Below are 57,671 nucleotides of genomic sequence, written 5' to 3' on the forward strand. Positions count from 1 at the left end.
GGTAGCCGCTGCCACGCACGGTGCGGATCAGCCGTGGCGGTTTTTCGGTGTCGCGCAGACGCTGACGCAAGCGGCTGACGGCCATGTCGACGATGCGATCAAGCGGCATCAGGTCGCGGCCACGGGTGGCGTTGCCGATGGTGTCGCGGTCGAGGATTTCCTGGGGGTGATCGAGGAACAGTTTCAACAGGGCGAAGTCGGCGCCGGACAGAATCACTTCCTCGCCGTCGGTGTGAAACAGCCGATGGCTGACCATGTCCAACCGCCACTCGTCGAACGCCAGCACTTCACTGCCGCTGCGTTCCTGACCGAACTGGGCACGGCGCAGCAGAGCTTTGATCCGGGCTTGCAGTTCGCGGGGGCTGAAGGGTTTGCCGAGGTAGTCGTCGGCGCCCAGTTCCAGACCGATCACCCGATCGGCCTCGTCGGAACTGGCAGTAAGCATGATGATCGGCACCTGAGCCTGACGCGGATGCTGGCGCACCCAGCGGCACAGGCTGAAGCCGTCTTCATCGGGCAGCATCACATCAAGAATCACCAGATCGCTCGGCGCCTCGTTCAGCGCCTGGCGGAAGCTGGCGCCGTCGGCCGTGGCCCGTACCTGAAAACCCGCGCGGGTCAGGTAGGTTTCCAGCAACTCGCGTATCTCCTGGTCGTCATCGACCAACAAAATCGACTTGTTGACTGAACTCACTTCGAAGGCATCCTTGTTGTTGGAATTGGGCGGATTATGCCTGATGTGCCGATGGTTCCCACGCTCGGCGTGGGAATGATCATTGACCGGATTGTTCGAGCGCGACTCCTGCACCGACGAGACCCGAGTACGGCGCCGTTACCAGCCACACCGGAATCCCCTTGAAGTAATCGCTCATGCAGCCCTTGTCGGCGAAGCTGCGGGCGAAACCGCTTTCGAGAAAGAAATCGGCAAAGCGCGGAATCACGCCGCCAACGATGTACACCCCGCCGCGGCCGCCAGTGGTCAGCACGTTGTTGCCGGCCACGCGACCGAGCCAGCAGCAGAACTGCTCCAGCACTTCCAGGGCAATCGGGTCGCCCGCAAGACCGGCGGCGGTGATTGCTTCCGGCGTATCGAGTTTGGGTTCATGGCCATCCACCGCGCAGATCGCCCGGTACACCCGAGGCAAACCGCCGCCGCTCAACGCGGTTTCCGCACTGACGTGGCCGATTTCGTTGTGGATGTGCTGCCACAGTTGCGTTTCACGCGGGCTGCTCAGCGGCAGATCGACGTGGCCGCCCTCCCCCGGCAACGCGGCAAACCGGCCTTCGCCCAGATCGAGCAAGGTGCCGACACCCAGGCCGGTGCCCGGGCCGATCACCGCCGCCGGACGCAACGGTTCCGGCGTGCCTTCGCAGACCACGCGGAATTCGCCGGGCTGCAAACGGGTCATGCCCAGCGCCATCGCCGAGAAATCATTGATCAGCAACAACTGCTCGACCTGCAACGCCTGGCAGAACGCCTTGCGGCTCAGGCGCCAGTGGTTGTTGGTGAACTTGAATTCATCGCCGCTCACAGGACCTGCCACCGACAGGCACACCGAACCGATGGCGCCCGGCGCCAGGCCGAGCCCGCTCAGGTAGAGGCTGATCGCCTCTTCCGGGCTGGCATGGTCAGCAGTGGCCAGCACCTGCACCGATTCGAGCTGCTGATCTTTCCACAACGCAAACCGCGCGTTGGTGCCTCCGATGTCACCGACCAAAGCCAGTTTCAATTAAGCGTCTCCAGGGCAGAAGTGAAGGCGCTGGCGCCCTGCTCTGCCGAGCTGAAGGCCAAACGCATGAAGCCAAACAGTTCGCGGCCGCTGCCGATGTTGTTGCCCAACAGGCCTTTGGCGGGTTCGCGCGCTGCAAATTCGGCGGCGTCCACCTTGAGTTCCAAGGTGCCTTTGACGCCATCGACGCGGATGATATCGCCCTCTTGCACGCGAGCCAAAGCGCCGCCGACATAAGCTTCGGGGCTGACGTGGATCGCCGCCGGGATTTTCCCCGACGCGCCGGACATGCGCCCGTCAGTCACCAGTGCAACCTTGAAGCCGCGATCCTGCAGCACGCCGAGGAACGGCGTCATCTTGTGCAGTTCCGGCATGCCGTTGGAACGCGGCCCCTGGAAGCGCATCACTGCGACGAAATCCTTCTCCAGCAAACCGGCCTTGAAGGCGTCCGCCAGATCCTGTTGATCCTGGAACACCATGGCCGGCGCTTCGACGATCTGGTTTTCCAGCGCCACGGCGGACACCTTCATCACGCCACGACCGAGGTTGCCTTCCATCACCCGCAAACCACCCTCTGCCGAGAACGCACGAGCCACCGGACGCAGGATGTTTTCGTCGAGGCTTTCGGTCGGGCCTTCGCGCCACACCAGTTTGCCGTTATCGAGGAACGGCTCCTTGGTGTACTGGCTCAAGCCGTGGCCGAGCACGGTGTTGACGTCTTCGTGCAGCAGGCCGGCTTCGAGCAGTTCGCGGATCAGGAACGACATGCCGCCCGCGGCCTGGAAGTGGTTGATGTCGGCCTTGCCGTTCGGATAGACGTGGCTCAGGGTCGGCACGACTTCGGAGAGGTCGGCCATGTCCTGCCAAGTCAGTTGAATGCCTGCCGCCATGGCAATGGCCGGCATGTGCAGGGTGTGGTTGGTCGAACCGCCGGTGGCGTGCAGCGCGACGATCGAGTTGACCAACGCTTTCTCGTCGACGATTTCGCCGATCGGCATGAAGTTGCCGTTCTGTTTGGTCAAGCGCGTGACCTGATGCGCGGCTTCGCGGGTCAGGGCATCACGCAGCGGCGTGTTCGGGTTGACGAAGGACGCGCCCGGCAAGTGCAGGCCCATGACTTCCATCAGCAACTGGTTGGTGTTGGCGGTGCCGTAGAACGTGCAGGTGCCCGGGCTGTGGTAGGACTTCATTTCCGATTCCAGCAGCTCTTCGCGGGTCGCCTTGCCTTCGGCGTACTTCTGCCGCACGTCGGCTTTTTCCTTGTTGGAAATCCCCGAGACCATCGGCCCGCCCGGTACGAAAATCGTCGGCAGATGGCCGAAACGCAGGGAGCCCATCATCAGGCCCGGCACGATCTTGTCGCAGATGCCGAGCATCAGAGCGCCGTCGAACATGTTGTGGGACAGCGCCACCGCCGTCGACATCGCGATCACTTCGCGGCTCGGCAGGCTCAGCTCCATGCCCGGCTCGCCCTGGGTCACGCCGTCGCACATGGCAGGCGTGCCGCCGGCGAACTGGCCGACCGAGCCGATTTCGCGCAGGGCGTTCTTGATCTGTTCCGGGAAGACTTCGTACGGCTGGTGCGCCGAGAGCATGTCGTTATACGACGAAACAATGGCGATGTTCGCCGAGTTCATCATCCGCAGGCTGTGCTTGTCTTCGCTGCCGCATCCGGCCACGCCGTGGGCGAAGTTGGCGCATTGCAGCTTGCCGCGCATCGGCCCGTCAGTGGCAGCGCCGCGAATCAGCGCAAGGTAAGCCTGACGCGTGGCGCGGCTGCGGGCGATAAGCCGTTCGGTGACCTCAAGAACGCGGGGATGCATGTGTAGAACTCCAGGCTAACGGATGTGGCGACCTGATTGTCTATGCTGATCAAAAGCCCGTTCGCGTGGGATGACGAGCGGTTTTCTTGATCATTCGGACCAGTTGATTCAGGTCACTCGTTGTAGATAAAACAAAATATTGCCACTAAAAAGGCTTGTTTTCTATTTTTATGCGAATAATCTTGTAATTCCAACAACAAAACGACGGCGGCGCTGTTCAATGACTCTTCGAATCGCAATCAATGGTTTTGGCCGCATCGGCCGTAATGTCCTGCGCGCACTGTATACCCAAGGCTATCGTCAGGATTTGCAGATCGTCGCCATCAACGATCTGGGCGACAGCGCGATGAATGCGCACTTGCTCAAATACGATACCGTTCACGGCACGTTCGATGCTGAAGTTGCGCATGACAACGAGAGTCTGACCGTCAACGGTGACCGCATTTCGGTCAGCGCCATCCGCAACCCTGCCGAACTGCCGTGGGCTGCGGAAAAGATTGATGTGGTATTCGAATGCACCGGTCTGTTCACCGACCGTGCCAAAGCCGCCGCGCATATTACTGCCGGTGCGCGCAAAGTCATCATCTCGGCCCCGGCCAAAGGCGCCGATGCCACCGTTGTTTATGGTGTGAACCACGACATCCTGCGCCAGTCGCACCAGATCATTTCCAACGCATCGTGCACCACCAACTGCCTGGCCCCGGTGGCCCAGGTGCTGCACCGCGAACTGGGCATCGAAAGCGGTCTGATGACCACGATTCACGCCTACACCAATGACCAGAACCTGACCGACGTCTATCACACCGATCCGTACCGCGCCCGCTCCGCCACCCAGAACATGATCCCGAGCAAGACCGGTGCTGCCGAAGCTGTGGGCCTGGTGTTGCCGGAACTGGCAGGCAAGCTGACCGGCATGGCCGTGCGCGTGCCGGTGATCAATGTGTCGCTGGTTGACCTGACCGTACAATTGAAGCGCGAAGCCTCGGCCGATGAAGTGAACGCACTGATGAAAGCCGCGAGCCAGCATTCGAAAATCCTCGGCTACAACACCCTGCCGCTGGTATCGAGCGACTTCAACCACAACCCGCTGTCGTCGATCTTCGACGCCAACCACACCAAATCCAGCGGCAAACTGCTGAAAGTGCTGGCCTGGTACGACAACGAGTGGGGCTTCTCCAACCGCATGCTCGATAACTGCCTGGCGCTGTGCAACGCGGAATAAAACCGCTGCCGCCGATTTGAGAGCGGGTAATAGCTTTACCAACCTTTGACAAATCAACACTTGACCACTCGAGCGGATGATAAGCATTATCATTCGCTCGAAATGGATCAGGTCCTCCCGTGAGTCAGTCGCAGTTCAATCACGTTTTCCTCGCCCAGCGCACTTCACTGCTGCGAACGCTGGAACGAATGGTCAACAACCACAGCACCGCCGAAGACCTGTTGCAGGAAACCTACCTGCGCGTCACCCGGGCGCTGAGCGAACGGGCCATCGATCACCTTGAACCCTTTGTCTTCCAGACCGCGCGCAACCTGGCGCTGGACCATTTGCGTGCGCGCAAGATTCATTCACGCACCATGGTCGACGACGTACCGCAGGACGTGGTGCACAGCGTCGCCGCCCCCGCCAGCAGCGCCGAAGACGCCGCCCACGCCGAACAATTGCTGGAGCGCCTGAACGTGAGCCTCGGTGAACTCAGCCCCCGTCAGCAGCAAATCTTCATCCTCAGCCGCCTGCACGGGCACAGCTATCAGGAAATCGCCGAAGAACTCAGCGTGTCCCTCAGCACGGTGCAGAAAGAACTCAAACTGATCATGACCATTTGCATCGGTGTCGCCGAGCGCCTGAACGGCGACTGACCAGGCCTTGTCCGTATTCGACAGGATCGACTGCACTGATCATCGGGCTTTGTTACCCTTGCCCGACTTTTACGCTTCACTAAAAAAACAGCCGTGCACAGACACTGCCGAGGAAACACCGTGACGGACACCCACCGCCCTCCTTCGCCCGATAAGGCGCAGGACGCCGCCAACGCAATGGACCAGGCTCTGGACTGGCTCATCGTGCTCGGCAGTCCGGACGAGGAGCAGACCCGGCAGTTTCATGCCTGGCTGGCGGCCGATCCGTTGAACGGCCAGGCGTTCGCCAAGGCCCAGGCGATCTGGGACGGCCCGCAGATCGCCCAGTGCGCGCAGAACCTCGCGGCCAAACCGAAGAAAGTCACCGTCCTCACACGTCTGCGTCCGCACTGGAAACCGCTGGCCACCGCCGCCGTGCTGGTGCTCGGTCTGTTCAGTTTCAGCAACCTGCCGATGCGTTTGCAGGCCGATCACCTGACCGTGGTCGGCGAGCGTCAACGCCTGCAGCTTGAGGACGGTTCGAAAGTCCTGCTCAACACCAATTCCGCCTTCTCCAGCACGATCAACGATCGACAGCGGGTGGCGCGCCTGTATCAAGGCGAAGCGTTTTTCGAGGTCCCGGCCAACCGTGGTCAGCCGCTGGAAATCGACGCGGGGCCGGTGAAGGCCAGCGTGCGCGACACCGCGTTCGCCGTGCGTTACCTGGACGGCGTGGCACAGGTGCGGGTGCAGCGCGGCGATGTCGATCTGCGTGCGACCCGTGACGATGCCCGGGTGCGGCTGTCCGCCGGAGAAAGCATCCGCATCGGCCCGAATGGTTTCGATCGCCCGGCCAAGGTCGATGCCGCCACCGATCTGGCGTGGGTGCAGGGTCGGCTGATCTTCGAGAACTGCCCGCTGAACCAGGTGCTGGCCGAACTGCGCCGCTACTACCCGGGCTTCATCATCAACACCAACGAGCAGTTGGCCGACGTCGCCGTCACCGGCAATTACCGTCTCGACCAACCGCTGGACGTAGTGCGTTCGCTCGCTCACATCACCTCGGCCAAACTTCAGGAATTCCCGGCGCTGGTGATTTTGAACTAAATGAGAATTATTTTTACTCGATAGTCAAAGCTCGTTCGTCTCGTTATAGCCAATGCAATTGATTCGCATCTCGCGATACCAATCAGCACCTATAAAGATTCGTGCGACACGGAGCGCTATCGATGTCCTCACGCCTTACCCGCCAGACTTCTTCCCCTTCCCGCGTACTGTCGCTGCTGACCGCTGCCATCCTGATGGCCGGCACCGCGCCGCTGATGGCTGCCACCGAGCAACCGGCACGCAACATGGGCGATTACTCGTTCGCCATCGGCCAGCAACCGCTGGTGTCGGCGCTCAACGCGTTCACCGCCGTCACGGGCTGGCAGGTCGGCTTGCCGGCGGAACTGGGTCAAGGCGTGTCGTCGCCGGGCGTGCGCGGTTCGCTGCCACCGGAAAAAGCCCTGGAGCGCCTGTTGGTGGGGACCAACCTGAGCTTCCGCAAACTGAGCAACAACAACGTCGTGCTGGAAAAGCGCAACAACAGCGGCGCACTCAACCTCGATCAGGTGACCATCAGCGCCACCCGTCAGGAACAGTCGGTGAGCAGCGTGCCGGCCACCGTCACCGTGCAGACCCGTCAGGACCTGGACCGCAACAACGTCAACACCATCAAGGATCTGGTGCGCTACGAGCCGGGCGTCTCCGTCGGCGGCGCCGGCCAGCGCGGCGGGATCAGCGGTTACAACATTCGCGGCATCGACGGTGACCGCATCCTGACTCAGGTCGACGGTGTCGAAGTACCCGACGGTTTCTTCAACGGCCCGTACGCCAAGACCCAGCGCAACTACGTCGACCCGGAAATCGTCAAACGCGTCGAAATCCTCCGCGGCCCGGCTTCGGTGCTCTACGGCAGCAACGCCATCGGCGGCGCCGTCAGCTACTACACCCTCGACCCGGACGACATCATCAAGCCCGGCAAAGACGTCGGCGCCCGCCTGAAAACCGGCTACAGCTCCGCCGACGACAGCTGGCTGAAATCCGCCACCGTCGCCGGTCGCGCCGACCAGTTCGACGGCTTGCTGCACTACAGTCAGCGCGACGGTCATGAAACCGATTCCTACGGCAGCAACAACGGCACCGGTCTTGAGCGCACTGCCGCCAACCCGGAGGACGTGAAAGCCACCAACGTACTGGCCAAGATCGGCTGGAACTACAGCGAAGGTTCACGCCTGGGCCTGACCTACGAAAAGTACAAGGATGATCGCGACACCGATCAGAAAAGTGCCTACGGCGGCCCGTTCTTCAATGGTGCTCCGACGATCCCCAACAGCATGCTGCCCGGCGGCATGTATCAGTGGCGTACCGGCAACGACACCGTCACCCGCGAGCGTTTCGGCCTGGAGCACAGCTTCGCCCTCGACAGCCTGCTGGCCGATAACGTGAAGTGGAGCCTCAACCACCAGGTCGCCAAGACCGACCAGAGCACCGAAGAGTTCTACTACCCGATGACCCGTAAAGTGCTGCGTACCCGCGACACGATCTACGAGGAAAAACAATGGGTGTTCGATGCGCAACTGGACAAGGCATTCGCCATCGGTGACACCGATCACGTGCTGACCTACGGCACCACGATCAAACAGCAGAAAGTCACCGGTTCGCGCAGCGGCGACGGCAAGTGCCTGGCAGTCGGTCGCGGCTGCACCGCCATCGGCGCCACCAGTGCGGCCGACGTGCTGAAGAAGTCCAGCGACTTCCCGGACCCGACCATCAACACCTACAGCCTGTTCGCCCAGGATCAGATCAGCTGGAACAACTGGACCTTCCTGCCAGGCCTGCGCTACGACTACACCCAGCTCAAGCCGCACATCACCCAGGAATTCCTCAACACCGTGGCTGCCGACGGCAAAGGCACGGTCAGCGACGAGAACAAGACCTGGCATAAAGTCTCGCCGAAATTCGGCCTGACCTACGCCCTGACCGAAAACTACACCTGGTACGGTCAGTACGCCGAAGGCTTCCGCACCCCGACCGCGAAAGCGCTGTACGGCCGCTTCGAGAACAGCACCACCGGCTACAACGTGGCACCGAACCCGAACCTGGAACCGGAAAAAAGCAAAAGCTATGAAACCGGTCTGCGCGGCAACTTCGAGCAAGGCTCGTTCGACGTGGCGGTGTTCTATAACAAGTACCGCGACTTCATCAACGAAGACGCCGTCACCCCGGGCTACAGCGAGCTGACCTTCCAGTCCAGCAACATCAAGCACGCCACCATCAAGGGTGCCGAAGTCAAAGGTCGCCTGAACCTGGATTCCTTCGGCGCGCCGCAAGGCCTGTACACCCAGGGCTCGATCTCCTACGCCTACGGACGCAACAACGACAACGGCGAGCCGTTGAACAGCGTCAATCCGCTGACCGGCGTATTCGGTCTGGGTTATGACCAGGACAACTACGGCGGCCTGCTGAGCTGGACCGTGGTGAAGAAAAAGGATCGCGTCGACGACAGCAACTTCAAGTCGCCGGACGGTGTCAGCAGCCAGTTCAAGTCGCCGGGCTTCGGCATTCTAGATCTGGCCGGTTATTACAAGGTCACCGACGACGTCACCGTCAGCGGCGGCATCTACAACCTGACCGACAAGAAGTACTGGTTGTGGGATGACGTGCGCGGTTACGACAGCGTCGGCGAAGCTTCGGTGACACAACCGGCCAACCTTGATCGCCTGACCCAGCCGGGTCGCAACTTCGCGATCAACCTGGTCTGGGATATCTGATCCGGCCGACCTCACGGTGCGCGTGCATTGCCGCGCCGTGAGGTTTTTTTACTGTCCGGCGCTTGCCCGTACGTCTCGTTATCAAGCGCCTCTTCTTTTCAAGGACATCTCATGAGCACCCCGGAAAAAGCCCTGCGTTCGCAACGCCTGAACCAGATCACCCACGAGCCGCACAGCAAGCTCGATGCGCTGGTCAAGGCGCACGCGCCGTTCGAGACCCGTGCCAATTTCGCCCGTTTCGTGGTTGCGCAGTACCTGTTCCAGTCGGAACTGGTCTCGCTGTACAACGATGCCGAACTGACCGCCATCGTCCCTGACCTGCCGGCCCGCTGCCGCGCCGAAGCGGCCAAGGCCGACCTCGCCGATCTCGACACCGAAGTGCCTGCCCCGGTCACCGGCGCGGTGAAGAACCCGAGCAAGGCCCGCGCCCTGGGCTGGATCTTCGTGTCCGAAGGTTCCAAGCTCGGCGCTGCGTTCCTGATCAAACGCGCCGTTGCGCTGGAACTGAGCGAAACCTTCGGCGCCCGTCACCTGGGCGAGCCTGAAGGCGGTCGCGCCGAAGGCTGGAAGAGCTTCGTGCGCACCCTCGACGCGCTGCAATTCAGTGCCGAAGAAGAAGCCGAAGTGGAGCAAGGCGCGATCGACGCGTTCAACCGCTTCACCGTGCTGCTGGAACAGGCTTACGCCACAGAAGCCGAGCTGGCCTGATCCCACGCCCGACACAAAACCCTGGGGGAGCTGGCCAACCAGCTTCCACATGGGAATGGCGCCAGCCTGTAGAATTCCCGTTTCGCCTCACACACCTCGAGCCCATGCCCCAACCCGCCTCCTCCCGACTCGCCCGCCTGCTGTTCGGCCTGCTCGCCTATGTCAGCCTCGGCATCGGCCTGATCGCCATCGTCGTGCCCGGCCTGCCGACCACCGAGTTCATTCTGCTTGCCGCTTGGGCTGCCACCCGCAGTTCGCCGCGCCTGAGTGCCTGGCTGGAAAACCATCGGCTGTTCGGCCCGATCCTGAGCAACTGGCGCAACGGCAAGATCATCGCCCGCAAGGCCAAGGTCAGCGCCACCGTCAGCATGCTGTTGTGCGCGACCCTGATGCTGGTGATGCTCGATCACGGCTGGCCGGTGTATCTGGCGATTGCCGGCATGACCATGGGCAATCTGTGGATCTGGTCTCGACCGGAAGCGTTGCCGAAGATTTCCTGATTTTTCCCTTCTTTTCAGGGCATTTGCCCGCGCAAACGTTTAGCCGTGACCGTTCGTCGGCTTGCACCTCATGCACCCTCGCCCCGCGCCGATGAGCATTGAATGGCGCTGAATGGATTTGGCGAACCGGGCAACTCCGTGCCCCGTAGCCAACCGTTCATTCATTCGCGAGAACATCCCATGTTCGACTCTCTGTCCATTCGCCTGAAAATCGTCCTGCTGTCCGGCCTGTGCCTGCTCGGCGTGGTTGCGCTGATCGTCGGCATCAACCTCTACCAGACCAACCAGAACGACGAACTGGTCAGCGAGTCGAGCAGCAAGATGCTCACCGCCAGCGTGCAGAACCTGCTGCAAGCCAAGGCTGCCGAACAGGCGGTACAGGTGCAGAAGACCTTCGGCGAAAGCCTGCTGGTGATCACCGCACTGGCCGACCAGATCAAGGACATGCGCGTCATGGCCGCCAAGCGTTCGCTGGACGCCGGGGCGTTGCGCGAAGAGTTGAACCTGAGCCTGAAAACCGCGTTCGAGCGCAACAGCAAGGTGCTCGGCATCTGGCTGGCCTTCGAACCCAACGGCCTGGACGGCAAGGACAGCGAGTTCGTCAACGACGCGGCGCGCCAGTCCAACGAAGCCGGGCGCTTCGCCACCTACTGGAGCCGCGCCGCCGGTTCTGCGCTGAACACGATCATGGTCGAAGAAGACATGACCAAGACCACCCTCAGCGTCAGCGGCACGCCCTACAACAGTTGGTACACCTGCCCTCGCGACAATAAGCGCACCTGCCTGCTCGACCCGTACGCCGACACCGTGGGCGGCAAGGAAATGCTCATGACCACCATTTCCGTGCCGTTGCTGGTGGACGGCAAGGCCATTGGCGTGGTCGGCATCGACATCGCCCTCGACGCCCTGCAAGCAGCGGCCGTGGGTTCCCAGCGCGAACTGTTCAACGGTGCCGGGCACATGCTGATCGTCTCCGGCAGCGGCGTGCTCGGCGCCTACAGCACCGACGCGACCAAGGTCGGCAAAGGCATCGCCGAAACCCTTGGCGCCGAAGGCAAGGACATCCTGCAACTGCTGAGCGTCGGCACACCGAAGATTCTCGAACAGGGCGACCTGATCCGCGCCGTGTACCCGGTCGATCCGATCGGCAATTCCCGGGCCTGGGGCGTGGTCATCGACCTGCCGAAACAAGTGCTCCTGGCCGACTCGGTCAAGCTGCAAGCGGTGCTCGACGACGCTCAGCAAACCGGCATGATTACCGCGCTGTCGGTGGCCGTGATCGCAGGTCTGATCGGCCTGCTGCTGATCTGGCTCACCGCCTCCGGTGTGACCCGTCCGATCAACAGCGTCGCCGAAATGCTGAAGAACATCGCCAGCGGCGAAGGCGACCTGACCCAGCGTCTGAACTACACCAAGAAAGATGAACTGGGCGAACTGGTGAACTGGTTCAACCGCTTCCTCGACAAGCTGCAACCGACCATCGCCCAGATCAAACAGAGCATCACCGAAGCCCGTGGCACCGCCGATCAATCGTCGGAAATCGCCCGCCAGACCAGCGAAGGCATGCAGGTGCAGTTCCGCGAAATCGATCAGGTGGCCACCGCCTCCAACGAAATGAGCGCCACCGCCCACGACGTGGCCAACAGTGCTTCGAACGCTGCCAACGCGGCCAAGGGCGCCGATCAGTCGGCCAAGGACGGGATGTCGATCATCGAACGCAGCACCCGCGACATCAATCAACTGGCCGACGAAGTCAGCAAAGCAGTGACCGAAGTCGAGGAGCTGGCGGTCAACAGTGAGCAGATCGGCTCGGTGCTGGAAGTGATCCGCAGCATCGCCGAACAGACCAACCTGCTGGCGCTGAACGCTGCGATCGAAGCGGCCCGTGCCGGTGAAAGCGGCCGTGGATTCGCGGTGGTTGCCGACGAAGTGCGCAACCTGGCCAAGCGCACTCAGGACTCGGTGGAAGAAATCCGCGTGGTGATCGAACGCATCCAGACCGGCACCCGTGGCGTGGTCGCGACCATGCATTCGAGCCAGACCCAGGCCCACAACAACGCCGGGCAGATCCGCCAGGCCGTGGACGCCCTCGGCAAGATCAGCGATGCGGTGACCGTGATCAGCGACATGAACCTGCAAATCGCCAGCGCCGCCGAACAGCAAAGCGCCGTGGCCGAAGAGGTCAACCGCAACGTGTCGGCGATCCGCACCGTCACCGAGACCCTGACCGAACAGGCCACCGAATCGGCGGCGATCAGCAGCCAGTTGAATGCCCTGGCCAGTCAGCAGATGAAATTGATGGATCAGTTCCGCGTCTGACCTCCCTTCCCTGATCGTTCCCACGCTCTGCGTGGGAATGCAGCCCAGGACGCTCCGCGTCCCGCTCCTGAATTGGAACGCAGAGCATGGGAACGATCTCGTCATCTGTTCTATGATCAGGCCCTCTTCCGGAGGGCCTTCGATGACTGATCTGCTCACGTCCATTCAAGCCGCGCTCGGCTTGTCCCGCACGCCGATTCCGTTCACCGCCGAGGGCGCCCTGCCCTCCGCGTTTGCCGTCACTGACCTTGCCTGCGCGAGCATTGCCGCTGCCGGGCAGGCAGTCGCCGAACTGCTCCAGCAGCAAACCGGCGACTTGCCCGGTATTGAAGTCGACCGCCGCCTCGCCTCGTTCTGGTTTGCCACTTCGCTACGGCCGATCGGCTGGGAAGTGCCGCCGCTGTGGGATCCGGTCGCCGGCGACTACGCCACGAAGGACGGCTGGATCCGCCTGCACACCAACGCCCCGCATCACCGCGCCGCCGCCGAAAGCGTGCTGGGTGCCTGCGCCGACCGCACGGCGATGGCGGCGAAAGTCGCGCAATGGGCCAGTGCCGATCTGGAGCAAGCGGTGGTCGATGCCAAGGGCTGCGCCGCCGAAATGCGCAGTTGGGCGCAGTGGCAGAAGCATCCGCAAGGGCTGGCGGTGAATGCCGAGCCGCTGGTGCATTTCAGTGATGGGAAAGACGAAAGCCATCAACCCTGGCAAGGCTCGGTGGCGCAGCCATTGGCCGGGCTCAAGGTGCTCGATCTGACTCGCGTACTGGCCGGCCCCACCGCCAGCCGCTTTCTCGCAGGGCTCGGCGCCAATGTCCTGCGCATCGACCCGCCGACCTGGAACGAGCCCGGCGTAGTGCCGGAAGTGACCCTCGGTAAACGCTGTGCGCGGCTGGATCTGCATGAGCCGGCAGATCGCGCGGTGTTTGAAAGCCTGCTCAAGGATGCTGACATTCTGCTGCACGGCTATCGCGCCGATGCGCTTGAGCATCTCGGTTTTGGCGCCGAACGTCGCCGGCAACTGGCGCCGGGGCTGATCGACGTCTGCCTCAATGCCTACGGCTGGAGCGGTCCGTGGCAGAACCGCCGGGGCTTCGACAGTCTGGTGCAGATGAGCAGCGGGATTGCCGAGACCGGACAGCGCTGGAAGCAGGCTGACAAACCGACACCGCTGCCGGTGCAGGCACTGGATCATGCGACGGGGTATCTGATGGCGGCGAGTGTGATCAGGTTGCTGACTGAAAGGCTGCGCAGTGGTCGAGGTGGATTGGCGCGATTGTCGCTGGCGCGGACGGCGAAGTTGTTGATTGAACATGGGCCGGGGACGGACGAAGCGCTGCGTCCGGAAGATGAGCAGGATCAGAGCTTGCGGGTGGAACAGACGCCGTGGGGCCCCGCGCATCGGCTTGAAGCCCCGCTGAAGATCAGCGGGACGCCTCTGCAGTGGGCTTTGCCGGCCACTGAGTTGGGATCGCATCAACCGCAGTGGCTCTGAGATTCGTGCATGGTTTGAGATCGCTGCCCTCACCCCAGCCCTCTCCCGGGGGGAGAGGGAGCCGACCGAGTTGTCTGGCGCCATGCATCGACCTGAGAGATCGAGTCGATTTTGGATTCGATGCAGAACGTTCAAGTCGGTGTACTTCTCAAATATCCCCCAATCGGCTCCCTCTCCCTCCGGGAGAGGGCTGGGGTGAGGGCAGCGATCTCAAGCCGTACACCAAAACCTCAGTCGAATCGGCTCAAAGACGCCCACAAAACCTGCGCCGCATACCCCCGAAACGGCCGCCAGGCCTCTGCCCGAACAGACAACTCCCGCGCCGTCATCCGTTCCCCTTCCAGCACCTCCAACGCCCGCAGCAACCCCACATCGCCGGTCGGAAACCCGTCCATATCCCGCAACTGTCGCAAGGCAATGTACTGCGCCGTCCAGTCGCCAATCCCGTGCAGCGCCAGCAACCGCGCGGTCCCGGAGGCAAACAGCAACGGATCATCCAGCAACGCCTGCGCGACCCCGGACAAAGTGCGTCCGCGACTTTTCGGCATGCCCAGCGCCGCCAGATCAGCGACCGCCAAAACCGCCGTCTGAGGAAAGACGTGAGTCAGCCCCGACACCGAAGAACGCAACGGCTCGCCATACTGCGCCACCATTTTCCCCGCCAGCCGGATCGCCCCGACCACCGTAATCTGCTGCCCCAGCACTGCCCGAAACGCCAGCTCCAGTCCGTCCCACGCGCCCGGCACCCGCAACCCCGGGCGTTCGGCAATCAATGGCGCCAGCAGCGGATCCGCCGCCAGATGGCGCTGCATCGTCGGCAGATCCGCGTCCAGATCGAATAGCCGACGCAAGCGCGTGATGATCTCGGGCACCGCCGTCGCATCCGGAAAATCCAGCTCGACCTCCAGTGCATCGCCGTCACCGGGCCAGACCGAAACCGTGCCATGCACACCGTTCAAACCGATGCTGCGCGAATACATGCCATCGACCACGGTCTCCATCCCGACCACCGCCCGCGCCGCGAGAAACCCGAGCATCGCCGGCCAGTCGTAGGGCGCCTGGTATTCGAGCCGCAGCCTCACAACGACAGTACACCGCTGTACAACCCGTAGGCCGCAAGCCCGGCACCGGCGATGACACAGGTGAAAATCCCCTTCTCGATCGTGGTGAACAGCGGCTCGCCCTGCTCATGCTTGGCCTTGGCGAACAGAATCACCCCCGGCGCATACAACAGCGCTGACAGCAGTAAATATTTCACCCCGCCGGCGTACAGCAACCACACCGCGTAGCACAGGGCGATGCCGCCGATCAGCAGATCCTTGGTGCGTTCGGCCGAAGCATGTTCATAGGTTTCTCCCCGCCCGCTCAACAGCACCGCATAGGCCGCCGACCACAGGTACGGCACCAGAATCATCGACGACGCGAGGTAGATCAGGCTGGTGTAGGTGCCGGCGGAAAACAGCGTGATCAGCAGGAAAATCTGGATCATCACGTTGGTCAGCCACAGCGCGTTGACCGGCACATGGTTGGCGTTTTCCTTTTTCAGGAACGCCGGCATGGTCTTGTCCTTGGCGGTGGCGAAGAGGATTTCGGCGCACAACAGCGCCCAGGACAACAGCGCACCGAGCAATGAAATCGCCAGGCCGATGCTGATCGCCAGCGCGCCCCACGGCCCGACGATGTGTTCCAGCACCGCCGCCAGCGAAGGGTTCTGCAGGGTCGCCAGTTCCGGCTGGCTCATGATCCCCAGCGACAGCACGTTGACCAGCACCAGCAGCGCCAGCACACCGATGAAACCGATCACCGTGGCCCGACCGACGTCCGCGCGTTTCTCGGCCCGCGCCGAATACACGCTGGCGCCTTCGATGCCGATGAACACGAACACCGTCACCAGCATCATGTTGCGCACCTGATCCATCACCCCGCCGAAGTTCGGGTTGCTGTGGCCCCAGATGTCACGGGTAAAGATATCGGCCTTGAACGCCACGGCAGCGATGACGATGAACATGATCAGCGGCACGATCTTGGCCACGGTCGTCAGCTGGTTGATGAACGCCGCCTCCTTGATCCCGCGCATCACCAGAAAATGCACGGCCCACAGCAACACCGAAGCGCAACCAATTGCGATCGGCGTGTTGCCCTGACCGAACACCGGAAAGAAGTAGCCGAGGGTGCTGAACAGCAATACGAAATATCCGACGTTACCCAGCCAGGCGCTGATCCAGTAGCCCCACGCCGACGAGAACCCCATGTAGTCGCCAAACCCGGCCTTGGCGTAGGCGTAGACACCGGAGTCCAGTTCCGGTTTGCGGTTGGCCAGGGTCTGGAACACGAACGCCAGGGTGAGCATGCCGATGGCCGTGATCCCCCAGCCGATCAGGATTGCCCCGGCGTCGGCGCGAGCCGCCATGTTCTGCGGCAAAGAGAAAATCCCCCCGCCAATCATCGACCCCACCACCAGGGCGATCAGCGCGCCAAGGCGCAGCTTTTGCGTCGGTTGCGACATTCAAATCTCCTTGAAAGATGGGTGAGGTTTTTATTTGTAACAACTATTAACTAAACGGATAAAGCTGACTGACGTTTATCAGGTAATGCCGACAAACGTCCGGTTATATATAGCCGATGACGCTAACGCCTAGCACGTTAAGACAGTTTTGTGCGCTGATCCTAATAAATCAATTCTGTACTGAAAACAGATGTGAAAAATTTGCCAAAAGTGGAAAAGCAACTAGCGTGATAACTCGAAAGTAATAGGATCCATTCCCAACCACATCGACCAAAGGCCTCTGGGACGGGCCTTCCAGACAATAGCTTTATGCCTGCAGCGGTTTCATAAGTCATTCATTAACAATGGAATGTGAGCATGCACTGATCTAAGTCAGCTGTTTGAAAAGCCAACAGAACTACGCTGTGAACTCTTCTCTCCTGCAATGGAGTCATGCAATGTCTGAAGCTCCCGGAAAACTACGGCTAGGTGCACTGGTTGCCCTGGTAGTCGGATCAATGATCGGTGGCGGGATATTCTCTTTGCCACAAAACATGGCAGCCAGCGCCGACGTCGGTGCCGTGCTGATCGGTTGGGCCATCACCGCTGTCGGTATGCTCACTCTCGCTTTTGTCTTCCAGACCCTCGCCAATCGCAAACCTGACCTGGACGGCGGTGTCTACGCCTACGCCAAGGCCGGTTTCGGCGACTACATGGGTTTTTCTTCGGCCTGGGGCTACTGGATCAGTGCCTGGCTGGGCAACGTCGGTTACTTCGTTCTGCTGTTCAGCACCCTCGGTTACTTCTTTCCGATTTTCGGTGAAGGCAACACCGTTGCTGCGGTGATCGGTGCGTCGGTTTTGCTGTGGGCAGTGCACTTCCTGGTGCTGCGCGGGATCAAGGAAGCGGCGTTCATCAACCTGGTGACCACCGTCGCCAAGGTCGTGCCGTTGCTGCTGTTCGTCCTGATCGCGATCTTCGCCTTCAAACTGGACATCTTCACCGCCGACATCTGGGGCGTGAAAAACCCGGATCTGGGCAGCGTGATGAACCAGGTGCGCAACATGATGCTGGTCACCGTGTGGGTGTTCATCGGCATCGAGGGCGCGAGCATCTTCTCGGCCCGGGCGGAAAAACGTTCGGACGTCGGCAAGGCCACCGTGATCGGTTTCATCACCGTGCTGCTGTTCCTGGTGCTGGTGAACGTGCTGTCGCTGGGCATCATGACCCAGCCGGAACTGGCCAAACTGCAAAACCCGTCGATGGCTGCCGTGCTGGAGCACGTGGTCGGTCACTGGGGCGCGGTGCTGATCAGCGTCGGCCTGATCATCTCGCTGCTGGGGGCGCTGCTGTCGTGGGTGTTGCTGTGTGCGGAGATCATGTTCGCCGCCGCCAAGGACCACACCATGCCGGAGTTCCTGCGCAAGGAGAACGCCAACCACGTGCCGGTCAACGCCCTGTGGCTGACCAACGCGATGGTGCAGCTGTTCCTGATCATCACCCTGTTCTCGGCCAGCACTTACCTGTCGCTGATCTACCTCGCCACTTCGATGATTCTGGTGCCGTACCTGTGGTCGGCGGCCTACGCCCTGCTGCTGGCGGTGCGTGGCGAAAGCTACGAAGGCTTCGCGGCCGAACGCCGCAAGGACCTGATCATCGGCGGCATCGCCCTGATCTATGCGGTCTGGCTGCTCTACGCCGGTGGCGTGAAGTACCTGCTGCTCTCGGCCCTGCTCTATGCGCCCGGCGCGATCCTGTTCGCCAAGGCCAAGCTGGAACTCAAACAACCGGTTTTCACCAACGTCGAGAAGCTGATTTTCGCCGCGGTGGTCGTGGGTGCCCTGGTGGCAGCCTACGGTCTCTACGACGGCTTCCTGACTCTGTAACCCCTGACTGATTTGTTATCTGGAGGATCACTGAAATGACCACGGAAAAAGTTAAGTACGGCGTCCATTCCGAAGCCGGCAAACTGCGCAAAGTCATGGTTTGCTCCCCAGGTCTGGCCCATCAGCGGCTGACCCCGAACAACTGCGATGAACTGCTGTTCGACGACGTCATCTGGGTCAACCAGGCCAAGCGTGACCACTTCGACTTCGTGACCAAGATGCGCGAACGCGGGATCGAAGTGCTGGAAATGCACAACCTGCTGACCGACATCGTTTCCAACCCCGAAGCGCTGAAATGGATTCTGGACCGCAAGATCACCCCCGACACCGTCGGCGTCGGCCTGACCAACGAAGTGCGCAGCTGGCTCGAAGGCCTGGAGCCACGCAAGCTCGCCGAGTTCCTGATCGGCGGCGTGGCCGGTGAAGACCTGCCGGAAAGCGAAGGCTCCAGCGTAATCAAGATGTACCGCGATTACCTGGGCCACTCCAGCTTCCTGCTGCCACCGCTGCCCAACACTCAGTTCACCCGCGACACCACTTGCTGGATCTACGGCGGTGTGACGCTCAACCCGATGTACTGGCCGGCCCGTCGTCAGGAAACCCTGCTGACCACCGCCATCTACAAATTCCACCCCGAGTTCACCAACGCCGACTTCGAAGTCTGGTACGGCGACCCGGACAAGGATCACGGCCAGGCCACCCTCGAGGGCGGTGACGTCATGCCGATCGGCAATGGCGTGGTGTTGATCGGCATGGGCGAGCGCACTTCGCGTCAGGCCATCGGCCAACTGGCGCAATCGCTGTTCGCCAAAGGCGCCGTGGAAAAAGTCGTGGTCGCCGGCCTGCCGAAATCCCGCGCGGCGATGCACCTGGACACCGTGTTCAGCTTCTGCGACCGCGACCTGGTCACGGTCTTCCCGGAAGTGGTCAAGGAAATCGTGCCGTTCATCATCCGTCCCGACAGCAGCAAGCCTTATGGGCTGGACGTGCGCCGGGAGAACAAGTCGTTCATCCAGGTGGTGGCCGATGTGCTCGGCCTCAAGGAACTGCGCGTCGTGGAAACCGGCGGCAACAGCTTCGCCGCCGAACGCGAGCAATGGGATGACGGCAACAACGTGGTGGCCGTGGAACCGGGCGTGGTCATCGGCTACGACCGCAACACCTACACCAACACCCTGCTGCGCAAGGCCGGGGTCGAGGTCATCACTATCAGCGCCGGCGAACTGGGCCGTGGCCGTGGCGGCGGCCACTGCATGACTTGCCCGATCGTCCGCGACCCAATCGACTACTAACTTTTTGACTTAAAACGACCCGGCGCTGTGAAAGCGTAGCGAGCGAAGGAAAGACAAGGCAAAAACAGGCGAGGAAGCGGAGTTTACTGGCTGTAAATGAGCATTCCGAGCCTGTTTTTAACGCAGTATTTCCGAGCGCAGTAGCTTTCACAGTGTCGGGCAAGGAGATCCATCATGGCTTTCAACATCCACAACCGTAACCTGCTCAGCCTGGAACACCACACCCCACGTGAGCTGCGTTACCTGCTCGACCTGTCCCGCGACCTCAAGCGCGCCAAGTACACCGGCACCGAGCAACAACACCTGAAGGGCAACAACATCGCCCTGATCTTCGAAAAAACCTCGACCCGCACCCGTTGCGCGTTCGAAGTCGCCGCATATGACCAGGGCGCCAACGTCACCTACATCGACCCGAATTCCTCGCAGATCGGCCACAAGGAAAGCATGAAGGACACAGCCCGCGTGCTGGGTCGCATGTACGACGCCATCGAGTACCGTGGCTTCAAGCAGGAAATCGTCGAAGAGCTGGCCAAGTTCGCCGGCGTACCGGTGTTCAACGGCCTGACCGATGAATATCACCCAACGCAAATGATCGCCGACGTGCTGACCATGCGTGAGCACGCCGACAAGCCGATCCATGAAATCAGCTACGCCTACCTGGGCGACGCCCGCAACAACATGGGCAACTCGCTGCTGCTGGTCGGCGCCAAACTGGGCATGGACGTGCGCATCTGCGCGCCGAAAGCCCTGTGGCCCCACGACGATCTGGTCGATCGCTGCAAGAAATACGCAGAGGAAAGCGGTGCCCGCATCACCCTGACCGACGACCCGAAAGCCGCCGTCAAAGGCGTGGACTTCATCCACACCGACGTCTGGGTATCGATGGGCGAACCGGTTGAAGCCTGGGCCGAGCGTATCCAGCAACTGCTGCCATATCAGGTCAACAAAGAGCTGATGAAAGCCACCGGCAACCCGCGCACCAAGTTCATGCATTGCCTGCCGGCGTTCCACAACAGCGATACCAAGGTCGGCAAACAGATCGCCGAGCAGTATCCGCACCTGGCCAACGGCATCGAAGTGACCGACGACGTGTTCGAGTCGCCTGCCTGCATCGCCTTCGAGCAAGCGGAAAACCGCATGCACACCATCAAGGCGATTCTGGTGTCGACCCTGGCTGATCTGTAAGCGTTGACCTTTGACCTGCGGGCGCCGCCGAAGGCTGCACCCGCAGGCTCACCGAATTCTGAAAGGACTGCATTATGCGTATCGTCGTAGCTCTGGGCGGTAACGCCCTGCTCCGCCGTGGTGAGCCGATGACCGCTGACAACCAGCGCGCCAACATCCGCATCGCCACCGAGCAAATCGCCAAGATCCATCCGGGCAACCAACTGGTCATCGCCCACGGCAATGGCCCGCAAGTCGGCCTGCTGTCGTTGCAGGCAGCCGCCTACACCTCCGTCACCCCTTACCCGCTGGACGTGCTCGGTGCTGAAACCGAAGGCATGATCGGCTACATCATCGAACAGGAACTGGGCAACCTGCTGGACTTCGAAGTCCCGTTCGCCACCCTGCTCACCCAGGTCGAAGTCGACGCCAACGACCCGGCCTTCAAAAACCCGACCAAACCGATCGGCCCTGTCTACGACAAGGCTGAAGCAGAAAAACTCGCCGCCGAGAAAGGCTGGGCGATTGCCCCGGACGGCGACAAGTTCCGCCGTGTGGTGGCCAGTCCACGGCCGAAACGCATTTTCGAAATCCGCCCGATCAAGTGGCTGCTGGACAAGGGCAGCATCGTGATCTGCGCTGGCGGAGGCGGCATCCCGACCATGTATGACGAGAAGCGCAACCTCAAAGGTATTGAGGCCGTCATCGACAAGGACCTGTGCTCGTCGCTGCTCGCCGAACAACTGGAAGCCGACTTGCTGGTGATCGCCACCGACGTCAACGCGGCGTACATCGATTTCAACAAGCCGACCCAGAAGGCCATCGCCCAGGCCCACCCCGACGAACTCGAACGTCTGGGCTTCGCTGCCGGCTCCATGGGGCCGAAGGTGCAGGCAGCTTGCGAATTTGCGCGCCATACTGGCAAGGTTGCGGTGATCGGTTCGCTCGCGGACATCGAAGCCATCGTCCAGGGCACCGCCGGTACGCGGGTCAGCACTGCTGCGCCGGGCATCACCTACCGATAACCAGAAATACCGGGGGCAGACCCAGGGTCTGCCCTTCTCCCATGCCTTGAAAGGAGAGAACACCATGGCCCAGTTCGAACCCGGTCACTTGCACATCGAACGGCACGCGTTGACCCAGGATGACGTCAACTACAACATCCGCCTCGAATACGAGGTGTCGCAGGATCCGCAAAAAGGCAAAGGGATACAGTTCCGGCTGGTTGGAACCATCCAGGGCAAAGAGGTCAACGAACCGTTCTTCCTGCCCAAGGAAGAGGCCTACAACTTCGCCCGCAACGTGACGCAGATTGCCGAAAAGTACGGCATCCCCAAGAGCCACAGCCAGATCGGCTCGGTTCACAAGCATTACGATTTGATGTTTGAAGACATCCGTGTGCAGTTGAATATGAAATCCGGGGATCCGGTCAATCCCGAGCATTTCGAGTAACCCCAAAAGCTTCCCCTCATCGGAACGCCGCCCGCCTAGCCCTCTCCCGGAGGGAGAGGGAGCCGACCGAGTTGCTCGCTCAAGGTACACCGACCTGAAATAGCGAGCCGAACTCAAGTTTTGAAAAGCCCCCAATCTGCTCCCTTTCCCCCTCGCCCCTCTGGGGAGAGGGCTGGGGTGAGGGGTGGATCTCAAGCAAGACCGTAATCTCGAGATTTCACCCCAGTCCCCCATCAAGGCATACTTGCCCCCCTCCGTACTCCAGAACACTGAACCACCCCATGCGTATCCACGTCAGTTTCATCGACCGCGTCGGCATCACCCAGGAAGTCCTGGCGATACTCGGTGGGCGCAACCTCAATCTGGATGCGGTGGAAATGGTCCCGCCGAACGTCTACATCGACGCCCCGACCCTCAGCCCGCAAGTGCTCGAAGAACTCAAGGATGCGTTGTTCCGGGTGCGCGGCGTGGAGGCCGTGGTGGTGGTCGACATCCTCCCCGGTCAGCGTCGGCACTTGCAGCTCGACGCGTTGCTCGCGGCGATGACCGACCCGGTGCTGGCGCTGGACAGCGCCGGCAAAGTGCTGCTGGCCAACCCGGCGCTGATCGCCTTGTACGGTCGCGAGCCGGCCGGTGAAAGCGTCTCGGAACTGTTCAACGATCCCGGCCTGCTCGAAACCTTGCTGGAACAAGGCTTCCGCTTGCCACTGCGGGAAATCACCGTCAACGGCCAGACCCTGTTGCTGGACGCCACGCCGATCACCGACGCCGGCGCCCTGCTGACCCTGTATCAACCGAACCGCATCGGCGAACAACTCTCGGCGCTGCACCATGACCATGCCGAAGGTTTCGATGCGCTGCTCGGCGAATCCCCGGCGATCCGCACGCTCAAGGCCCGCGCGCAACGGGTGGCAGCCCTCGATGCGCCACTGCTGATTCAGGGCGAAACCGGCACCGGCAAGGAATTGGTAGCCCGCGCCTGCCACGCCATCAGCACCCGCCATAGCGCGCCATTTCTGGCGCTGAACTGCGCGGCCCTGCCGGAGAACCTCGCCGAGAGCGAACTGTTCGGCTACGCCCCCGGCGCCTTCACCGGCGCACAACGGGGCGGCAAACCGGGGCTGATGGAACTGGCCAACCAGGGCACGGTGTTTCTCGACGAGATCGGCGAAATGTCGCCGTACTTGCAGGCCAAGCTGCTGCGCTTTCTCAACGATGGCAGCTTCCGTCGGGTGGGCGGTGATCGCGAAGTGAAGGTCAACGTACGCATCCTCAGCGCGACTCACCGCGACCTGGAAAAAATGGTCAGCGAAGGCCTGTTCCGCGAAGACCTGTTCTACCGCCTCAACGTGCTCAACGTCGAAGTGCCGCCGTTGCGCGAACGTGGCCAGGACATTCTGTTGTTGGCGCGTTACTTCATGCAGCAGGCCTGCGCGCAGATCCAGCGCCCGGTCTGCCGACTCGCCCCGGGCACTTACCCGGCACTGCTCGGCAACCGCTGGCCGGGCAACGTGCGGCAATTGCAGAACGTGATCTTCCGCGCCGCCGCCATCTGCGAAAGCAGTCTGGTGGACATCGGCGACCTCGACATCGCCGGCACCTCGGTGGCACGCCAGACCGATACCGACGTCGACAGCCTGGAAGAAGCCGTGGAGGCGTTCGAGAAATCGCTGCTGGAAAAACTCTACGTCAGCTACCCCTCGACCCGCCAACTGGCCAGTCGCCTGCAGACTTCGCACACCGCGATTGCCCATCGGCTGCGCAAGTACGGGATTCCGGGAAAAGCCTGAATCCCGCCAAAAGCGACCTCCATCTGTACTGAAAGCGCTACAGCGGAACGATATCGCTACACCCTCCTTCGACCACCGCCGTGCAAGGCTTTGATCCGCTTCAGCTTTTTTCTTCGTCCCAAGCTGTAGCGATTTCGCTACAGCGTGCTCGATCACAACCGCCAACAAATCAATCAACTAATTGATTTATAACTATATTTTTACGTTGGCCGCGTTCTTGCTAAGTAACCGCTCATAAAATCAGGGCATTGCCGCCCGAGTATTCCACCGCGTCCACCAGACGAGTCTGGCCCTTAGGAGATTCCATGAGCGAGTTGCGTTTTACTGAAGATCACGAATGGCTGCGCGCCGAAGCCGATGGCTCTGTCACCGTTGGCATCACCGCTTTCGCGCAGAACGCTTTGGGCGACGTGGTGTTCGTGCAACTGCCTGAACTGCAGGCGTACGAGAAAGGCGCCGAAGCCGCCACCGTGGAATCGGTAAAAGCCGCCAGCGGCGTTTACATGCCACTGGACGGTGAAGTCCTGGCCACCAACCCGGCCCTGGAAGACAGCCCTGAGCTGGTCAACGAAGATCCGCTGGGCGAAGGCTGGTTCTTCCGCTTCAAGCCAGCCGACGCTTCGGCCGTCGCCAAGTTGCTGGATCAGGACGCCTACGACCGTCTGATCAAAGCCCAAGCCGAAGCCTGAGGAACCTGACATGACCCAAGTAAATCTCGGCACCGCCAATGAATTCATCGCCCGTCACATCGGCCCGCGCGCCGGTGACGAGCAGGCCATGCTCAACAGCCTCGGCTTCGACTCGCTGGAAGCCCTGAGCGCCAGCGTCATCCCGGAAAGCATCAAGGGCACCAGCGTGCTCGGCCTCGATGACGGCCTGAGCGAAGCCGATGCCCTGGCGATGATCAAAGGCATCGCCGGCAAGAACCAACTGTTCAAGACTTACATCGGCCAGGGCTACTACAACTGCCACACACCGTCGCCGATCCTGCGCAACCTGCTGGAAAACCCGGCCTGGTACACCGCTTACACCCCGTACCAGCCAGAAATTTCCCAGGGCCGTCTCGAAGCGCTGCTGAACTTCCAGACCCTGATCAGCGACCTCACCGGCCTGCCGATCGCCAACGCCTCCCTGCTCGATGAAGCCACCGCCGCTGCCGAAGCCATGACCTTCTGCAAGCGCCTGAGCAAGAACAAGGGCAGCCATCAGTTCTTCGCCTCGATCCACAGCCACCCGCAAACCCTCGACGTACTGCGCACCCGTGCCGAGCCTCTGGGCATTGAAGTGGTGGTCGGCGACGAGCGTGAACTGACCGACGTGACGCCGTTCTTCGGCGCATTGCTGCAATACCCGGCGAGCAACGGTGATGTGTTCGACTACCGCGAACTGACCGAACGCTTCCACGCCGCCAACGCACTGGTCGCCGTGGCCGCTGACCTGCTGGCCCTGACCCTGCTGACCCCACCGGGCGAGTTCGGCGCCGACGTGGCCATCGGCAGCGCCCAACGTTTCGGCGTACCGCTGGGCTTCGGTGGCCCGCACGCGGCTTACTTCTCCACCAAAGATGCGTTCAAGCGCGACATGCCCGGCCGTCTGGTCGGTGTCTCGGTTGACCGCTTCGGCAAGCCGGCCCTGCGTCTGGCGATGCAGACCCGCGAGCAACACATCCGCCGCGAGAAGGCCACGTCGAACATCTGCACCGCGCAAGTGCTGCTGGCCAACATCGCCAGCATGTACGCCGTGTACCACGGCCCGAAAGGCCTGACCCAGATTGCCAACCGCGTGCATCACCTGACCGCGATCTTGGCCAAGGGCCTGAGCGCACTGGGCGTGACCGTCGAGCAAAGCAGCTTCTTCGACACCCTGACCCTGGCCACCGGCACGCAAACTGCCGCGCTGCACGACAAGGCTCGCGCCCAACAGATCAACCTGCGTGTGATCGACGCCCAGCGTCTGGGCCTGTCGGTCGACGAAACCACCACCCAGGCCGACATCGAAACCCTGTGGGGCCTGTTCGCCGACGGCAAGACCCTGCCGGATTTCGCTGCTCTCGCCGCTTCGGCTGCAAGCACTATTCCAGCCGCACTGGTTCGCCAGTCGCCGATCCTCAGCCACCCGGTGTTCAACCGTTATCACTCGGAAACCGAGCTGATGCGCTACCTGCGCAAACTGGCGGACAAGGACCTGGCACTGGATCGCACCATGATCCCGCTGGGCTCGTGCACCATGAAACTCAACGCCGCCAGCGAAATGATCCCGGTGACCTGGGCCGAATTCGGCGCCCTGCACCCGTTCGCCCCTGCCGAGCAAAGCGCCGGTTATCAGCAACTGACTGACGAACTGGAAGCGATGCTCTGCGCCGCCACCGGTTACGACTCGATCTCCCTGCAACCGAACGCCGGTTCCCAAGGTGAGTACGCAGGTCTCCTGGCGATTCGCGCCTATCACCAGAGCCGTGGCGAAGACCGTCGCGACATCTGCCTGATCCCGTCGTCCGCCCACGGCACCAACCCGGCGACCGCCAACATGGCCGGCATGCGCGTGGTCGTGACCGCCTGCGACGCCCGTGGCAACGTGGACATCGAAGACTTGCGCGCCAAGGCCATCGAGCACCGCGAACACCTCGCGGCGCTGATGATCACTTACCCGTCGACCCACGGCGTGTTCGAAGAAGGCATCCGCGAAATCTGCGGCATCATTCATGACAACGGCGGCCAGGTGTACATCGACGGCGCCAACATGAACGCGATGGTCGGCCTCTGCGCACCGGGCAAATTCGGCGGCGACGTCTCGCACCTGAACCTGCACAAGACTTTCTGCATCCCCCACGGCGGTGGCGGCCCGGGCGTCGGCCCTATCGGCGTGAAATCGCACCTGACCCCGTTCCTGCCGGGCCATGGCCACATGGAACGCAAGGAAGGCGCGGTCTGCGCCGCACCGTTCGGCAGCGCGAGCATTCTGCCGATCACCTGGATGTACATTCGTATGATGGGTGGCGCAGGTCTGAAGCGCGCTTCGCAACTGGCGATCCTCAATGCCAACTACATTTCCCGTCGCCTGGAAGAGCACTATCCAGTGCTGTACACCGGCAGCAACGGTCTGGTGGCGCACGAGTGCATCCTCGACCTGCGTCCGCTGAAAGACAGCAGCGGCATCAGCGTCGATGACGTGGCCAAGCGTCTGATCGACTTCGGCTTCCACGCCCCGACCATGTCGTTCCCGGTGGCCGGCACGCTGATGATCGAGCCGACTGAAAGCGAATCCAAGGAAGAACTGGACCGCTTCTGCGACGCCATGATCCGCATCCGCGAAGAAATCCGCGCAGTGGAAAACGGCACCCTGGACAAGGACGACAACCCGCTGAAGAACGCTCCGCACACCGCCGCAGAGCTGGTCGGCGAGTGGACTCACCCGTACAGCCGCGAGCAAGCGGTGTACCCGGTGGCGTCGTTGATCGAAGGCAAGTACTGGCCGCCGGTCGGCCGCGTCGACAACGTGTTCGGCGACCGCAACCTGGTCTGCGCCTGCCCGTCGATCGAAAGCTACGCTTGACCTGTGAGGGGGCGGGTTCGCCCGCCCCTTTCATGCGTGCCTGATGTGCCTATAACAAGAAACCGGAGAACAACCATGTCGTTAAGCGTGTTCGACCTGTTCAAGATTGGCATCGGCCCCTCCAGCTCCCACACCGTCGGCCCGATGCGCGCAGCCGCGCGCTTCGTCGAAGGCCTGCGCCGGGAAAACCTGTTGTCGGCCACCACCAGCGTCAGGGTCGAGTTGTACGGATCCCTCGGCGCCACCGGCAAGGGTCACGGCAGCGACAAGGCTGTGTTGCTGGGCCTGGAAGGTGAACACCCGGATACCGTGGATACCGAAACCGTCGCCGCACGTCTCTCACAGATTCGCGGCAGCGGGCGTTTGAACCTGCTCGGTGAACACAGCATCGCGTTCAACGAGAAAGAACATCTGGCAATGATCCGCAAGCCGTTGGCCTATCACCCCAACGGCATGATCTTCCGTGCCTTCGATGCAGCGGGATTGCAGATCCGCAGCCGCGAGTACTACTCGGTCGGCGGTGGTTTTGTGGTCGACGAAGATGCGGCCGGAGCCGACCGTATCGTCGAAGACGCCACACCGCTGACCTTCCCGTTCAAGAGTGCCAAGGACTTGCTCGGCCACTGCGCCACCTACGGTCTGTCGATCAGTCAGGTGATGCTAACCAACGAAAGCGCCTGGCGCCCGGAAGCGGAAACCCGCGCCGGCCTGCTGAAAATCTGGCAAGTGATGCAGGACTGCGTGGCCGCCGGCTGTCGCAACGAAGGCATTCTGCCGGGCGGTTTGAAGGTCAAGCGGCGGGCAGCGGCGTTGCACCGGCAACTGTGCAAGAACCCGGAATCGTCACTGCGCGATCCGTTGTCGGTGCTGGACTGGGTCAACCTCTACGCCCTCGCCGTCAACGAAGAAAACGCCAATGGCGGGCGCGTGGTTACGGCGCCGACCAACGGCGCGGCGGGGATTATTCCCGCCGTATTGCATTACTACATGCGCTTCATTCCCGGCGCCAACGATGACGGCGTGGTGCGTTTCCTGCTGACCGCGGCGGCCATCGGCATTCTGTACAAGGAGAACGCCTCGATTTCCGGCGCCGAAGTCGGCTGTCAAGGCGAGGTCGGCGTGGCCTGCTCGATGGCGGCCGGTGCGTTGTGCGAAGTGCTCGGCGGCAGCGTGCAGCAAGTGGAAAACGCCGCTGAAATCGGCATGGAACACAACCTCGGCCTGACCTGCGACCCGATTGGCGGGCTGGTGCAGGTGCCGTGCATCGAGCGCAACGCCATGGGCTCGGTCAAGGCGATCAACGCCGTGCGCATGGCCATGCGCGGAGACGGGCAGCACTTCGTCTCCCTCGACAAGGTCATCCGCACCATGCGCCAGACCGGCGCCGACATGAAAAGCAAATACAAGGAGACCGCCCGCGGCGGTCTGGCGGTCAACATTATCGAGTGTTAATTAGCCCCCTCTCCCTCCGGGAGAGGGTTGGTGTGAATCAAGGAGTCCCGCATGTCCACCGAACAACTGTCGAAAACCCCGCTGCACGCTCTGCACATCGAACTCGGCGCCCGCATGGTGCCGTTCGCCGGCTACGACATGCCGGTGCAATACCCGCTGGGTGTGATGAAAGAACACCAGCACACCCGTGAACAGGCCGGGCTGTTCGATGTCTCGCACATGGGCCAGATCCGCCTGACCGGCGCCAATGCCGCCAAAGCCCTGGAAACCCTGGTGCCGGTGGACATCATCGACCTGCCGGTGGGCATGCAGCGCTACGCGATGTTCACCAACGAAACCGGTGGAATCCTCGATGACCTGATGGTCGCCAATCTGGGCAACGACGAACTGTTCCTGGTGGTCAACGCCGCGTGCAAGGACCAGGACCTGGCCCATCTGCAGAAGCACATCGGCGATCAATGCAAGATCGAGCCATTGTTCGAAGAACGCGCCCTGCTCGCCCTGCAAGGCCCGGCCGCCGTGACCGTGCTGGCGCGCCTGGCACCGGAAGTGGCGAAGATGACCTTCATGCAGTTCGCCCGCGTGAAACTGCTGGGCGTCGATTGCTTCGTCAGTCGTTCGGGCTACACCGGTGAAGACGGTTTCGAAATCTCCGTACCGGCAGCCGATGCGGAAAAACTCGCCCGCGCCCTGCTCGCCGAACCGGAAGTGGCCGCCATCGGCCTCGGTGCCCGTGACTCGCTGCGTCTGGAAGCCGGCCTGTGCCTGTACGGCCACGACATGAACACCGACACCACGCCGATCGAAGCGAGCCTGCTGTGGGCCATCTCCAAGCCACGCCGCGCTGATGGCGCACGTGCCGGTGGTTTCCCGGGTGCAGAACAGGTTTTCAGCCAGCAACAGAACGGTGTCGCGCGCAAACGCGTCGGCCTGTTGCCGCAGGAGCGCACGCCGGTCCGTGAAGGGGCAGAAATCGTCAACGAAGCCGGCGAGATCATCGGCAGCGTGTGCAGCGGCGGTTTCGGTCCGACCCTGGGTGGGCCATTGGCGATGGGTTACCTCGACAGCGCCTATGTCGCACTCGACACGCCAGTCTGGGCCATCGTTCGTGGGAAAAAGGTGCAAATGCTTGTAAGCAAAATGCCATTCGTTCCACAACGCTACTATCGTGGTTGATTGACTGTTTCTATAAGTAACGCGATTGCGTTATGCGTGCACTAATGTGTAACGCAATCGCCATAAAACAGTGCACTTTCTTTACATTCGATTCGAATATGAACTTGGCTTATAACGTTCGAAAACAATTGAACAAGCTAATCGTATAAGCCCGACTAATGGACTGACTAACTGCCAGCAAGCACAGGAAAACCGGGGCCCTCACGGGGCTTGTTTTTCCTCCTGTAGTTGGCGTAGAGTTTGTCCACTGTGTTTGCATGGGTCAGCTTGGAATCGTGACCTGGGCAGTAGCCTACAAGTTAGCTACATCCCGTTCGACGTCTTCTTACTCTCCTGCAACCAGCCCCAGTACTCTTTCATGAGGAAGAGACTGTCATCAATTTTTGCGTCAAAGGAAATAAGAAATGTCCCAACGTCAGAGCGGTACCGTCAAGTGGTTTAACGACGAGAAAGGTTTTGGTTTTATCACTCCAGAAAGCGGTCCGGATCTGTTCGTGCATTTCCGCGCTATTCAGGGCAACGGCTTCAAGAGCCTGAAAGAAGGCCAGAAAGTGACTTTCGTGGCTGTGCAGGGCCAGAAAGGCATGCAGGCTGACGAAGTACAAGCCGAAGGCTGATCTTCTGTTACGAAAAAGCCCCTGATATTGATATCAGGGGCTTTTTTGTGCGCGCGAATCCGTAAAATGGCGCTTCTCTTTCCGTCCAGAGGCTGCCATGTCGAAACACCTGCTCATCCCCCAGGGCGATTTTCCCGCCGTTGGCCTGGGTCGTCGTCTGGCAGCGATGTTCTATGACTTCTTGCTGTGTACCGCCCTGCTGATCGTCACCGGCGGAATCTACAAGATGATCCAGGCCGCGATCATCGGTGAGGAGCGCCTGCGGGTACTGACCGACGCCGGCAAGCTGGACGGCGACCCGCTCTACTCCACCGTGTTGCTGCTGGTGCTGTTTGGCTTCTTCGCCAAGTTCTGGACTCACGCTGGCCAGACACTGGGCATGCAGGTGTGGGGCATCCGCGTACAGAATGCCGATGGCACCGCGATCAGCCTGTGGCAGGCGCTGCTGCGGTTCATGGTATCGATTGCGTCGTGGCTGTGCCTGGGCGTGGGATTCTTCTGGTCGCTGTTCGACAAACGCAAGCGTGCCTGGCATGACATCTATTCGGACACGCAACTGGTGCGGATCCCGAAGAAAGCCAAATAATCCTGCAGATGCAAAAACGCCCCGATCAAATCGGGGCGTTTTGGTTTGCGGCTCAAGGTCAGGCGTTGCCGGCCAGCTTCATCCGCGCAGCCTGGGTGAAATCGAGCATGCGCTTGAGTGGGCGAATCGCCTGGGGAATCAGCGCCGGGTCGACGAAGATCTCGTTCGAGCCCTCCTTCAGGCACTTCAGCGTGCGCTCAAGGGTGTTCATGGCCATCCACGGGCAATGTGCGCAACTGCGGCATGCCGCGCCGTTACCGGCCGTTGGCGCCTCGATGAAGACCTTGTCCGGGCACAGCTGCTGCATCTTGTAGAAGATGCCGCGGTCGGTAGCGACGATCAGGGTCTTGTTCGGCAGCGTTTGTGCGGCAGCGATCAACTGGCTGGTGGAACCGACGGCGTCCGCCAGCTCGATCACCGACGTCGGCGACTCCGGATGCACCAGAATGGCCGCGTCCGGGTACAACGCTTTCATGTCTTCCAGCTGCTTGGACTTGAACTCTTCATGGACGATGCACGCACCATCCCAGAGCAGCATGTCGGCGCCGGTCTGACGCTGAATGTAGGTGCCCAGGTGCTTGTCCGGGCCCCAGATGATGGTCTCGCCGTTGTCCATCAGGCTTTCGACGATCTCCAGCGCGCAGCTTGAGGTCACCACCCAGTCGGCCCTGGCTTTGACCGCCGCCGACGTGTTGGCATACACCACAACGGTGCGCTCGGGATGCTGATCGCAGAACGCCGAGAACTCATCCACCGGGCAACCCAGGTCCAGCGAGCAGGTCGCCTCCAGGGTGGGCATCAGTACACGTTTTTCCGGGTTGAGAATCTTCGCGGTTTCACCCATGAACTTCACGCCGGCGACCACCACGGTCTTGGCCGGGTGGGCGTTGCCGAAGCGGGCCATTTCCAGCGAGTCGGAAACACAACCGCCGGTTTCTTCGGCGAGGGCCTGGATGATCGGATCGCAATAAAAGTGGGCAACCAGCACCGCGTCCTGAGCCTTGAGCTCGGCGGCGATGGCGGAACGGTAATAAGCCTCTTCCTCGGCCGTCAGCGGCTTCGGCTGCTTGGCGTCGAGGTGGGCTTGTACCAGAAGGCGTTCGGAAATCTGCGTCATGTTCGCAAGACCTGCAGGCGCGTTCGCGCGAAAGTCGAGTATACACCCGGCTCCGGACCGCTTGAGGGTACCGCCGGGAGAGTGAGTTTTATCAGGCACGGACAGCGTTGAAGCTGCGCAAGGCTACAGAATATCCCGGTGATGCAAAAGATGATTCTGACCTGTGTCAGCGCAACGGCACCGAAAGGAGACATGCCCGAATCGCAGGCAAAAAAAAACCCGGAAATCCTCACTTTCGTGGGCCTTCCGGATTTTCTAAACCGCCAAATATGGTGGGTCGTGTGGGATTCGAACCTACGACCAATTGGTTAAAAGCCAACTGCTCTACCAACTGAGCTAACGACCCGCTGTGTGGTGGCGCGTATAATACTGATTTTTAAGGACTATTCAACACCTAATTTGAAAATAATCAAAAATAAGGTGTCGGGTCGCTGATTCCGGCCGCTGCGAAGCCTTCTGCACGCAGTCGGCAGCTGTCGCATTTGCCGCACGCACGGCCATTATCGTCCGCCTGATAGCAGGAAACAGTCAGCCCGTAGTCAACACCAAGCTTCACGCCGGCCTGGACGATCTGCGCCTTGCTCAGGTTCTGCAACGGGGCCTGGATGCGGAAACCATTGCCTTCTACACCGGCCTTGGTCGCCAGGTTGGCCATGCGCTCGAACGACTCGATGAACTCGGGACGGCAATCCGGGTAGCCGGAGTAGTCCACTGCGTTGACACCAATAAAGATGTCACGAGCGCCCAATACTTCAGCCCAACCCAACGCTAGAGAAAGGAACACCGTGTTGCGCGCCGGCACATAAGTCACCGGAATGCCTTCACCCAGTTCCTCCGGGATATCGATGCTGCTGTCGGTCAGGGCCGAACCGCCCATGCCGTTCAGGTTCAGACCGATCACCTTGTGCTCGACCACGCCCAGATCGCGAGCGACGCGTGCGGCGGCGTGCAACTCTGCGTGAGAGCGCTGGCCGTAATCGAAGCTCATGGTGTAGCAGCGATAGCCTTCGGCACGGGCCATCGCCACGACCGTGGCCGAGTCCAGGCCGCCGGACAGCAAAATGACCGCACGCTTTTCAGTGGTGTTCAGTTGTTCAGTCATCTCAGCGCCCCGGCTCGTCATTCCACAGATACTTGTGCAGTTGCAATTGCAGGCGCACGGGCAAATTGTCCGCCACCACCCAATCCGCCAGATCCCGAGCATTCAGGTCATGGTGGCTCGGGGAAAACAGCACTTCGCCGGCACGCCGCTCAAGACCGTACTGGATCAGCTTGGATACCGCCCAGTCATAGTCTTCCCGCGAGCAGATGACAAACTTCACCTGATCGTTGGGCGTCAGCAACTCGATGTTCTCGTAACGATTGCGATGGGCTTCTTTGGAATCGGGGGTCTTCAGGTCGACAACCCGACTGACCCGCGGATCGACCGCGGAAATATCGAGGGCGCCGCTGGTTTCCAGCGAGACTTCGTAGCCGGCATCACACAACTGCTTGAGCAAAGGAATGGCATTGGGCTGTGCCAGCGGCTCACCGCCGGTGACACAGACGTAGCGCGGGCGAAACCCGGCTACCTGCTCGAGGATGTCGTCGAGTGTACGAATGGTGCCGCCGCTGAACGCGTAGGCACTGTCGCAGTATTGGCAACGCAATGGGCAACCGGTCAGGCGCACAAAAACAGTGGGCAGCCCGGCAGTCCGCGTTTCCCCCTGCAACGAGTAGAAAACTTCGGTGATTCTCAATGTGTCTTGCATAGTCGCCACGGGCGTAACAGCTAAACAGGCTGTCCGCCTCCGTCAGGCACTTCAGGCAACCCCGCCATCGCGTAGATCACCAGAAGCGTGTTTCATAAAAGGGCGTGAATTCTAACGAAAAAACCCGCGACAAGCGCGGGTTTCTTCTAAACGGGTCAAACAGTATTACATGCGCTGCAGATCGCGCTGGGCCAACTGAGCAGCGGAGGTACCCGGATACTGGGACACCACCTGTTGCAGAATGCCTTTGACCTTGTCGGTGTGACCGAGGCGGCGCTCTACGTCAGCCAGCTTGTACAGCGAATCCGGCACTTTGGCATGCTTGGGATAGAGCTGCGAAACCTTGGCAAAAGCCTGACCTGCACCTTGCAGATCGCCTTTGGCCAGGTTCACTTCACCCAACCAGTACTGGGCATTGCCCGCGTATTGGCTGTTCGGGTATTTACGCAGGAAAGCGGCGAAAGCCTGGCTGGCCTTGTCGAAATCCTTGGCCTTGATCAGGTCGAAGGCTGCATCGTAATACAGCTTTTCCTTGGCCGGATCAGCCGGTTCGCCACCCGCGGCAGGTGCCTGGGCGGCCGCAGCGGCCCCGGCTCCAGCGGCGGCACCGGTAGCAGCACTTGCATCGCCACCGGCAGAAGAATTCTCAGGAGTCGCGGCAGGTGCAGCACCGGATCCTATGCGCCGATCAAGATCCTGGTATCGCTCCAGGGATTCTTGCTTCATGCGCGCAACCTGATTCTGCAGTTCTTCGATCACGCCTTGCTGGCGCGATATCTGATCCTGCATTTGTTGCAGTTGGTTGAACAGCATGCCTTGTGCCGAGGCAGGGGCCGAAGCCGCTCCCCCGGCATAGGCGCCGTTCGTACCGTAACCTGCAGGCGGATAACTGCTCCCGCTATTGTTATAACCGGAGTTGTCATCGACCACAGGAACCGCAGCCCACGCCGCAAGCGGCGCGAGGCTGAGAGCCAGAACAGTTACAGCACGACGGCACGTTCGCATATCGAATTACTTACGCAGTTCGACGCGACGGTTTTGAGCCCAGGACTGCTCGTCGTTGCCGGTAGCAACTGGACGCTCTTCGCCGTAGGAAACCAGTTCCAGCTGAGCTGGGGAAACACCTTGCAGTACCAGGTAGCGCTGAACGGCTTTCGCACGACGCTCGCCCAGTGCCATGTTGTACTCACGAGTACCACGTTCGTCGGTGTTGCCTTCCAGAACAACGCGAGCGCCGTTTGCTTTCAGGTCTTTGGCGTGAACGTCCAGAGCGCGCATGGCTTCTGGCTTCAGGTCCGAGCTGTCGTATTCGAAGTAGAAGGTGGTGATTGCGCGCAGAGCAGCTTCTTCGCTCAGGGAACCGTCAACGGCACCAGTGTTTGCGCCGTAACCAGCGTTTGGATCAACAGCGCCTTCACCGGCGTTGTCGCCGCCTTTGGACGAGCAACCTACAGCTACAGCCATGGCCAGAGCCAGCGCAGCAAATTTACCAAACTTCAGCATTTCCATCGTGAAACTCCTAATGAACCCCAGTGTGTTAAGTAAAACGTGTAGCGCCCGCTCACTTCAGGTAAGGGGACCAGGACGGTTCTCTGACTTCGCCTTGAGCGGTAGGAAGCGGGAGCCTAACGCGTCCATTAATGGACACGAGCATCAAGACTCCCCGGCCCTGTTGGCGGGTGGCGTAGATTACCATGGTGCCGTTGGGCGCAACAGTAGGCGACTCGTCCAGAGTGCTATCAGTGAGGATTTTTACACTTCCCCGCTGCAAATCCTGGGCTGCCACCTTGAAATTGGTGAAACCGTCCTGGCGATGGATCATTACCAGGGTCTTTTCATCAGCCGAAAGCTTCGGGTTGGCGTTGTAGTTACCGATAAAGGTCACTCGCTCCGCACCGCCGCCACTTGCACTGGTTTTGTAGATCTGTGGTTTGCCGCCACGGTCCGAGGTGAAGTAGATGGTCGAACCATCCTTGCCCCAGTACGGTTCGGTGTTGATGCCAGGACCTGCGGTCACGCGAGTGATCTGACGCGAAGCCAGGTTCATCACGTAGATGTCCGGGTTGCCGTCTTTCGACAATACGAACGCCAGGCGATCACCATTCGGCGACCAGGCAGGAGCACCGTTCAGGCCTTCGAAGTTGGTGATCTGCTCACGGCGACCGGTGTCGATGTTCTGCATGAAGATGCGTGGACGCTTCTGCTCGAACGACACGTAGGCAATACGCTTGCCGTCCGGTGCGAAACGCGGCGACAGGATTGGCTCGCGCGATTGCAGCAGGGTTACGGCGCGGGCACCGTCATAGTCCGAACGTTGCAGCGTGTAACGGGTGTTCTTCTCGGAGAAGCGTTCAGCCGTCACGTACAGCAGGCGAGTCGAGAACGCACCGTCGATACCGGTGAGTTTCTGGAACGACTGGTCAGAGATGAAGTGCGCCATGTCGCGCAGTTGCTCGGTCGTGCCGGAAACACTGCCGTCCGCCACTTTCTGCTCGGTAGCGACGTTGAACAGAGCCCACTGCACTTGCAAGCGGCCACCGGCCGGCACGATGTTGCCGACCATGATGAACTGAGCACCTACCGCCTTCCAGTCACGGAAGATGATTTCGCTCGGCTGGCTTGGCTGGCTGATCATGTTCTGCTTTGGAATCGGAGCGTAGTAGCCCGAGTTGCGCAGATCGTTACCAACGATTTCAGCAATGTCGTCCGGCAGGACGGCACCGCCCTGGAAGCCGAACGGCACGACGGCAATTGGCGTTGCCTGGGAGCTGCCACTGCTGACCAGGATATTTTTTTCATCTGCCGAAGCCAGTCCTGCAAAGCAGAACATGACTACAAGCAGTCCTCGAAGAAGGTTTCTCACAAGGCTAGATCCTCAGGTGTGAATGTCATCTTGAATGAACGATAGGGTGCGAAATCCGCTGGTTTCAGACCCTGCATTTCGGTCAATCGACCAATATTTTTTACAGCCGCGACGGCAGAGCTGTCGAACGGCGCGTCACCGCTGGAATGAGCAACCGAAACACCGGAGATCGTTCCGTCAGGGAGCATGTTGATTTGCAGTACCACCTTCATGCCTTTACGGGCCGACGGAGGCTGCGCCCAACCTTCAGATGCTCGCGAACGAATCAGATCATCGAAGTTGCCGGCGGTTTCATCACCCACTTCATCTGCCAAAGCCTGCTGACGCTCGGTCTTGTCGGACAGCAGGTCGGCCAGAGCCTGAGCCTTCTTGTCCTCGACCGATTTGCGTGCCGCGTCCTGTGCTTTCTTCTTCGCAGCATCGGCAGCAGCTTTCTTCTTGGCGTCTTCGGCGACTTTCTTCTTCGCCTCTTCAGCTTCGGATTTCTTCTTGGCGTCTTCGGCGGCTTTCTTCTTCGCGTCTTCGACGATTTTCTTCTTGGCTTCTTCAGCGGCCTCTTTCTTGGCCTCTTCTTCAGCAGCCTTCTTGGCCTCTTCTTCGGCTTTCTTCTTGGCTATATCAGCCAATTGTTTCTCTTCTGCCTTCTTGGCGTCGGCGGCTTTCTTCGCGTCTTCGGTTTTCTTGGCTTCGTCAGCCTTCTTCGCCTGTTCCGCTTTCTTCGCCTCGTCGGCCTTCTTGGCTTCCTCGGCCTTTTGAGCCGCTTCTTCTTTCTTTTGTTCCGCAGCCTTCACCGCTTCCTGCTCGACCTTTTTCTGCTCCATCTGCTCGACTTCGGTCTGACGCGCGGCGGATTTCTTCGCCTCACCCGCAATCTTCTGATTGGTCTGGGTGGTCGCCTGACTTTTCGATTTCAGCTGGTACAGGGTCGCCTGGACAATCGGCTTGGCCACCGGCAGCTCAGGCGTCAGGGCAAAACTGACGAACAGCATGCCGAACACCAGCACGTGCAAGCCAATCGCCCAGACACTAGGCCAGAAGTAGCTTTCCGAGGCGGACGGCTCTCGCTGTTGCTGCATCAGGGGGCCTCGGTAATCAAGCCAACATTACCGACCCCGGCTTTCTGCAACCCGCCCATGGCGCCCATGACGGAGCCATAATCGACGGACTTGTCGCCACGGATGAAGACCTGGGTACGCTTGCCGCCTTCAGTGCCGGCGCGAATGATCTTGGTCACCGCATCGGTCATCTGCGGCAGGGTCATGGCCCTGTCCTGTTGCTTTTCAGTATCGACTTCGCTGCCAAGGTTCCAGTAGTAGGTCTTGTCAGCCTTGATCGAAATGGTCAGCACCTGGGTGTTGTTGTCCTGCGGCAAGGCTTCGCTGGAAACCTTGGGCAGATCCACTTTCACGCCCTGATTGAGCATCGGCGCAGTCACCATGAAGATGACCAGCAGCACCAGCATCACGTCGATGTAAGGCACTACGTTCATCTCGGCGACCGGCTTGCGCTTGTGTCGGGCTCGAGTGATTAAAGCCATCGGGAAATACCTGCTTATTCTTCGCTGGTGTGCACTTTGCGGTGCAGGATCGCCTGGAATTCATCGGCGAAGGTGTAGTAGCGGCTCAGCAAGGTTTCGCTGCGGGCAGAGAAACGGTTGTAAGCGATAACGGCCGGGATCGCGGCGAACAGGCCGATCGCGGTGGCAATCAGGGCTTCGGCGATGCCTGGAGCCACAGTGGCCAGAGTGGCCTGTTGTGCGCTGGCCAGGCCGCGGAAGGAGTTCATGATCCCCCAGACGGTACCGAACAGACCGATGTACGGGCTGACCGAACCTACGGTGGCGAGGAATGGCAGGCTCTGCTCGAGTTTTTCTTCCTCGCGGGAGATGGCAACACGCATGGCACGGGCCACGCCTTCCATCACCGCTTCAGGATCGACACCCGGCTGCTGGCGCAGGCGCGAGAACTCTTTGAAGCCGGCACGGAAGATCTGCTCGACGCCCGAATCCGGATCCGGGTTGCTGCCGGCCTGACGATAGAGCTTGGACAGGTCGATACCCGACCAGAAGCGCTCCTCGAAGCTCTCCAGGGCACGTCGACCGGCGCGTATCAGATTGCTGCGCTGAAAGATCATGATCCATGAGGTCACCGATGCGGCCACCAGAGTCAACATTACCAACTGCACCACGATGCTGGCATTGCTGACCAGGCTCCACATGGAGGAATGGTCGACGACGTTAGCTTCCACGCTTTATCTCCTGCTTTAAGTGTGTACCCGTGCCGACCGCGTCGGCGAAAGCCGCACGCAAGTCTTCGGGAAGGGCCCGGGGTTTCAAACTGTTAGTGCGCACACAGGCCACCAGAAACTGCCCCTCACAGAGCAGCACATTATCCGTTGCCCGCCTGACCTGCTGTCTGAAGCGCAGGCTGGCACGGTTCAATTCGATTACATCAGCGCTTACCAGCAGTTCGTCGTCCAGTCGCGCCGGCGCGTGGTAACGCGCTTCGCTGGAGTGCACGACGAACAACAGGTCCTCCCCTGCCAGCGCCGACTGGGCAAAGCCCAGCTCCCGGAGCCGCTCGGTTCGAGCCCGTTCCATAAACTTGAGGTAATTAACGTAATACACGATGCCGCCCGCATCGGTGTCCTCGTAATAAACGCGACAACGATGTGCGAACGACTCAAGCCCGTTTTGCGCGCGCATACTCTAGTGCTTACTCCTCGGGTTGCCAATCCAGCCAGGCAACTGTTTTTCATTGTTCGAAGGCTTTACCGCAAAAGTACCGTCCTGAGACAGTACAAACGCTGAATAAATCGACAATAAATGTGTATTAATCGTCCACGGCATCGAGAAACTCGTCTACCACAGGCATCTCGCCCATTCGTGACGGAATGTTTAAACCAAAATGCAGGTATGCGTGCCGGGTCACCACCCTGCCCCGCGGCGTACGCATGATGTAGCCCTGCTGAATCAAATATGGCTCCAGCACATCTTCGATGGTGTGGCGTTCTTCGCTGATCGCCGCCGCCAGGCTGTCGATACCGACCGGGCCGCCATCGAACTTCTCGATCATGGTCAACAGCAAACGCCGGTCCTGATGATCGAAGCCGTGCTCGTCGACATCCAGCAGGTTCAGCGCCAGGTCGGCGACGGACTTGGTGATGTGACCCTTGGCCCGGACTTCGGCGAAATCCCGCACCCGGCGCAACAACCGGTTAGCGATCCGCGGCGTACCCCGAGCACGACGGGCAATCTCGAAGGCACCTTCCGGGTCCAGCGGCAGGCCGAGGATGTTCGCCGAACGACTGACAATCGTCGCCAGGTCGGCGGTGCTGTAGAACTCAAGACGCTGGACGATACCGAAACGGTCACGCAGCGGATTGGTCAGCATCCCCGCCCGCGTCGTCGCGCCAACGAGGGTGAACGGCGGCAGATCGAGCTTGATCGAACGCGCCGCCGGCCCCTCGCCGATCATGATGTCGAGCTGGAAATCTTCCATCGCCGGATACAGCACTTCTTCGACGATTGGCGACAAACGATGGATTTCATCGATGAACAGCACGTCGTGCGGCTCAAGATTGGTCAGCAGCGCCGCCAGATCGCCTGGCCGTTCAAGCACCGGGCCCGAAGTACTTTTGATCGACACGCCCATTTCCTGGGCAATGATGTTCGCCAGCGTGGTCTTGCCCAAACCCGGCGGGCCGAAGATCAAGGTGTGGTCGAGGGATTCGCTACGGCCACGGGCGGCCTGGATAAACAGCTCCATCTGCTCGCGAACGGTCGGCTGGCCGATGTATTCGGCCAGGCTGACGGGACGTATCGCCCGATCCTGGACTTCTTCGCGCTCACGCGGACTGTGCGTGGCGGCGATCAGACGATCAGCTTCAATCACTTAAATCATTCCCTTCAGGGCGCGTCGGATCATGTCTTCGCTGCTCAAGCCTTTCTCTTTGATCGCGGAAATCGCCTTGCTTGCTTCCTGCGGCTTATAGCCCAGGGAAATCAGCGCGCTGACCGCGTCGTTCTCGGCGGTGTTGACCGGCGCCGGGCCGTCCGGCTGGTTCGGCACCAGCGCAAACATGGCCGGCGAGGTTTCCCACGCCTTGAAGCGATCCTTGAGCTCCACCAGCAGACGCTCGGCGGTTTTCTTGCCCACACCCGGCACCTTGGTCAGCGCCGAGGTGTCCTGGGACTGCACGCAACGGATCAGTTCATCGACTTCCAGGCTCGACATCAAGGCCAGGGCCAGTTTCGGCCCCACACCATTGAGACGGATCAACTCGCGAAAAAAGTCTCGCTCACGCTTGCCGGCAAAACCATAGAGTAACTGCGCGTCTTCGCGCACGACCAGATGGGTGTGCAGGGTCAGCGGTTCACCGACCGACGGCAGGCGATACAAGGTGGTCATGGGCACTTCCAGCTCATACCCGAGGCCGTTTACATCCAGAATCAGGTGCGGCGGCTGTTTTTCAGCGAGGGTGCCGCGCAAGCGTCCAATCACGTTTCAGATCCTTGAGCGTTGGCCAGCCGTGGGCTGGCGACAATCAGAACGAAGAAACTCCGGCCGACAACACAGGCGCGCAAGTCCACATTCCGTAAATTTGATGCTGATGCTATCAGAGACGCAGGCGCCCGCCACGACTGCGTGCGGTTCCCAGACCGTGCGGCAGCAGACTGGAGCGAGTGTGCGCATGGCAAATGGCAATCGCCAGGGCGTCCGAGGCGTCGATCTGCGGCTTGCTGGTCAGTTTGAGCATGTGCATGACCATCATCTGCACCTGCTCTTTATTGGCGGCGCCGGTGCCGACCACGGCCTGCTTGACCTGAGTTGCCGTGTACTCGGCGATCTCCAGGCTTTCTTCGGCGCCTGCAACGATAGCGGCCCCACGGGCCTGCCCAAGCTTCAGCGCCGAATCGGCGTTTTTCGCCATGAACACTTTTTCGATGCCCATGGTCACCGGGCCATAGGTCTGGATAATCTCGCGTACGCCGCGATAGACGATTTGCAGGCGCTCGTGCAGCTCACCGGCGCCAGTTCGGATGCAGCCCGAGGCGACATAGATGCAACCGCCGCGTCCGGTATCACGAACAATGCCGTAACCGGTAATGCGCGAACCGGGGTCGATACCAAGAATTAAAGTCATAAGCCTGCAGATTCGAAAAAACACAAAAACAAATGTGGGAGCTGGCTTGCCCGCGATCACACAGGCAAGTCCGCTCCCACATTGAATCCTAGTCGCTCTTAACCGAGCTGAGCAGCCACGTCTTCCGGAATGTCCGCGTTGGAATAGACGTTTTGCACGTCGTCCAGGTCTTCCAGCATGTCGATCAGCTTGAGCACCTTCTCCGCCCCTTCCAGATCCAGTTCGGCGCTGGTGGTCGGCTGCATGACGATTTCCGCATCATCACCTTTGAAACCGGCCGCTTCCAGCGCGTTTCGCACGGCGTAGAAGCTGGTGAACGAGGTGAACACATCAATCGAGCCGTCTTCATGAGTGACCACGTCATCGGCGTCGGCTTCCAGCGCCGCTTCCGTCAGCGCGTCTTCGTCGACACCCGGCGCAAAGCTGATCTGGCCCTTGCGCTCGAACAGATACGCCACCGAGCCGTCAGTACCGAGGTTGCCGCCACACTTGCTGAACGCATGACGCACGGCCGCAGCGGTACGGTTGCGGTTGTCGGTCATGCACTCGACCATCACCGCCACGCCACCCGGGCCATAACCTTCGTAGGTCAGTTCTTCAACGTTGTCCGCCTCGGTCGCACCGGCGCCACGGGCCACCGCACGATCGATGATGTCGCGACTCATGTTGGCGCCCAGCGCCTTGTCCAGGGCCAGACGCAGACGCGGGTTGGAACCCGGATCGCCACCGCCCTGACGGGCCGCAACGGTCAGTTCACGGATCCACTTGGTGAAGATCTTGCCTCGTTTGGCATCCTGACGTTCTTTGCGGTGCTTGATGTTCGCCCACTTGGAATGACCTGCCATATCTCGCTCCGAATTCTCTTTGAAACGTTGCCCGCCATGCTCGCGCATCGGCCGGCAAACACAAAATTGCGACCTGCTTTCATGGGGTACAGAAAGAAAAAAGGCGCATCCGAAGATGCGCCTTCAGGCCCGTCTTACTCAGCCTTTGGTGTTTCGCGCAAACGAATGTGCAATTCGCGCAATGCCTTGGCATCCACAACACCCGGCGCCTGCGTCATCACGTCGGCAGCACTCTGGGTTTTCGGGAAGGCGATCACTTCACGGATCGACTGGGCACCGGTCATCAGCATCACCAGACGGTCCAGACCAAAGGCCAGACCACCGTGCGGCGGCGCACCGTATTTCAGGGCGTCGAGCAGGAAGCCGAACTTCTCTTCCTGTTCCGCTTCGTTGATGCCCAACAGGCGGAATACCGCTTGCTGCATCTCTTTACGGTGGATACGGATCGAACCGCCACCCAGCTCGGTGCCGTTCAGCACCATGTCGTAGGCACGGGACAGAGCGCCCGCCGGGTTGGCTTCGAGCTCTTCCGGGGTGCACTTCGGTGCAGTGAACGGGTGATGCAGAGCAGAGAAGCTGCCGTCATCGTTCTCTTCGAACATCGGGAAGTCGACGACCCACATCGGCGCCCACTTGCAGGTCAGCAGGTTCAGGTCGTGACCGAGCTTGATACGCAGCGCGCCCAGGGCTTCGCTGACGATCTTGGCCTTGTCGGCGCCGAAGAACACGATATCGCCATCAACTGCACCGACGCGATCGAGGATCACGTTCAGGTTGGCTTCCGGGATGTTTTTCACGATCGGCGATTGCAGACCTTCAACACCGGCAGCACGCTCGTTGACCTTGATGTACGCCAGGCCCTTGGCACCGTAGATGCCGACGAACTTGGTGTAGTCGTCGATCTGCTTGCGCGGCATGCTCGCGCCGCCTGGAACGCGCAGTGCGGCGATACGGCATTTCGGATCGTTGGCCGGGCCGCTGAACACCTTGAAATCGACTTCTTTCAGTTGATCGGCAACGTCGACCAGTTCCAGCGGGATACGCAGGTCTGGCTTGTCGGAACCGTAACGGCGCATGGCTTCTTCGAAAGTCATGTGCGGGAACTCGCCGAATTCCAGATCCAGCACTTCCTTGAACAGGTTGCGGATCATTTGCTCGGTCAGGCCCATGATCTCTTTTTCATCGAGGAAGCTGGTCTCGATGTCGATCTGGGTGAATTCCGGCTGACGGTCAGCGCGCAGGTCTTCGTCACGGAAGCACTTGGCGATCTGGTAGTAACGGTCGAAGCCGGCGACCATCAGCAGTTGCTTGAACAGCTGTGGCGATTGCGGCAGCGCGAAGAACGAACCGGCGTGGGTACGGCTCGGCACGAGGTAATCGCGCGCGCCTTCCGGCGTTGCACGGGTCAGGATCGGCGTTTCAACGTCGAGGAAGCCGTTTTCGTCCAGGAAGCGACGGATGCTGGTGGTCATGCGCGAACGCAGACGCAGCTTCTCGGCCATTTCCGGACGACGCAGGTCGAGGAAGCGATAGCGCAGACGGGTTTCTTCGCCAACGTCGGAGAACTCGTTCAGCGGGAACGGCGGGGTTTCCGACTCGTTCAGCACTTCCAGTTCGTAGCCCAGGACTTCGATCATGCCCGACGCCATGTTGGCGTTGGTGGCACCGGCGGGACGCAGACGCACCTTGCCGGTGATCTTCACGACGTATTCGCTGCGCACGCGGTCGGCGGCGGCGAAGCTCTCGGCGCGATCCGGGTCGAACACCACCTGGGCCAGACCATCACGATCACGGATATCGAGGAAAATCACCCCGCCGTGGTCGCGGCGACGGTGAACCCATCCGCAAAGGGTAATTTCCTGGCCTTCCAGGCTTTCGTTCAGTTGGCCGCAATAATGGCTGCGCATCATGGTAGTGGTTTCGCTTCTCGTAATTCGAAATTCGGTGGAGATCCATCGCACTCAAGCTATGTGCGACCGGTGGATACTCGCGCGTGTCGTTCGACCTGGGTCTGAACCCTAGTCAGATTTGTCGCCACCGGCCAGATTCTTCTTCGCGCCGGTCTTGAAATCGGTTTCGTACCAACCGCTGCCGCTGAGGCGAAAGCCTGGCATGGACAGCTGTTTCTTGAGCTCTGGTGCCTGACAGGCAGGGCAATCGATCAGCGGTGCATCACTGATCTTTTGAATGGCTTCCAACTGATGACCACAGGAAGCACATTGGTAATCGTACATCGGCATGGCGTTGTCTCGGCGATCAGATTGCCAGCTCCCGCAGGGCGGTGTGGCGAAAGAGCGGGATTATATCCATTAAATGCGGCCTGTGCAGCCGGAAGACTGCACAGGCCGCCCAGTCATTGACAACCCCCGGTGGTCACCGGGGCATCGCGCAAGCCATGTACGACACACACCACCCGTACCAGACCGCTGAAGTTCTTCACGCCACCATGACGCAAGTGCACTTCGCGATCGACACGGGATAACAACGTGCCGACCGAACAGCAATTCTCCTCGGCCATGCGACCCAGAATATTCCAGTAGACCTGTTCCAGCCGCATGCAGGTCGCAAACCCGTTCAAACGCACCGACCGGGCCAATGGCCGGATCAATGCCATGTCGAATTCGTCAAGAAACGGCGCCGCGGCTCGGTCCTGCTGTGAGCCGATGGCGATTTCACTTCGCCTGTCTCCACCTTCCATATCGTTGACACTCCTTTGCCATCGCTGCTTGTTTTCAAGGCAACATCCTGTGACCTCATTAAAAGCGCAGGGGCAAAGGTATATCCAGACGACTTTTTGACCGTCGACGTAGGATAAGCCAACACAACAGGGAGGATCATGGACCAGCGAAGTGCTTACTTCGCTTCCTACAATAGCGAACGCTTTTTCCCGGCCAAAACGGGCGCACGACCCACAAACGGTGTCCGTGCGCCTCGGGCGATCAGGCTTCGAGCAGTGCCCTGAGCATCCACGCGGTTTTCTCGTGGACTTGCATGCGTTGGGTCAGAAGATCAGCCGTCGGCTCGTCACTGACTTTATCCAGCAGCGGGAAAATCCCCCGCGCAGTGCGAGTGACCGCTTCCTGGCCTTCGACCAGTTGTTTGATCATGTCCTCGGCACTCGGCACGCCCACTTCTTCTTTAATAGAGGAAAGACGCGCGTAAGTCGCATAGGCGCCCGGCGCAGGGAAACCCAGGGCGCGGATGCGCTCGGCGATCGAGTCCACGGCCAGGGCCAGTTCGTTGTATTGCTCTTCGAACATCAGGTGCAGGGTCCGGAACATCGGCCCGGTGACGTTCCAGTGGAAGTTGTGGGTTTTCAGATACAGCACATAGGTGTCCGACAGCAGACGCGAAAGCCCTTCGACGATGGATTTGCGGTCTTCTTCACTGATACCGATATCGATTGCCATGCTTACCCCCTAACGGCGATTGAATTCATCCAGCAGGTGTCGGTTCACTGTAGCAAGGCCTCCCTCCCATGGCAGCCCCCGTATCGACCCGATAGAGGCGACAAATCGCCCCACGCCCTGCCGCTGGCCGGCGTTATTTGAGTAGCTGCAGGCTTTACTGTTAAATAGGCAGTGTGTCGCTACGCCCTGTTTTCCGGGTGTTGCGCATAGGCTGATGCCGGGCACGTGTCCAACGCCTCTTATTGTTCCGAAGCGAACCGTGCGCCTTCAGCTCTTCCTTGTGAGCCGTCATAACGTGAGTCATTAAAAATGTTGAAAATCGTCCACCTGCTAATGGGCGCAGCAGCCTTGCTGCTGTCCTTCATACCTAGCTTGAGATCCGAAGCCGTACCTTACCTGCAACAGCCCGATGCACTTTACCTGGCCTTTTTCGGCCTGCTGAACCTGGTTCTCGCTCCAGTGATCCCGTACTGGAACAAAGGCCCGCGCCAGCATCTGCAAAATCTGGTCAGCGCATTGCTGGTACTGACCGTCGTCCTGCAAACCCTGACCCTGATCGCGCCGATGCCTGTCATCGCCGGCCAGCCAGCTGTGCTGTTCAGCCTGGTCATTGCTCTGGTTGCCGTGGCCGTGCACCTGGCCGTCAGCTTCTATAAATCCTCACCGGCCGCCGCCGCGCAAAGCTACGACATGAGCAACCGCGATACCGGCACCGTCAAGTGGTTCAACACCTCCAAGGGCTTCGGCTTTATCTCCCGGGATTCCGGCGATGATATTTTCGTGCACTTTCGCGCCATCCGTGGCGAAGGCCACCGCGTTCTGGTCGAAGGCCAGCGCGTGGAGTTCTCGGTGATGAACCGTGACAAAGGCCTGCAAGCCGAAGACGTGATCGCCGCCCTGCCGCGTCGCTGATCTGAAACGAAAAAACCGCGAACAGCCTGGCTGTTCGCGGTTTTTTATTGCCCTTACAAAATGCGCGACCTCAGTAGTGCGGCGGCGGCGCGTCTTCTTCGAAGGACCCGAACTGGCCGACCATTTCTTCCTGCCGCTTCAGCAGCGCGGCCATCTGTAACTGCAGACGCTCCACCACCCTCTGCTGCGCCACCAGCACGTCGTTCAACGCCTGAATGGTGTCGTCCTGAAACGCCAGACGGCTTTCCAGATCGTTGACGCGTTCTTCCAGGCTCATGATCAAACCTCCAGAAACTTGAAATCGTCGTCCAGCACCAGGCGCAGGCGCTCGCGGATCGCGGCTACCTGATCGGCGCTGTAAGGTTTGGCGGGGTGCTTGCCCCAGACCGGCGCCGGCCATGCGGCATCATCACGTTTGCGCACGATCACATGCATGTGCAGCTGGCTGACAACGTTACCCAAGGTGGCAACGTTCATCTTGTCGGCATCGAACGAGTCCTTGAGCACCTCCGCCAGGGCTGTGGTTTCCTGCCACAGACGCTGCTGGTCGGCGACATCCAATTGAAACAACTCGCTGATATCGTCGCGACGAGGTACCAGGATGAACCAGGGGTAGTTGGCGTCGTTGGACAGCAACAGCCGGCAGAGCGGGAAGTCGCCGATGATCAGCGTGTCCTGTTGAAGTCGTGAATCTAAAGCAAACACTGGGTGTACTCCCGGCTGATCGACAATATTCAGCTTAGTGGGCCAGCCCGGTGGAGGGCGCACTAAACGACAGGACGGCAGCATACCTTCGAATGCCCTGCCCTTCACGATGAAGCGGCGCCCCGACATGGAACATTTCTGGCGATCGCGCACCAGCACGAGACCCATCGAGCCAGGCAACACGCCGGAATGACCGCGACTCACTACCGCGTTCAGGGTCATGACAGGGTGCAAGTGTTTGAATTCAGTACAGCCAGAAAAAATATTTGCACCAAAACCGTACAGTGCGTCTACGCTCAATGGCTCGGGCATCCGCCAAATACTCACTGACAGGGTGAACCGGTAACGTTTTTGGTTGTCATGCGCAAAAACGCGCGAGGCAACACCAAGCGAGCAAGCGCGTCAACCCTCATCAAAAAGGGGCGCGCGGGCCCGTATTTACAAGGTTTTTACAGCAGCGAGCGGGGCCATGGAAAAATAACCGCATCAATTTTGCGGTTTGTGCACGCTTGTTGCATTCGTACTCATATGAGCTATGAGCACGCCACGGGAAGTGGTTGCTCAAAGCCCGAAAAAAACAGTGGCAGGGTTGCCCGATGGAGATTCAAGTGTTTTGCCAGGGACTCTTTTTTACCGATGCAAAAAGGCCCAGAAACAGCGATAAAGTTGTCAGTCCGGCTGCATTGGTACTGTGAATTTGCGACATCAACCAAGCCATTTGCGACAGCGTCGTAAAGAACATGAAAGGTTGTATGCGCAAGTATCGCCAACATTGTCGGCGTGATATAAGTTTGCGCCGACACAAAAAGAAAGAGCCGCCCAGATAATAAAACAGGTGGGACGGCAGTACTCTTCTAAAACCAAAGGAGCAAATCACGATGCGCGTGATGAAGTGGAGCATGATCGCACTGGCCGTTACAGCAGCCAGTACTCAGTTGGCTACGGCCGCACCGTTTGTTAGTGACCAGTCTGAAGCCAAAGGCTTTGTTGAAGACGCCAAACTGACCGAAACGTTGAAGAACTACTACTTCAACCGTGACAACAAGAACGGCGGCCACGACCAGAAAGACTGGACCCAGGGTTTCCTCGGCAACTTCACTTCCGGTTACACCCAAGGCACCGTAGGCGTCGGTATCGATGCATTCGGTTACCTGGCGGTCAAACTGGACGGCGGTGACGGTACTTCCGGTACCGGTAACATGAGCCGCAGCAATACTGTCAAAGCCAACGGTTATGCCCATGACGTTGATGAGAGCCAAGGCAAAGCCGGCGCAGCCATCAAATTCCGCATCTCCAAAACCGAGCTGAAAATCGGCGACCAGCAGCCAAGCACTGCTCCAGTGTTCGCTGTCGGTGGTTCCCGCGTTCTGCCGCAAACTGCCAGTGGCTTCCAGCTGCAGAGCAGTGAAATCAAAGACCTCGATCTCGAAGCCGGTCACTTCTACTCGGCTACCAGCCAGGACAAAAACGCTCGTGAAGGCGGCCTTTACGCCACCTACGCAGGCGTAGAAGCCAAAAACATCGACTACTTCGGTGGTAAATACGGCATCACTGACAACCTGACTGCATCCCTGTACGGCGCCAAGCTGGAAGACATCTGGAACCAGTACTACGCGAACGTGAACCTCACCACTCCATTCGGTGGTGACACTTCGTTGAACACTGACTTCAACATCTACCGCACCACCGACACCGGTAGCGCCAAAGCGGGCGAAATCAGCAACACCGCCTTCTCGCTGGCAACCGCGCTGTCGTTCCTGAAAGCGCACACCTTCACCCTGGCCTTCCAGAAGGTCAACGGCGACACCCCGTTCGACTACATCGGCGTGGGCAAGAACAACCGTGGTGGCGACTCGATCTTCCTCGCCAACTCCATCCAGTACTCCGACTTTAACGGTGCAGGCGAGAAATCCCTGCAAGCCCGTTACGACCTGAAAATGGCCGAGTATGGCGTTCCTGGTCTGAGCTTCATGGTTCGTTACGTTAAAGGCTGGGATATCGACGGTACCCACACTCCAGCGGGTAGCTCTTACGCCGGTCTCTACGGTGAAGATGGCAAGCACCACGAAACCAACTTTGAAGCCAAATATGTGGTTCAAAGCGGTCCAGCAAAAGACCTGTCCTTCCGTATTCGCCAGGCTTGGCACGTTGCCAACTCTGACGAGAAAGAAGGCGACGTGAAAGAGTTCCGTCTGATCACCGAGTACCCACTGAACATCTTGTAATCGTCAGTGGTTAGTTTGGTAGCATAAAAAAAGGCCCATCTTCGGATGGGCCTTTTTTGTTATCTGTCACTTGTAATAAATGCCTGACCAACAAGTCAGGCAATTAATTAGCAACCTATCATTACACCGCCGATTCCTGAACCACACGAATCACACGCTGTGGAAACGGAATATCGATGCCGGCAGTCTTTAAACGATCACGGGATTGTTCGTTAAACATGAACATCACATCCCAATAATCTGCAGTTTTAACCCAGACCCGCAGGGAAACAGTGATCGAACTATCGCCCAAGGTAGAAATGACAGCCTGCGGCGCCGGATCCTGCAGAACGCGATCATCCTTGGCCAGATCCAGCAGCACCTGACGGGCCTTTTGCAGATCGGCTTCGTAATCGACACCCACATCAAACACAACCTTGCGGGTTGGCTGACGGTTGGTGTTGGTAATGATGCCATTCGACAGATTGCCGTTCGGCACGATGATGGTCTTGTTGTCGCCGGTACGCAGCACGGTGTGGAAAATCTGGATGCTGTCGACAGTACCCGCCACGCCTTGCGCTTCGATCCAGTCACCGATGCGGAACGGACGGAACAGCAGAATCAGCACGCCACCGGCGAAGTTCGCCAGGCTGCCCTGCAATGCCAGGCCGATGGCCAGGCCGGCCGCACCGATTGCCGCCACGAACGAAGTGGTCTCGACGCCGATCATCGAGGCCACACTGACGATCAACAGCACCTTGAGAATGATGTTGGCCAGGCTGCTGATGAAACCTTGCAAAGCCAGGTCGGCATTGCGCAGAGCCAGCAGGCCGCCCAGTTTTTGCGTGACCTTGTTGATCAGCCACCAGCCAATCGCCAGGGTAATCACCGCCAACAGCACACGACTGCCGTATTCCATGATCATCGGAATCCACGCCTGGGACGCCTTGACCAGGTTGTCTACCTCAGCATTCAAATCCATCTTTTATCTCCTGATTGCCGGCTTCCCGGGCTGAAAAAATCAGCGGCAGAACGACCGGCCCTGTGGGGGCTCAATCGTTTCTGCCGCTGCTTGGGCCTCGGACGCTGAAAACGCCGAGAGGTTCCCGACTCGGATGGCTCAGTCGCGGAAGTTGTTGAATTGCAGTGGCATGCCGAATTCCTTGGCGCGCAGGGCAGCGATGGCTTCCTGCAGGTCGTCACGCTTCTTGCCGGTCACACGCACCTGCTCGCCCTGAATGGCGGCCTGCACCTTGAGCTTGGCTTCCTTGATGTGGCCGACGATCTTCTTCGCCAGTTCCTTGTCGATGCCTTCCTTCAGAACGGCGTCCTGCTTCATCAGTTTGCCCGATGCGAAGGAGTCTTTGACTTCGAGGCACTGTACATCGATCTTGCGCTTGACCAGGGCCAGCTTGAGGATCTCGATCATCGCTTCCAGCTGGAAATCGGCTTCAGCGGTCAGGTGGACGGTCAGGTCCTTTTCCTTGAATTCGAAGCTGCCCTTGCCTTTCAGGTCATAACGACGATCGAGTTCCTTCACGGCGTTCTCGACCGCGTTGGTGAGTTCGTGTTTGTCCAGTTCGGATACCACGTCGAACGACGGCATGTAATCTCTCCAATAAAAAGGCGCGCTCGTTCAGGACGCGGCGCGCTTGGCTTGCGGTTAAAATCGGGCTCATTATAACGGGTCTTTTCCCACCGACACGGCGAGCCTTGCATGCCTGTACCTTACCGAGTGAAAAACTGATGTCCAGCCCCTGGCATATCCTCGGCGCCGGAAGTCTCGGCACACTCTGGGCCACGCGCCTGGCCCGGGCCGGATTGCCGGTCCGGCTGATCCTGCGCGATATCGATCGTTTGCATGACTATGCGACGGCGGGCGGCCTGACCCTCGTGGAACAAGGCGTGGCCAGCAGCTACGCCATCCCCGGCGAAACGCCGGACACTTCCGAACCGATCCGCCGTCTGCTGGTGGCGTGCAAGGCCTACGACGCCGAAAGCGCCGTGGCCGGCGTCGCTCATCGCCTGGCGCCGGATGCAGAACTGATTCTTTTGCAGAACGGCCTCGGCAGTCAGGAAGCGGTCGCCGCGCAAGTCCCGCAGGCCCGTTGCATCAGCGCCTCCAGCACCGAAGGCGCGTTTCGCGATGGCGACTGGCACGTGGTCTTTGCCGGCCACGGTTACACCTGGCTCGGCGATGCCGGTCATCCCGTGGCACCGTTCTGGCTGGATGATCTTGAAGCGGCAAAGATTCCTCATGAATGGAGCGCCGACATCCTCACCCGACTGTGGCGAAAACTGGCGCTCAACTGTGCGATCAATCCGCTGACGGTGTTGCACGACTGCCGCAACGGTGGATTGCAGGAGCATCACTGCGAAGTCGCCACGCTGTGCGCCGAGTTGACCGAATTGCTGGAGCGTTGCGGCCAGCCAGCAGCGGCGGACAACCTGCAACAGGAAGTCGAACGGGTGATTTCGGCCACCGCAGCCAATTTCTCGTCCATGTATCAGGACGTGGCCAGCAAACGCCGCACCGAGATCAGCTACCTGCTGGGTCATGCCTGCAAGGTTGCGCAGCGGCACCAGCTCAACCTGCCGCATCTGAAGCAATTGCAGCAGCGCCTGACCGCGCATCTGCACAGTCTCGGATTGCCCGTCGACTGAGCAGCGGCTACGCTGCCCACTTGTTCCTTTGCTGCGATAAACCTGATGCCATTGCGCCAGCGCCTCGAAAACCTGCCGGTCGGCCAGAAACTGCTGGCCGCCCTGCTGGTGCTGTTGACCACCGTGTTACTGGTCGCCAACCTGACCTTCATCAGCGCGGCCTATTACATCTCCCAGGAAAGCATGGCGCCCCAGGCGTTGCAGACCATTGGCCGACTGGTATCGAACCCGAGCCTGGTCGCCGAAGCGTTGCAGTCACCGCAAAGTGCCGAGCGCCTGCTCAAGGAACTCGACAGTTACTCGCCGCTGCGCGCTGCCGCCCTGTATGACGGCAAGGGCGACCGCATTGCGCAAGTACAACGCGGCGACAAGCTCAACCTGCCGGAGCGCTTCCGGCATATCGAAGCCTGGCAACTCACCGAGTTTCGCAGCAACCAGCTGATCACCCTGCCCCGCCCCGGCACTGCGCCGGGTCATCTGTTGCTGGTGGCCAGCAGCGAACTGCCGATGGCGTTCTACACCGGCACCCTGACGGCGAGCCTGGGGATCCTGATCTTCAGCGTACTGCTGTGGCTGGTGATTGCCCGGCAGATCAAACGCCTGATCACCCGGCCGATCCATCAACTCGAAGAGCTGTCCCGCCAGGTGACCCGCGAGGAGAACTACGCCCTGCGCGCCTCACGCGGCAACCATGACGAAATCGGCAGTCTGGCCGAGGCCTTCAACACCATGCTCTCGCGCATCGAGGCCCGGGAGCAGCAGCTCAAGCGCGCCCGCGATGACTCGCAAGCCGCCTACGATCAGGCGCAGGGGCTGGCCGAAGAAACCCGCCACACCAATCGCAAACTGGAGCTGGAAGTCCAGGTGCGGAGCAAGATCGAGAAGAAGCTCACGGGTTTTCAGAACTACCTCAACAGCATCATCGACTCCATGCCCTCGGCGCTGATCGCTCTCGACGAGCAGCTCTACGTCACGCAATGGAACCAGGAGGCCAGCGCCCTCTCCGGCACCCGGCTGGACGAAGCGCTGAATCAGCCGATCTTCCTCGCGTTCGAACCGCTCAAGCCTTTCCTGCCGCAGCTCAAGCAGACCGTCGAACAGCACACCGTGGCGAAAATCGAGCGGGTGACCTGGTTCAAGGACGACGAACCCAAGCATTACGCCCTGACGTTTTATCCACTGATGGGCGGTGCCGGACGCGGCGTGGTGATCCGGATCGACGACATCACCCAGCGCCTGTCGCTGGAGGACATGATGGTGCAGTCGGAAAAAATGCTCTCGGTCGGCGGCCTCGCGGCCGGCATGGCCCACGAGATCAACAACCCGCTGGGGGCAATCCTGCACAACGTGCAGAACATTCGCAGACGTCTGTCACCCGACCTGCCGAAAAACCTCGAGCAGGCCGAACAACTGGGCATCGAACTGGATACCGTGAACCGCTACCTGCAAGGCCGGGAAGTCCCGCAATTGCTCGACGGCATTCAGCAGGCCGGTGCCAGGGCGGCAAAAATCGTCACCCACATGCTCAGTTTCAGCCGCCGCAGCACCCGGCAGATGGCCCCTTGCGACCTGCCGGCGCTGATCGATCAAGCGGTGGATATTGCCGGCAACGACTTCGACCTGGCGATCGGCTTCGACTTCAAGGGGCAGGCGATCATCCGTCAGTTCGACCCGGCGCTGGGTCCGGTTCCGGGCACCGCCAACGAGCTGGAACAGGTGCTGCTCAACCTTCTGAAAAACGCTGCGCAGGCAATCCACCTGCGTGAAGACGACAGCGAGCCGGGGCGGATCATCTTGCGCACCAAACTCAATCCGCCGTGGGCCGAGATACAGGTCGAGGACAACGGCATCGGCATGAGCGAGAACGTGCGCAAACGTACCTTCGAGCCGTTCTTCACCACCAAGGAAATCGGCCAGGGCACGGGGCTCGGGCTGTCGGTGTCGTATTTCATCATCACCAACAACCACAAAGGGCAGATGGAAGTGCAGTCGGCACCGGGACAAGGCACCTGCTTCACCCTGCGCCTGCCGCTCACGCAACCTGCACCCATTGCCGCAGAAACCAATCAACTACCGAGGTAAACCATGGGCTTTCGCTTGTCGAAGATCTACACCCGCACCGGCGACAAAGGCGAAACCGGCCTCGGCGATGGTCGCCGCGTCCCAAAGGACCACCCACGCATCGAGGCCATCGGCGAGGTCGACACGCTGAACAGTCAGGTCGGCATGCTGCTGGCCGGGTTGATCGCCGAACGCGAAACCTGTCCAGGGCTGAATGAATTGATCGACGTGTTGGCGCCCTGTCAGCACCGCTTGTTCGACCTCGGTGGCGAGCTGGCGATGCCGGAATATCAGGCGCTGAACACGGCAGAAATCGAACGGCTGGAGGCGGCCATCGATGTCTGGAACGAGGAATTGGGGCCGCTTGAGAACTTCATTCTGCCTGGCGGTTCGATGCTGATTGCCCAGGCGCATGTCTGTCGCAGCCTGGCGCGCAGTGCGGAGCGGCGTTGCCAGCATTTGAATGCGATCGAACCGTTGGCCGGGGTGGGTCTGGCTTACATCAATCGCTTGTCGGATCTGTTGTTTGTGGCGGCGAGGCTGATTGCCCGGCGCCAGGGGATTGCCGAGATTCTGTGGCAACCCGCCGCAAAACCCGAAAACTGATCACTCCCACGCCAGGCGCGGGAGTGTTCTGATGCCCAGTCAGGCCTCAGGCCAGAAGGCCCGAATCCCCGCCACACCCTGAGCCCCGGCATTCCACGCTTTCTCGCGCTCGGCCGGGCCGACTCCACCCAACAGGAATACCGGCTTGCTGAAGCCTTCGATCAGCGTCGAAGCCTGCTCCCAGCCCAGCGGCTGCGCATCCGGATGAGTCAGGGTCGGCTGCACCGGCGACAGAGTGACGAAATCCACGCCCATCTGCTCGGCCAGCGCCAGTTCTTCAGCATTGTGGCAGGACGCCGCCAGCCAGCGCTCCGCCGGCAGCGGACGCCCTGCTGCCGCGTACTTGCGCAACTGCGCCGAGGTAATGTGCCAACCGGCGGACGGGAAGTCGCCCAGCCACTCGAACGGGCCCTTGATCATCAACTGCGCCTTGCCGGCACACAGGCCGACCGCGTCCACCGCCAGATCGCGGTACTTCGGGTCATAACCATTGGGCGCACGCAGCTGGATCAGCTTGATGCCCCCGGCAATAGCCTTCTGGATACCGCGCAGCAAGGCCGGGGTTTCCAGATCTTCCGGGGTGATCAGGTATTCAGCAGGCAGACGCGCCGCCGCCACGATCGGCTGGTTGGCTGCCGGGAATTCGTAATTTGCCAGTTCCTTGGCCGACACCCAGGCCAAGGGCTGGCCTTCGGCGCCGTGGGGTTCGCCGGTGAAGCTTGAGACTTCCCAGACATCCAGCAACACCTGCTTGTCCGGGTAATCGTGGCGAACCTTGATCAGCGGGCGAGCAGCGCCGACGACAATGCCCAGTTCTTCGTGCAGCTCACGGGCCAGCGCAGTTTCAACCGACTCATCGGCCTCGACCTTGCCACCGGGAAATTCCCACAGACCGCCCTGGTGCTGGGTATCGGCCCGGCGGGCGATGAGGATTTTGCCGCTGTCGTCACGGATGACGGCAGCAGCGACGTGTACGCGTTTCACGACTGCAACTCCTCCAGTCCTGCCTTTTGCCAGGCCTTGAAGGCCGGCCACTGATAAACGGTTTCAACATAGGCTTCATCTTCGGCCGGCAACTGCACCTGATAGGTACGCAGGCGCACAGCAATCGGCGCGAAGAACGCATCCGCCAACGACACGCGACCAAACAGGAACGGCCCCGGCTCGGTAGCCACGGCACGGCATTCAGCCCACAGCGCGAGCATGCGCTCGACATCGACCTTCACTTCCGGCGGTACCGGGTTGAGCGGCGCGTCGTGGCTCAGGTTGAACGGCATATGATTGCGCATGGCGAAGAAACCGCTGTGCATCTGCGCGCAGGCAGAACGCGCCTGAGCGCGGGCCGCGATATCAGTCGGCCAGAGCTGTTCGGAAGGAAACTGTTCGGCCAGGTATTCGGCAATCGCCAGAGAGTCGGCGATGGTGCCCCGTGCGGTGGTCAGCAGCGGCACCTTGCCGGTGGGCGAATGCTTGAGCAGGCGCTCGCGGGTGTCGGGCCTGCCGAGTTTGATCAGCTCTTCGGTGTAGGGCGCGCCGGTCAGTTCAAGCGCCAGTGCCGCGCGCAGGGACCAGGAGGAAAGCAGTTTGTCGCCGATGATCAGGTGAAGGCTCATGTTCGGGTCCTTTCATGGGACAGAAGAAAAGGAGGCCCGCAGACCTCCCTCTTCGGCAGGGATCAGGTGCGGTATTCGGCGTTGATCTTCACGTACT

At 60.3% G+C, this 57,671-nt stretch carries 55 protein-coding genes, 1 tRNA gene and 1 pseudogene (2 of these 57 cut by a window edge); 26 read left to right on the forward strand and 31 right to left on the reverse strand.

The features are described from left to right. The 3 genes from AC3WRD_RS23690 to edd all read right to left on the reverse strand — a co-directional run. Positions 1–694: the 5' portion of a response regulator gene (locus AC3WRD_RS23690; RefSeq protein WP_025112821.1), read on the reverse strand. The gene continues 38 nt to the left of window position 1, outside the view; the window shows 694 of its 732 coding nt (coding positions 1–694); the start codon lies at positions 692–694; the stop codon falls past the left edge of the window. A gap of 79 nt (positions 695–773) precedes the next feature. Beyond that, the gene (locus AC3WRD_RS23695) at positions 774–1,730 is read right to left on the reverse strand and encodes a glucokinase (protein WP_102621288.1); all 957 of its coding nucleotides are present in this window, start codon (positions 1,728–1,730) and stop codon (positions 774–776) included. Next, complete coding sequence (edd, locus tag AC3WRD_RS23700; RefSeq protein WP_102621287.1) at positions 1,727–3,553, reverse strand: phosphogluconate dehydratase; 1,827 nt, start codon at positions 3,551–3,553, stop codon at positions 1,727–1,729. The genes AC3WRD_RS23695 and edd overlap by 4 nt, the downstream gene beginning before the upstream one ends. Before the next feature lie 220 nt (positions 3,554–3,773). On the opposite strand from edd, the gene gap reads away from it, so the two are divergent. The 9 genes and pseudogenes from gap to AC3WRD_RS23745 all read left to right on the forward strand — a co-directional run bounded on the left by gap (position 3,774) and on the right by AC3WRD_RS23745 (position 14,226). Next, on the forward strand, positions 3,774–4,775 hold the full coding sequence (gene gap, locus AC3WRD_RS23705) for a type I glyceraldehyde-3-phosphate dehydrogenase (RefSeq protein WP_096818258.1): 1,002 nt from the start codon (positions 3,774–3,776) through the stop codon (positions 4,773–4,775). A 119-nt stretch (positions 4,776–4,894) separates the two neighbouring features. Further along, a complete protein-coding gene (locus tag AC3WRD_RS23710; RefSeq protein ID WP_085709647.1) occupies positions 4,895–5,413 on the forward strand; it encodes an RNA polymerase sigma factor in 519 nt (172 codons plus the stop codon). Positions 5,414–5,533: 120 nt separating this feature from the next. Further along, complete coding sequence (locus AC3WRD_RS23715) at positions 5,534–6,499, forward strand: FecR family protein (protein ID WP_102621286.1); 966 nt, start codon at positions 5,534–5,536, stop codon at positions 6,497–6,499. A 122-nt stretch (positions 6,500–6,621) separates the two neighbouring features. Next, positions 6,622–9,207, forward strand: coding sequence for a TonB-dependent receptor (locus AC3WRD_RS23720; RefSeq protein WP_102621285.1), 2,586 nt, complete (start codon positions 6,622–6,624; stop codon positions 9,205–9,207). Between the two features lie 111 nt (positions 9,208–9,318). Further along, on the forward strand, positions 9,319–9,915 hold the full coding sequence (locus AC3WRD_RS23725) for a biliverdin-producing heme oxygenase (protein ID WP_102621284.1): 597 nt from the start codon (positions 9,319–9,321) through the stop codon (positions 9,913–9,915). A 104-nt stretch (positions 9,916–10,019) separates the two neighbouring features. Beyond that, a complete protein-coding gene (locus AC3WRD_RS23730; RefSeq protein WP_096818265.1) occupies positions 10,020–10,415 on the forward strand; it encodes a YbaN family protein in 396 nt (131 codons plus the stop codon). Positions 10,416–10,868: 453 nt separating this feature from the next. Then, positions 10,869–11,876 (forward strand): annotated as a pseudogene (locus AC3WRD_RS23735) (methyl-accepting chemotaxis protein); the annotation flags it as partial. A gap of 102 nt (positions 11,877–11,978) precedes the next feature. Next, entirely contained in the window at positions 11,979–12,734 is a 756-nt protein-coding gene (locus tag AC3WRD_RS23740) for a methyl-accepting chemotaxis protein (RefSeq protein WP_371320921.1), read from the forward strand. Between the two features lie 142 nt (positions 12,735–12,876). Continuing rightward, positions 12,877–14,226: a CoA transferase gene (locus tag AC3WRD_RS23745; protein ID WP_102621283.1), complete on the forward strand. Its 1,350-nt coding sequence runs from the start codon at positions 12,877–12,879 to the stop codon at positions 14,224–14,226. 230 nt (positions 14,227–14,456) lie between these two features. Here AC3WRD_RS23745 and AC3WRD_RS23750 read toward each other — a convergent pair whose 3' ends face one another. Then, complete coding sequence (locus tag AC3WRD_RS23750; protein ID WP_102621282.1) at positions 14,457–15,308, reverse strand: DNA-3-methyladenine glycosylase family protein; 852 nt, start codon at positions 15,306–15,308, stop codon at positions 14,457–14,459. Then, a complete protein-coding gene (gene arcD / locus AC3WRD_RS23755; protein ID WP_102621281.1) occupies positions 15,305–16,732 on the reverse strand; it encodes an arginine-ornithine antiporter in 1,428 nt (475 codons plus the stop codon). Before arcD (AC3WRD_RS23755) ends, AC3WRD_RS23750 begins: the two co-directional genes overlap by 4 nt. A gap of 437 nt (positions 16,733–17,169) precedes the next feature. On the opposite strand from arcD (AC3WRD_RS23755), the gene arcD (AC3WRD_RS23760) reads away from it, so the two are divergent. The 12 genes from arcD (AC3WRD_RS23760) (at position 17,170) to AC3WRD_RS23815 (ending at position 31,678) form a co-directional block, all read left to right on the forward strand. After that, entirely contained in the window at positions 17,170–18,597 is a 1,428-nt protein-coding gene (arcD, locus tag AC3WRD_RS23760; RefSeq protein ID WP_096818272.1) for an arginine-ornithine antiporter, read from the forward strand. Between the two features lie 35 nt (positions 18,598–18,632). After that, complete coding sequence (gene arcA, locus AC3WRD_RS23765; protein ID WP_096818274.1) at positions 18,633–19,889, forward strand: arginine deiminase; 1,257 nt, start codon at positions 18,633–18,635, stop codon at positions 19,887–19,889. Positions 19,890–20,063: 174 nt separating this feature from the next. Next, the gene (locus tag AC3WRD_RS23770; RefSeq protein ID WP_096818276.1) at positions 20,064–21,074 is read left to right on the forward strand and encodes an ornithine carbamoyltransferase; all 1,011 of its coding nucleotides are present in this window, start codon (positions 20,064–20,066) and stop codon (positions 21,072–21,074) included. Between the two features lie 74 nt (positions 21,075–21,148). Continuing rightward, positions 21,149–22,078: a carbamate kinase gene (arcC, locus tag AC3WRD_RS23775; protein WP_102621280.1), complete on the forward strand. Its 930-nt coding sequence runs from the start codon at positions 21,149–21,151 to the stop codon at positions 22,076–22,078. Between the two features lie 64 nt (positions 22,079–22,142). Then, positions 22,143–22,505 carry a DUF5064 family protein gene (locus AC3WRD_RS23780; protein WP_096818279.1) on the forward strand — a complete coding sequence of 121 codons (363 nt, stop codon included), beginning with the start codon at positions 22,143–22,145 and terminating at the stop codon, positions 22,503–22,505. Positions 22,506–22,786: 281 nt separating this feature from the next. Continuing rightward, positions 22,787–24,295, forward strand: coding sequence for a transcriptional regulator GcsR (gene gcsR, locus AC3WRD_RS23785; protein WP_085730273.1), 1,509 nt, complete (start codon positions 22,787–22,789; stop codon positions 24,293–24,295). A 305-nt stretch (positions 24,296–24,600) separates the two neighbouring features. Continuing rightward, a complete protein-coding gene (gene gcvH, locus AC3WRD_RS23790) occupies positions 24,601–24,984 on the forward strand; it encodes a glycine cleavage system protein GcvH (protein ID WP_007951190.1) in 384 nt (127 codons plus the stop codon). Positions 24,985–24,994: 10 nt separating this feature from the next. Further along, entirely contained in the window at positions 24,995–27,847 is a 2,853-nt protein-coding gene (gene gcvP, locus AC3WRD_RS23795; protein ID WP_102621279.1) for an aminomethyl-transferring glycine dehydrogenase, read from the forward strand. A gap of 75 nt (positions 27,848–27,922) precedes the next feature. Beyond that, a complete protein-coding gene (locus AC3WRD_RS23800; RefSeq protein WP_102621278.1) occupies positions 27,923–29,299 on the forward strand; it encodes an L-serine ammonia-lyase in 1,377 nt (458 codons plus the stop codon). A gap of 51 nt (positions 29,300–29,350) precedes the next feature. After that, the gene (gene gcvT / locus AC3WRD_RS23805; protein WP_102621277.1) at positions 29,351–30,475 is read left to right on the forward strand and encodes a glycine cleavage system aminomethyltransferase GcvT; all 1,125 of its coding nucleotides are present in this window, start codon (positions 29,351–29,353) and stop codon (positions 30,473–30,475) included. A 404-nt stretch (positions 30,476–30,879) separates the two neighbouring features. Beyond that, positions 30,880–31,092, forward strand: a complete 213-nt coding sequence (locus AC3WRD_RS23810) for a cold-shock protein (protein WP_007934683.1) — start codon at positions 30,880–30,882, stop codon at positions 31,090–31,092. Between the two features lie 97 nt (positions 31,093–31,189). Beyond that, a complete protein-coding gene (locus AC3WRD_RS23815) occupies positions 31,190–31,678 on the forward strand; it encodes an RDD family protein (RefSeq protein ID WP_102621276.1) in 489 nt (162 codons plus the stop codon). 58 nt (positions 31,679–31,736) lie between these two features. Here AC3WRD_RS23815 and nadA read toward each other — a convergent pair whose 3' ends face one another. The 19 genes from nadA to AC3WRD_RS23910 form a co-directional block, all read right to left on the reverse strand. Beyond that, entirely contained in the window at positions 31,737–32,795 is a 1,059-nt protein-coding gene (gene nadA, locus AC3WRD_RS23820; protein ID WP_102621275.1) for a quinolinate synthase NadA, read from the reverse strand. A 270-nt stretch (positions 32,796–33,065) separates the two neighbouring features. Then, positions 33,066–33,141 (reverse strand) — tRNA-Lys (locus AC3WRD_RS23825). 63 nt (positions 33,142–33,204) lie between these two features. Further along, positions 33,205–33,897, reverse strand: a complete 693-nt coding sequence (queC, locus tag AC3WRD_RS23830; protein WP_085730268.1) for a 7-cyano-7-deazaguanine synthase QueC — start codon at positions 33,895–33,897, stop codon at positions 33,205–33,207. A 1-nt stretch (position 33,898) separates the two neighbouring features. Then, on the reverse strand, positions 33,899–34,546 hold the full coding sequence (gene queE, locus AC3WRD_RS23835; RefSeq protein ID WP_007951198.1) for a 7-carboxy-7-deazaguanine synthase QueE: 648 nt from the start codon (positions 34,544–34,546) through the stop codon (positions 33,899–33,901). Positions 34,547–34,711: 165 nt separating this feature from the next. Next, positions 34,712–35,551, reverse strand: a complete 840-nt coding sequence (gene ybgF, locus AC3WRD_RS23840; RefSeq protein WP_102621274.1) for a tol-pal system protein YbgF — start codon at positions 35,549–35,551, stop codon at positions 34,712–34,714. A gap of 6 nt (positions 35,552–35,557) precedes the next feature. Beyond that, a complete protein-coding gene (gene pal / locus AC3WRD_RS23845; protein ID WP_003178634.1) occupies positions 35,558–36,055 on the reverse strand; it encodes a peptidoglycan-associated lipoprotein Pal in 498 nt (165 codons plus the stop codon). A gap of 52 nt (positions 36,056–36,107) precedes the next feature. Next, positions 36,108–37,376, reverse strand: a complete 1,269-nt coding sequence (tolB, locus tag AC3WRD_RS23850; protein WP_217993298.1) for a Tol-Pal system beta propeller repeat protein TolB — start codon at positions 37,374–37,376, stop codon at positions 36,108–36,110. 29 nt (positions 37,377–37,405) lie between these two features. Further along, positions 37,406–38,485: a cell envelope integrity protein TolA gene (gene tolA, locus AC3WRD_RS23855; RefSeq protein WP_096818292.1), complete on the reverse strand. Its 1,080-nt coding sequence runs from the start codon at positions 38,483–38,485 to the stop codon at positions 37,406–37,408. Then, positions 38,485–38,937 (reverse strand): protein TolR, encoded by a 453-nt coding sequence (tolR, locus tag AC3WRD_RS23860; protein WP_162803534.1) that lies wholly within the window; start codon positions 38,935–38,937, stop codon positions 38,485–38,487. The genes tolA and tolR overlap by 1 nt, the downstream gene beginning before the upstream one ends. Before the next feature lie 23 nt (positions 38,938–38,960). Next, positions 38,961–39,656: a protein TolQ gene (tolQ, locus tag AC3WRD_RS23865; protein WP_039766018.1), complete on the reverse strand. Its 696-nt coding sequence runs from the start codon at positions 39,654–39,656 to the stop codon at positions 38,961–38,963. Further along, positions 39,646–40,113, reverse strand: a complete 468-nt coding sequence (gene ybgC, locus AC3WRD_RS23870; protein ID WP_096818294.1) for a tol-pal system-associated acyl-CoA thioesterase — start codon at positions 40,111–40,113, stop codon at positions 39,646–39,648. Before ybgC ends, tolQ begins: the two co-directional genes overlap by 11 nt. A 127-nt stretch (positions 40,114–40,240) precedes the next feature. Continuing rightward, complete coding sequence (gene ruvB / locus AC3WRD_RS23875; RefSeq protein WP_096818296.1) at positions 40,241–41,302, reverse strand: Holliday junction branch migration DNA helicase RuvB; 1,062 nt, start codon at positions 41,300–41,302, stop codon at positions 40,241–40,243. Further along, positions 41,303–41,911 carry a Holliday junction branch migration protein RuvA gene (gene ruvA / locus AC3WRD_RS23880; RefSeq protein WP_007951205.1) on the reverse strand — a complete coding sequence of 203 codons (609 nt, stop codon included), beginning with the start codon at positions 41,909–41,911 and terminating at the stop codon, positions 41,303–41,305. A gap of 115 nt (positions 41,912–42,026) precedes the next feature. Beyond that, entirely contained in the window at positions 42,027–42,554 is a 528-nt protein-coding gene (gene ruvC, locus AC3WRD_RS23885; RefSeq protein WP_007951206.1) for a crossover junction endodeoxyribonuclease RuvC, read from the reverse strand. 98 nt (positions 42,555–42,652) lie between these two features. Next, positions 42,653–43,399, reverse strand: coding sequence for a YebC/PmpR family DNA-binding transcriptional regulator (locus AC3WRD_RS23890; protein WP_085709622.1), 747 nt, complete (start codon positions 43,397–43,399; stop codon positions 42,653–42,655). 134 nt (positions 43,400–43,533) lie between these two features. Further along, on the reverse strand, positions 43,534–45,309 hold the full coding sequence (gene aspS / locus AC3WRD_RS23895; protein ID WP_096818297.1) for an aspartate--tRNA ligase: 1,776 nt from the start codon (positions 45,307–45,309) through the stop codon (positions 43,534–43,536). A 108-nt stretch (positions 45,310–45,417) separates the two neighbouring features. Beyond that, a complete protein-coding gene (locus AC3WRD_RS23900; protein ID WP_096818299.1) occupies positions 45,418–45,639 on the reverse strand; it encodes an FmdB family zinc ribbon protein in 222 nt (73 codons plus the stop codon). 113 nt (positions 45,640–45,752) lie between these two features. After that, the gene (locus AC3WRD_RS23905; RefSeq protein WP_102621273.1) at positions 45,753–46,097 is read right to left on the reverse strand and encodes a ribbon-helix-helix domain-containing protein; all 345 of its coding nucleotides are present in this window, start codon (positions 46,095–46,097) and stop codon (positions 45,753–45,755) included. A 241-nt stretch (positions 46,098–46,338) separates the two neighbouring features. Continuing rightward, entirely contained in the window at positions 46,339–46,809 is a 471-nt protein-coding gene (locus AC3WRD_RS23910; protein ID WP_039766007.1) for a Dps family protein, read from the reverse strand. A gap of 309 nt (positions 46,810–47,118) precedes the next feature. Between AC3WRD_RS23910 and AC3WRD_RS23915 the strand changes: the two genes are divergently transcribed. Beyond that, the gene (locus tag AC3WRD_RS23915; RefSeq protein WP_096818303.1) at positions 47,119–47,721 is read left to right on the forward strand and encodes a cold-shock protein; all 603 of its coding nucleotides are present in this window, start codon (positions 47,119–47,121) and stop codon (positions 47,719–47,721) included. A gap of 70 nt (positions 47,722–47,791) precedes the next feature. Here the strand turns inward: AC3WRD_RS23915 and AC3WRD_RS23920 are convergent, their stop codons facing one another. Both AC3WRD_RS23920 and AC3WRD_RS23925 read right to left on the reverse strand, forming a co-directional pair. Next, positions 47,792–47,998, reverse strand: coding sequence for a SlyX family protein (locus tag AC3WRD_RS23920; RefSeq protein WP_096818305.1), 207 nt, complete (start codon positions 47,996–47,998; stop codon positions 47,792–47,794). A gap of 2 nt (positions 47,999–48,000) precedes the next feature. Next, positions 48,001–48,426 (reverse strand): HIT family protein, encoded by a 426-nt coding sequence (locus AC3WRD_RS23925; protein ID WP_102621323.1) that lies wholly within the window; start codon positions 48,424–48,426, stop codon positions 48,001–48,003. A gap of 878 nt (positions 48,427–49,304) precedes the next feature. On the opposite strand from AC3WRD_RS23925, the gene AC3WRD_RS23930 reads away from it, so the two are divergent. After that, positions 49,305–50,651 carry an OprD family porin gene (locus tag AC3WRD_RS23930; protein ID WP_096818306.1) on the forward strand — a complete coding sequence of 449 codons (1,347 nt, stop codon included), beginning with the start codon at positions 49,305–49,307 and terminating at the stop codon, positions 50,649–50,651. A 121-nt stretch (positions 50,652–50,772) separates the two neighbouring features. Here AC3WRD_RS23930 and AC3WRD_RS23935 read toward each other — a convergent pair whose 3' ends face one another. Then, positions 50,773–51,612, reverse strand: coding sequence for a mechanosensitive ion channel family protein (locus tag AC3WRD_RS23935; protein WP_007951217.1), 840 nt, complete (start codon positions 51,610–51,612; stop codon positions 50,773–50,775). Between the two features lie 138 nt (positions 51,613–51,750). Continuing rightward, positions 51,751–52,236, reverse strand: a complete 486-nt coding sequence (locus AC3WRD_RS23940; RefSeq protein WP_007951218.1) for a YajQ family cyclic di-GMP-binding protein — start codon at positions 52,234–52,236, stop codon at positions 51,751–51,753. A 140-nt stretch (positions 52,237–52,376) separates the two neighbouring features. Between AC3WRD_RS23940 and AC3WRD_RS23945 the strand changes: the two genes are divergently transcribed. The 3 genes from AC3WRD_RS23945 to AC3WRD_RS23955 are packed head-to-tail and all read left to right on the forward strand — an operon-like array spanning position 52,377 to position 55,961. Continuing rightward, on the forward strand, positions 52,377–53,294 hold the full coding sequence (locus AC3WRD_RS23945) for a putative 2-dehydropantoate 2-reductase (protein WP_102621272.1): 918 nt from the start codon (positions 52,377–52,379) through the stop codon (positions 53,292–53,294). A gap of 45 nt (positions 53,295–53,339) precedes the next feature. Continuing rightward, the gene (locus AC3WRD_RS23950; RefSeq protein WP_102621271.1) at positions 53,340–55,376 is read left to right on the forward strand and encodes a sensor histidine kinase; all 2,037 of its coding nucleotides are present in this window, start codon (positions 53,340–53,342) and stop codon (positions 55,374–55,376) included. A gap of 3 nt (positions 55,377–55,379) precedes the next feature. Then, on the forward strand, positions 55,380–55,961 hold the full coding sequence (locus AC3WRD_RS23955) for a cob(I)yrinic acid a,c-diamide adenosyltransferase (RefSeq protein ID WP_102621270.1): 582 nt from the start codon (positions 55,380–55,382) through the stop codon (positions 55,959–55,961). A gap of 39 nt (positions 55,962–56,000) precedes the next feature. On the opposite strand, the gene AC3WRD_RS23960 is transcribed toward AC3WRD_RS23955, so the two are convergent. From AC3WRD_RS23960 to argJ, 3 genes are all read right to left on the reverse strand, one after another. After that, the gene (locus AC3WRD_RS23960) at positions 56,001–56,945 is read right to left on the reverse strand and encodes a Nudix family hydrolase (RefSeq protein WP_102621269.1); all 945 of its coding nucleotides are present in this window, start codon (positions 56,943–56,945) and stop codon (positions 56,001–56,003) included. Further along, positions 56,942–57,574, reverse strand: a complete 633-nt coding sequence (locus tag AC3WRD_RS23965) for a glutathione S-transferase family protein (protein WP_102621268.1) — start codon at positions 57,572–57,574, stop codon at positions 56,942–56,944. Before AC3WRD_RS23965 ends, AC3WRD_RS23960 begins: the two co-directional genes overlap by 4 nt. A gap of 62 nt (positions 57,575–57,636) precedes the next feature. Next, positions 57,637–57,671 carry the final stretch of a bifunctional glutamate N-acetyltransferase/amino-acid acetyltransferase ArgJ gene (gene argJ / locus AC3WRD_RS23970; RefSeq protein WP_096818319.1) on the reverse strand. Its footprint extends 1,183 nt past the window's final position, so only the last 35 of its 1,218 coding nucleotides appear in the window; its start codon lies off the right edge, out of view; its stop codon occupies positions 57,637–57,639.

It is taken from the genome of Pseudomonas sp. FW215-R2, assembly GCF_058789255.1.

Coding starts and splice junctions, on each gene's coding strand:
- AC3WRD_RS23780 (WP_096818279.1), top strand. CDS start 22,143: ATGGCCCAGTTCGAACCCGGTCACTTGCACATCGAACGGCACGCGTTG.
- gcvP (WP_102621279.1), top strand. CDS start 24,995: ATGACCCAAGTAAATCTCGGCACCGCCAATGAATTCATCGCCCGTCAC.
- AC3WRD_RS23965 (WP_102621268.1), bottom strand. CDS start 57,574: ATGAGCCTTCACCTGATCATCGGCGACAAACTGCTTTCCTCCTGGTCC.
- AC3WRD_RS23815 (WP_102621276.1), top strand. CDS start 31,190: ATGTCGAAACACCTGCTCATCCCCCAGGGCGATTTTCCCGCCGTTGGC.
- AC3WRD_RS23720 (WP_102621285.1), top strand. CDS start 6,622: ATGTCCTCACGCCTTACCCGCCAGACTTCTTCCCCTTCCCGCGTACTG.
- arcD (WP_102621281.1), bottom strand. CDS start 16,732: ATGTCGCAACCGACGCAAAAGCTGCGCCTTGGCGCGCTGATCGCCCTG.
- AC3WRD_RS23745 (WP_102621283.1), top strand. CDS start 12,877: ATGACTGATCTGCTCACGTCCATTCAAGCCGCGCTCGGCTTGTCCCGC.
- queE (WP_007951198.1), bottom strand. CDS start 34,546: ATGCAAGACACATTGAGAATCACCGAAGTTTTCTACTCGTTGCAGGGG.
- ruvC (WP_007951206.1), bottom strand. CDS start 42,554: ATGACTTTAATTCTTGGTATCGACCCCGGTTCGCGCATTACCGGTTAC.
- AC3WRD_RS23915 (WP_096818303.1), top strand. CDS start 47,119: ATGTTGAAAATCGTCCACCTGCTAATGGGCGCAGCAGCCTTGCTGCTG.
- AC3WRD_RS23950 (WP_102621271.1), top strand. CDS start 53,340: ATGCCATTGCGCCAGCGCCTCGAAAACCTGCCGGTCGGCCAGAAACTG.
- AC3WRD_RS23930 (WP_096818306.1), top strand. CDS start 49,305: ATGCGCGTGATGAAGTGGAGCATGATCGCACTGGCCGTTACAGCAGCC.
- pal (WP_003178634.1), bottom strand. CDS start 36,055: ATGGAAATGCTGAAGTTTGGTAAATTTGCTGCGCTGGCTCTGGCCATG.
- AC3WRD_RS23905 (WP_102621273.1), bottom strand. CDS start 46,097: ATGGAAGGTGGAGACAGGCGAAGTGAAATCGCCATCGGCTCACAGCAG.
- aspS (WP_096818297.1), bottom strand. CDS start 45,309: ATGATGCGCAGCCATTATTGCGGCCAACTGAACGAAAGCCTGGAAGGC.
- AC3WRD_RS23800 (WP_102621278.1), top strand. CDS start 27,923: ATGTCGTTAAGCGTGTTCGACCTGTTCAAGATTGGCATCGGCCCCTCC.
- arcC (WP_102621280.1), top strand. CDS start 21,149: ATGCGTATCGTCGTAGCTCTGGGCGGTAACGCCCTGCTCCGCCGTGGT.
- ybgF (WP_102621274.1), bottom strand. CDS start 35,551: ATGCGAACGTGCCGTCGTGCTGTAACTGTTCTGGCTCTCAGCCTCGCG.
- AC3WRD_RS23770 (WP_096818276.1), top strand. CDS start 20,064: ATGGCTTTCAACATCCACAACCGTAACCTGCTCAGCCTGGAACACCAC.
- gcsR (WP_085730273.1), top strand. CDS start 22,787: ATGCGTATCCACGTCAGTTTCATCGACCGCGTCGGCATCACCCAGGAA.
- tolB (WP_217993298.1), bottom strand. CDS start 37,376: ATGTTCTGCTTTGCAGGACTGGCTTCGGCAGATGAAAAAAATATCCTG.
- ybgC (WP_096818294.1), bottom strand. CDS start 40,113: ATGCGCGCGCAAAACGGGCTTGAGTCGTTCGCACATCGTTGTCGCGTT.
- AC3WRD_RS23740 (WP_371320921.1), top strand. CDS start 11,979: ATGCAGGTGCAGTTCCGCGAAATCGATCAGGTGGCCACCGCCTCCAAC.
- tolA (WP_096818292.1), bottom strand. CDS start 38,485: ATGCAGCAACAGCGAGAGCCGTCCGCCTCGGAAAGCTACTTCTGGCCT.
- AC3WRD_RS23920 (WP_096818305.1), bottom strand. CDS start 47,998: ATGAGCCTGGAAGAACGCGTCAACGATCTGGAAAGCCGTCTGGCGTTT.
- AC3WRD_RS23910 (WP_039766007.1), bottom strand. CDS start 46,809: ATGGCAATCGATATCGGTATCAGTGAAGAAGACCGCAAATCCATCGTC.
- AC3WRD_RS23725 (WP_102621284.1), top strand. CDS start 9,319: ATGAGCACCCCGGAAAAAGCCCTGCGTTCGCAACGCCTGAACCAGATC.
- AC3WRD_RS23940 (WP_007951218.1), bottom strand. CDS start 52,236: ATGCCGTCGTTCGACGTGGTATCCGAACTGGACAAACACGAACTCACC.
- arcA (WP_096818274.1), top strand. CDS start 18,633: ATGACCACGGAAAAAGTTAAGTACGGCGTCCATTCCGAAGCCGGCAAA.
- edd (WP_102621287.1), bottom strand. CDS start 3,553: ATGCATCCCCGCGTTCTTGAGGTCACCGAACGGCTTATCGCCCGCAGC.
- AC3WRD_RS23955 (WP_102621270.1), top strand. CDS start 55,380: ATGGGCTTTCGCTTGTCGAAGATCTACACCCGCACCGGCGACAAAGGC.
- gcvT (WP_102621277.1), top strand. CDS start 29,351: ATGTCCACCGAACAACTGTCGAAAACCCCGCTGCACGCTCTGCACATC.
- gap (WP_096818258.1), top strand. CDS start 3,774: ATGACTCTTCGAATCGCAATCAATGGTTTTGGCCGCATCGGCCGTAAT.
- AC3WRD_RS23945 (WP_102621272.1), top strand. CDS start 52,377: ATGTCCAGCCCCTGGCATATCCTCGGCGCCGGAAGTCTCGGCACACTC.
- AC3WRD_RS23730 (WP_096818265.1), top strand. CDS start 10,020: ATGCCCCAACCCGCCTCCTCCCGACTCGCCCGCCTGCTGTTCGGCCTG.
- nadA (WP_102621275.1), bottom strand. CDS start 32,795: ATGACGCAGATTTCCGAACGCCTTCTGGTACAAGCCCACCTCGACGCC.
- AC3WRD_RS23935 (WP_007951217.1), bottom strand. CDS start 51,612: ATGGATTTGAATGCTGAGGTAGACAACCTGGTCAAGGCGTCCCAGGCG.
- AC3WRD_RS23900 (WP_096818299.1), bottom strand. CDS start 45,639: ATGCCGATGTACGATTACCAATGTGCTTCCTGTGGTCATCAGTTGGAA.
- queC (WP_085730268.1), bottom strand. CDS start 33,897: ATGACTGAACAACTGAACACCACTGAAAAGCGTGCGGTCATTTTGCTG.
- AC3WRD_RS23810 (WP_007934683.1), top strand. CDS start 30,880: ATGTCCCAACGTCAGAGCGGTACCGTCAAGTGGTTTAACGACGAGAAA.
- AC3WRD_RS23890 (WP_085709622.1), bottom strand. CDS start 43,399: ATGGCAGGTCATTCCAAGTGGGCGAACATCAAGCACCGCAAAGAACGT.
- arcD (WP_096818272.1), top strand. CDS start 17,170: ATGTCTGAAGCTCCCGGAAAACTACGGCTAGGTGCACTGGTTGCCCTG.
- gcvH (WP_007951190.1), top strand. CDS start 24,601: ATGAGCGAGTTGCGTTTTACTGAAGATCACGAATGGCTGCGCGCCGAA.